Raw genomic sequence first — 54812 nt, 5'->3', positions numbered from 1 at the left:
GAAATCGGCACTCAATCAGTTTACGATCATCTTCGGCGACAGGATGCCGACTTATTAACCGACAAACCCATTTACACAAAATCCTTTACAGGCCCGGAATAATTAGGGACACCCCCCGTATTTCAACCCAAAGGCGGCCACATGGCCGCCTTTGCTGTTTCTGCTTAAACTCGGGATGCTGAGGGGACGTTGGTAATTTATGTTAGTTATTGATGAAAACCCGATGGAAGCGGGCTTTCATCACTCCGGAAGAGACCCTCAAAACCGGAATCAGTCGTGGTTGACTTGCACGTCGTCGGGTGCCGGCTGCCCTTTCCCCTTTTCGAGCAGATCCTTGAGACTCAACAGGAAGACCGCCCATTTGGTCGAAGTGTGCGGCAGCCAGCCATCCTCCCGGCGCCACCCCGAATGGCTGAAGTCGACCCGGCACTGTTGATCGTCTGCCCTTAAGACAAAGGTGATCTCGGTGCCGTCCCATTCATGGTCTCCATCCCGGGCCTGCCACCGCACGAGCCTCTCTCTTTGCAGCTCAATGACTGCAAACTTCTTGCAATACTCTCCGAACCAGAACTCCAGAACGTCCCCGACCGCCGTCCCCCGGCCACGGGTATCGGCCGTCCACCACCCTGCGAGTTTCTCTCTCTCCGTCAACGCCTGGTATACGGCTGACGGAGCAGCCTTGATCCCAACTTCATGGCGAATCGTGTAGCGCTTCATCGCTTCCCTCCTTCTGTGGTCTCCTCTGCAGAGAGTGTATCACGGGGCGCAAAATCAGGGACGGCGCGCTGGGTCTGCGCAATGCGCAGACGGTCTTCTCCCTCCCCGGAAATGATGCCTCTCTAGCCGCGAAGAGCGGAATGGCGTACAATGATTCTGTAGTCATGACTCTACTATAGGAGGTGTCACCATGACAAATTCACAGGGTATGGAACTGGCGGCGATGATCCGCCAAAGGGCAGCATCGCTGCTGGAAGCCTTTCGGACGGTGGACGAGGAGCTGGCCGCGCGAGCCCCGGGCGACCGTTGGTCACCACGGATGATCGTTTCCCATCTGAGCGGTCCCGAGGGGAAAGGGCATACGGCGTTCCTCAGGCTCTTTATCGCTAAAGAGACCCCGCTGCTCGAACTGAATGCCGGCAACCCGTTCTATAGCGAAAAGCGGGCGGCCATGGATTACAGCGAACTGCTGGCAGCGTGTGAGGCGAACTATGAAGAGATGGCCGGCTTAGTCGCCGGGTTGACCGATACAGAGCTGGCGCGCACCGCTCATATCCCGGAACTGAAAGAGACCCCATTCGGCGAATACCCCTCCCTGACCGATATGATCAGGATTTTTGGGGAGTTCCACATCCAGTCCCACATCGATCATCTGCATGAGATTCTGGGGGAACTTGCCGCCAGCGGCTAGGAGCCCTGAGGGGTCATGCTTGACATTTGGGCATTTGAAACAAACTTGATACAAAAACGAAGAAGGCGGTCAATCGGCCGTCTTTTGTTTTTTGTCACATCTAAAAAACTTCTTGACCCGTCTACCACTTCACACTTTAGCGTTGTCCTCGCCATGGCCATGATATACAAAACTCATACATGCAAAGGAGAAGAAACGATGAAACCAACGGTAACTGTGGGGGAGTGGGTGGCCCGCTTCAAGGCGATCGGGAGGGAATTAGGGACACTGCCCATATTTCGTACGTTAAGGTAGCCAATCGGCCGCCTTTCTTCTTTCCGGGTTTGCTATTCCCCACTGCGATGACTCACCCCCCCTTACTCCCGCACCCAGTGACAGGTATACCCGCCTGGATTCTTGACCAGGTAATCCTGATGATCCTCCTCGGCCCGCCACCAGGGGCCGGCCGGCACGATTTCGGTCACAATCGGCCGCTGCCACTGGCCGCTGGCGTTGACCTCGGCCTTGATCTGCTCGGCAATCCGCTGCTGCTCGGCGTCGTGATAGAAGATGGCGCTGCGGTAGCTGGAGCCGATATCGTTCCCCTGGCGATTGCGGGTCGTCGGGTCGTGGATGCGGAAGAAGAAGCGCAGCAGCGTCGCGAAGCTGGTCTGGCTCGGATCGAATTCGATCCGCACCGCCTCGGCATGCCCCTCATGGTTACGGTAGGTGGCGTTCGCCACGCTGCCGCCGGTGTAGCCGACTTCGGTGGCGATCACCCCCGGCTGCTGGCGCAGCAGATCCTCCATCCCCCAGAAGCAGCCGCCCGCCAGGGTGGCAACCTGCGTCGCCGCAATCGTGTTGGCCTTCGTCGTCATGATGGTCTCTCCTTTCCCTGTCTATCCTGAAATTTATTATAACGTAAACCACGCCGGGGGCACATACCGGGAGCATTCATTCGTCGATTAGTCATCTAGAAAAATCTATGTCAGCGGCAAAAAGCGGGATCGGGTCTTCCTCTATGAAGCTTACCTGGCCATCAGGGAGGGGACGGAATTGTACTGATAAGAGCAAAAAAAGGCGGCCAATCGGTCGCCTTTTCTGAGGTGCGACAAAGAAGGAAAATTGAGGTAGAAAGAATCTTTAAAGCTGTTAGTATCGAAGAACGCTGATGACAGCGCCCTTTGTTAGCACGAAAGGAGAAAGAAGATGATGGGGACAATCTGGCGTCTTTTACTACTGGCGTTGTTGTTGAATGCGACTCTGGCGACAGGGGCATTGGCGCGGTCGGTCTATCTGGCGGATGGCGGGAAGATCGAAGCACAAAAGGTCTGGCAGGAAGAGGGGAGGATTTATCTCCTCCTCAATCGCGATAGCCTGATCTATTTCTCTCCTGAAGAGGTCAACATGCAGAAGACCTTTGCTAAAAAGAAGCAGAAGAAGGCACCCCATGCGTCCGCCAGGAAGAAGTGACGGTGAAGGTACCCGTTAGCTTCCGATTAAAAAGAGGCCCGTGAATCTGCATTCACGGGCCTCTTTACTTTAGAATTTGGCACTCCCCGGCGTGCGTGGAAAGGGGATGACGTCACGGATATTCTCCATCCCTGACAAGTACATGATCAGCCGCTCGAAGCCGAGGCCGAAGCCGGCGTGCGGACAGCTCCCCCAGCGACGGGTGTCGAGATACCACCACAGCGCTTCCGGTGATATCCCCTTTTTCGTCATCTGCGCCCGCAGTACCTCCTCCCGCTCTTCCCGTTGACTGCCGCCGATAATCTCTCCGACGCGCGGTACCAAGAGATCCATCGCCGCGACGGTGCGCTGATCGTCACTCAGACGCATGTAGAAAGCTTTGAGTTCGGCCGGATAATCGGTGACAAAGAGCGGTCCGCCGATGATCTCTTCAGTGAGGAAGCGTTCGTGCTCGCTCTGCAGATCACAGCCCCAGGCGACCGGGTATTCGAAGGATTTGCCGCTCCGCTGGAGTCTCGCCACCGCCTCAGTGTAGGTCATGGTCGCAAAGGAAGCGGTGGACAACGCTTCGAGGCGGACGATGAGCCCCGGTTCGATGCGGTCATTGAAGAAGCTCAGATCTTCGCCGCATTCGTTGAGGGCAAAGGTGACGAGGTAACGGAGGAAGTCTTCGGCGAGGGCGCAATCATCCATCAGGTCGGCAAAGGCAATCTCCGGTTCGATCATCCAGAACTCGGCGGCATGGCGACTGGTGTGGGAATCCTCGGCGCGGAAGGTCGGCCCGAAGGTGTAGATGTCGCCGAGAGCGAGGGCGCAGAGCTCCCCTTCGAGCTGGCCGGAGACGGTGAGGCCGGTCTTTTCGGCAAAGAAGTCGGCTTTCCAGTCGACCTGCCCGTCGCGCAGCGGCGGCGCTTGCGGGTCGAGGGTGGTGACGCGAAAGAGCTCCCCTGCTCCTTCACAGTCGCTGGCAGTGATGATCGGCGTATGGACATAGGTGAAGCCCCGCTCGCGGAAGAAGCGGTGGATCGCAAAGGAGAGGGCGCTGCGCAGGCGGAAGACGGCACTGAAAGTGTTGGCGCGGGGGCGGAGATGGGCGATGGAGCGGAGATATTCGAGGGAGTGCCGCTTCTTCTGCAACGGGAAGGACTCGTCAGCCGGACCGAGGAGGGTGATAACCGTGGCGCGCAGTTCCCACGCCTGGCCGCTGGCCGGGGAGGGGAGGAGTTCCCCCTGCACCGACAGACAGGCGCCGGTGCCGAGGCCGGCCGCATTGAGGCCGGCCAGATCAGGAGCGGCGACGATCTGTAACGAGGTCAGACACGAGCCGTCGTTGAGCTCGATAAAGGCGACCTCTTTGCCGCGACGAATGGTCCGTACCCAGCCGCAGACAGTAACGGCGGGTTGACTCGACGTCCCGGCCAGGAGTTCTTTGATACGGATTCGGTTCATTCTTGTCATAATAATCTCCCGGCAATTCAGCTCCATCAACTGGTAAGAAAACGGGGCGGCTCAATACTGAGTCGCCCCGTTTATGAGTCGTTACGCAGACCATAAATCAGAAGATCTCGTTCCAGCCGTGCTGATCCGCCACCTTGCCATTCTGGATGCCGGTGAGGGTTTGATAAAGTTTCATGGTCAAAGCGCCGATGCTCTTGCCGTCGCCGAAGGTGACGGTGCGATCGCGGTAGGTGAACTGGCCGACCGGGGAGACGACGGCGGCGGTGCCGGTTCCGAAGGCTTCGGTGAGGCGGCCGCTGCTGACGCCGTCGAGAATCTCGTCGATGGAGAGGGCGCGCTCTTCGACAGTCAGTCCGAAATCCTTGACCAGGGCAAGGACCGAACGGCGGGTGATGCCGTCGAGGATCGTCCCTTTTAACGGGGAGGTGACGACCTTGCCGTCATAAAGGAAGCAGATATTGGAGCTGCCGACCTCTTCGACATATTTGCGCTCAACGCCGTCGAGCCAGAGGACCTGATCGAAACCCTTCAGGGCGGCTTCCTGCGACGCCTTGAGACTGCTGGCGTAGTTGCCGCCGGTCTTGGCTTCGCCGGTCCCGCCCGGCGCGACGCGGACGTATTCGTCGGAGATCCAGATCTTGACCGGGGCGAGGCCGCCGGAATAGTAGGCGCCGACCGGGGAGAGGATGACGTAACAGAGATAGGTCTCGGAAGGGCGGACGCCGAGGTAGGGATCGGTGGCAATCATCGTCGGACGGATGTAGAGACTCGTCCCTTCACTTTGTGGAATCCAGCCTTCTTCAAGTTTGACCAGCTCCTTGATCGCACGAAGAAAGAAGACTTCATCGACGGCCGGCATGCTCATCCGCTCGGCGCTGCGATTGAAGCGTCGGACATTATCCCGGGGACGAAAGAGGGAGATCTGACCATCCGGGCGGCGAAAGGCTTTCAACCCTTCGAAGATCTCCTGGGCATAATGCAGGACGGCGCAAGCGGGATCGAGGGCAAAGGGGCCGTAGGGCTGGATGCGGGCCGAGTGCCAGCCCTGTCCGGCGCTGTACTCCATGACGAACATCCGGTCGGTAAAGAGCTTGCCAAAACCGAGCTTTGTTTCGTCGCTGTATTTGGTTTTTGGCGAGGACAGGGGGACAATATGGATATTCATGAACGCCTCCATGCAATGGATTAGACTTGAGTTTTTTATGTAGCACAGGCGCTGGCCACTGGCAAGGAGGAAAGAAGAGCCCTACAGCCGCCAGCGGTCATGGACCCAGAACCACTGCTCCGGACTCCTTCGTACCGCCGCCTCGATCTGATCGGTGAGGAGCTGCGTCGCGGCAATCACCGTCTCCGGCGCCGGATTCTCTTCCTGTGGGAAGGTGATCATCGGTGTAAAAGTGATCTCGTATCGGTGGTCCGGGAGGCGGCGACTGAAGGCCGGAACAATCGGCGTCCCCTGCTTGATCGCCATCAAGGCGATGATCGGGGTTGCATTGACCGGTCGATTAAAGAAATTGACAACCACTCCTTCGTGGCGCGAGACCCGCTGGTCAATGAGGACGGCAACGGCGCGGTTGTCGCCCAGGGAGCGGAGGATTTTGCGGGCCGCGCGTTTCTTTTCGATGGCGCGGGTGCCAGTGGCCCCGCGCAGCGCCAGAATGCGCTTCTCGACATAGGGATTCTTCATCTGCTTGTAGATTAAATCGGTGGGGATCCCATGCAGCGGCATCAAAATGCAACCCGCTTCCCAGAAACCGATATGGCCGGTGAGGAGAAAGCAGCCTTTCCCCTCTGCAAGCGCTCGCTGCACTTCTTCGATACCGTTGACCACAAAGGATTCCTTGACCGTTTGCGGATGGCGGTAAAGGTCGAGGCGCAGCATCTCGATCCCGGTGAGACCCAACTGACGAAAATTTTCCCGCAACAGCTTCCGGCACTCTTCCGCACTCTTCTCCGGAAAGGCGAGGCGCAGATTGAGCCGTGCCTTGCGGCGGCGGCGCGGCTGGGCAAAATAGATCAAGGTGCCGAGGGATCTCCCGAGCAACAACGCCAGCGGCAGCGGCAGAACACGAATGAAGGCGGAGAGGAGGAGAAAGAAAAGATATTCGCTTTGGTATCGAAGAGCGTTAAGCATCCTGCCTCTCAAGATTTCTTTTTAGCGGCGGTCGTTTCGTTCCTCGTGCCGTAGTCGTTGAGGAGGGTGGCAATCTCGTTCTGATCGCGGCGGCGGAAGGGGCCGACGACGGCCAGCTTCAAGCACTTCGGAGTGAGTAGTTCCCGTGCCGTCCTTTGCAAAGAGTCGGCAGTGATGGCGATGACCGCTTGACGATCGTCCTCTGTCGTCCGCAGGGTGCCGCATAACTCCCCCCAACCATAGCGGGTCGCCATTTCGTCGGTATGATCCTGCGAGAAGTCAAGATCGTAAAGATAGGTGGCTTTGAGGCGCTCCAGTTCTTCCGCACTGACGGGGATGGCGCGAATTTCGGTCAGAACATTGAGGACTTCCCGGATCGCTGCCACCAGATTTTCCGCCGCGACGGCGAGGTCGATAGAGAGACAGCCGCTCTCGGCAAAGAGGGAGAGAGCGGCATCAACACTGTAGGTCAGGCCCAGCTCTTCGCGCAGGCGCAGCAGGAGACGCGAGGTGCCGCCGCAGGTGAGAAGGCGGCGCAGAACGCGCAGCTCCATCTGTCGTGCATCGCTGCGTCCCGGCAAACGAAAGGCGAGCTGGACGCCGACCTGTGAATCGGAATCGTGCACCCAGACACTTTCCGGTCCGGCTTTCTCTTCCGCCGCTTCCGACCAGGGGAGGGGGAGCGGCGCCGGCTTGCCTTCCCAGTTTGCAAAGGCGGCGCTGATTGCTTGCTGTGCGTTCGTGTGGGTAATAGCTCCGGCCACGGCAATCACCGTGTTGTGCGGCGTGTAGAAGGTCTGGTGATGACGCTGCAGAGCGGCAATGCCCATCGCTGCCAGCGAGTCGCGGGTGCCGATCGTCGGCTGGCTCAGTGGATGTTCGGGCCACAGGAGGCGGGAGGTGAGGTTGTCGGCATTGATCTCGACCCCCTGTTCGTTATAGTCCTCCAGAGCTTCTTCCATGATAATGCGCCGCTCCACTTCGATCCCCTGCAACAGTGGCCGGCGCAGCAAGGAAGCGAAGAGTTGTGCGCAGAGGTCAAGGCGATCCGGATGAAAACGGGTGTGATAGCAAGTGGCTTCGGCATCGGTACTGGCATTGACTGCGCCGCCGATCGATTCGAAGGCAGCTTCGAGGCAGAAGCTTTTCGGATAATCTTCGGTGCCGCGAAAGAGCATATGTTCGAGAAAATGCGAGATTCCCCCTTCGTCTTCGCTTTCGTAACGACTGCCGACGCCGACATAACAGAGCATCTCGGCGCTGTGCAGGTGCGGCATTTCGATCGTTAACAGTCGTAAACCATTGGGGAAACGTTCAAGATGAAATTCAGTCATTGAATAAGGACCAGGATCCAGGCCGGGGCCGGATAAAAAAGGAGATGAGGGGTTTTTCCCGTCATCTCCGTAGCTATTGGTTGCAGCGTGGTGACCAAGGCACAGCAAGAACGCCAGGACTTTCTATTTTGACATTCTAGCGATTTTGACTAAAATGTCAAAATCTTCGCGCCGCCTGCTTCTCCTGCGCGGCCTCTTTGATTGTGAGGTTCCATGCCCCGACTTTGTGTTGAACTCGTCCCCCGCGATTCCCTTGCGCTGGAGCGGGAGCTTGAAATTATTCACGAGCTCTGCCCGGCCGTGCAGACCATCAACATCCCTGATCTCCTGCAATTTCCGTTGCGCAGCTGGGAAGGCTGTGCTCTGGCGCAACGCTGGTTTCCGGCGACGATCCCGCATCTGCGCGCCATCGATTTTGATCTTGAAAAGCCGCTGGCAATTGCCGAAACCCTCCGCCAACACAAGATCAGCGAGGTCCTAGTCATCAGCGGTGATAAGCCCCTCGATATGTCGCGGCGCTCCTACCGTACCACGTCTTGCGAACTGATTCGGGCTTTAAAGAAAGCCCTTCCCGCCCTTAAGGTCTATGCCGGCATTGATCCCTATCGTTCGGCCATCCGCGAGGAGCTCGATTATGTCCGCTTAAAGTGTGAGGCCGGCGCCGACGGCTTCTTTACCCAGCCTTTTTTCGATCTGCGTTATATGGAGATCTACTACGACCTCCTCGCCGGTCTTGACCTTTACTGGGGGGTCTGCCCGGTCCTGAGTGAGAAGAGTCGTGACTACTGGGAGAACCGTAATCAGGCCTTCTTTCCCCCTGATTTTCGTCACGAGCTGACCTGGAATCGCGATTTTGCCCGAAAATCCCTGGATTTCTCCGCCCGCACCGGCGCCAATCTCTATTTTATGCCGATCCGCGCCAATCTGCAGGCCTATCTCGGCGATCTTCTGCGCTGATCGGCAATGAGCGCCGTTTACTCGTCCTTCTCTGCCTTGAGGCCAAACTTTTCGATCCGGTAAAGGAAGGTTTTGTAGCTCATCTTCAAGAGCTTGGCCGCTTTACTGGCGACGCCGCCCGTCCGCTGCAGCGCCTTTTGCAATAAATCTTTTTCCAATGCTTCAAAATCAAGACCCTCTTCCGGGAGATCGACGCCGAGGGGGTTGATGGTCTTGCGGCCGACCAGCAGACCGCCGATGTCATCGAGAGTCAAGGTGCCGCCGTCACTGAGGAGGACGGAGCGTTCAATGACCGCTTCGAGTTGCCGGACATTCCCCGGCCAGCGATATTCGACCAGGGCCTTGAGCGCTTCGCGGCTGACATCGTTGACCCGACGTCCAAATTCCTGGTTGTATTTGCGCACAAAGGTGGCGACGAGATCAGGGATGTCTTCGCAGCGTTCGCGCAAGGGCGGCATTTCAATGAAGACGACATTGAGGCGGTAGTATAGGTCTTCGCGAAAAGTCCCCTTCTCCACCTCTTCTTCGAGATTCTTGTTGGTCGCCGACAAAATGCGCAGATCAACGTGGATCGTCTCCTTGCCGCCGATGCGGCGAATCTCACGATCCTGCAGGACGCGCAGCAGTTTTGACTGCATGGTCAGCGGCATGTCGCCGACTTCATCAAGAAAGAGCGTCCCCCCTTGTGTGGCTTCGATCAAACCCTCGCGACGGCCGGTGGCGCCGGTAAAGGCGCCGGCTTCATAGCCAAAGAGTTCGCTTTCAAAGAGATTTTCCGGGATCGCCGCACAATTTAGCGCCGTAAAGGGGCGGGCGCAGCGGGGGCTGTTGTAATGGACGGCGCGGGCGATCAACTCTTTGCCGGTGCCGCTTTCACCACGGATCATGATCGTCGAGGAGGAGTCGGCAACGCGACGCAGAACATCGACGATTTGCCGGATGCGGGGTGAGACGCCGACGATGCCGTCAATCTTGAAACGACTGAAGAGTTCAGTCCGCAAGCGCAGATTTTCTTTGAGGATTCTGCTCCGTTCCGAGGCCTTCTGCACCGCAAAGAGGATTTTTTCCTTGTCGACCGGTTTGGTCAGATAATCAGCGGCGCCGAGGCGGACCGCTTCCACCGCCGAAGAGATGGTGCCGTGAGCGGTAATGACGATGACCGCCGGCGGCACCGATTTTTCCGGCAGAGATTGAAGGAATTCGAGACCGCCCATCCCTGTCATCTGCAGATCGGTGAGGATGACCTCCGGATCGAGTTTTTTCAGCATCGCCAAAGCGACTTCCGCCGATTCCGCCGTCTCGGTTTCATATCCTTCGCCGCTAAGGATGGTTTTTAAGATCTCCCGCTGCAACGGTTCATCATCCACAACCAATATCTTGATACTCATACGTTCTTCTCAGGGGTGGAGAGGGGAAGGGTAACGATAAAGCGGCAGCCGACTTCCGCCCGGGTTTCGCAGCGGATTCTGCCGCCATGCTCTTCGATGATCTTGCGAGTCAGGGCGAGGCCGAGGCCGACCCCTTTGGGTTTGGTCGTAAAGTACGGCTCAAAGATCTTTTCCAGCTGCAGAGGGTCGATGCCGCTGCCGGTATCCGAGACGGTGAGGGCGATTTCTCCTTGTTGCAGCGCCCCGTGTATCCGCAGTTCACCGCCATGCGGCATGGCGTCAAAGGCATTCAGGACCAGATTGAAAAAACAGGTACGCAGCAGTTCGGGGTCGACTGCAAGCTCGGGGAGGCCTGCATATTCGCGAATAATGATAATCTCTTCCTGTACCGCCCGCGGCTGCACCAGTTCGAGAATGCTGTCGAGCATCGCCACGAGGTCGGTGCGGCTTAATCGTAGTTCAATGGGGCGGCCATATTCGAGGAAAGATTCGGCAAAGCGGCTGATTCGCTGGATCTCTCCCTTCATATTGCGCACCAGATATTCAAAACGCTCCCCCTTCGCGCTGTCGGCCGGGCGATAGGTGTCAAGCATGTGATCGATGGAGAGACTGATGAAGTTCAGGGGATTCTTGATTTCGTGGGCGACACTCCGCGCCACCTGGCCAATGCCGGCCAAATGCTCGGCGCGCCGCAACCGATCGCTCAGGTCCCGGTCTTCACGCAACTTTTCAATCATGTCGCTGAAGCTGCGCGCCAGTTTGCCGATTTCGTCCTGACGCCCGACCGGGAGCTTTTCGCCATGGTCGAGATCCCCTTCAGCGACCTTCTCCGCTGCGCGTACCACCTGTTCGAGGGGCCGCGTGTAGTGTCCGGCCAGGACCAGAGCCATTAAGGTCCCCAGCGAGAGGATGACGACGGCGGAGATGATGCGGCGAAAGAGACTGAGGCGGATAAACCCGGAAAAGTCTTCGGCATTGAGGGTGAGATGGATGTAGCCGACCGGACCTTCTTTCGAGCTGACGGGAATGACGACATTATAGTCAGGCCCGTCGTCGGTCACCGGTTGCCCGAGCTCCGCCTTGAAGATTAATTCTTTGCGTTGTTGCGAGATCCATTTTCCGACATTGTCGCTACTCGTCGAGGCGACAATGCGATCAGCGACACTGATAACGGAAATCTCCTTGACCCCTTTGTTGTTAAGGGTCCCGAGGTAGCGCTCAAGGCTCTTGGTATCATTGAGCCGGGCCGCGGTCGCGCCAGCCAGCCCGACTTGCACGGCGCGCGTCAGTTCCGAAGTCTTGCGCTGGAATTCATTAAAGAGGACCTTCTCAGTCTGGTAATAGAAAAAGACCAGAATCATTACCAGGCTCATACTCATCAAGAGCATGAGCCAGACAAGTCTGGTCCTTAACGACGGTTGTAAGAAGGGGAAGCGGAAACGCATAGTGGCCCTGCCTGAAAAGAGAGGCCATGCAGAGCAATCAGGGTTGCGCTGCCGGAATCAAGAGCGCTGACCCGACCGGTAGCGCCCAATAGAGACGCTGGGCGTCTTCGGGGCTCAGAATCAGCAGGAGTTCGGTGAAAGGTTCTTGCTTATAATGCTGCAAAACAGAATGGAGGGCACGGGAAGCTTTCCACAAAGGCTTTTCGAAGCGTTGTGCCATCGTCCTCTTGCCGTCGTCTCCTGCCGGAAGGGATTTGATCACCAGAACGCCGCCCCCTTCCAGTATCAGGGAGTAGTTGGTCGGCATGTCTGTGACTTCTGTTGCTTGTATGTCAAACTTTTTAACGACCGGAGGCGCGTTCGGATCGGCAGGAGGCGCCGGCTTGACTGCCGCCTCTTCCCCTTCCGGTGGGGGAATCTGGATCTTTTCTCGTTCCGGGACTCGATCTTTATCAACGATCAAATGCAGGCCGGGTTCTGGAAGGGGTCCCCAGGGCCGGATTTCTTTAATGGCAATGGTCGAGACGGTCATGCCGCTGGCCCGGACATCAAATTGACTCTTCTCCAGATTAAGAAAAAGATAAACCTGCTTTTTGCGGGCCAGATCATATTCCGCCTGCAGCAGGGTGTTTTTAATGGTTAAGCTGTCTGCAAGGGCATACGCCGGAAAAGTACCGCCAAGGCTGTTGCCAACCAGCAAGAGTAACAGTAATAAATGTCGCATCAGAAAAGTATAACCCGCGTCCCGATTTTTGCTGTTTTGTAAATAAATTCTATATCGTCGTCACCAAGGCGAACACAGCCGTGTGAGACGTTGCGGCCGAGCAAGCGTTTGTAAAGGGTGCCATGCAGATAGTAGCCATCACCGATGGCAACGGCATAATCACCCATGACGCCGGGCTCAGCTCGTCCTGAACCGTCTTTAGGGATCTCCTCCCCTTCTTCGATAAAGGCCCAGTCAGGCTTCATCCAAACCGGCGCGGCCTTTTTCATCCAGACTTTACGTTCGTCGCGAGGAGTTTCAAAGACCCATTTACGCCCCGACGCCGGATCTTCCAGGATATTGCCGGTGCCGCAGGAGGCGATCATTTCCCGTAAAACCACCCCGTTTTGCCACCAGTAAACCCGGTTGAGGGCGGAATCGACAACAATATACGGTTCATCCGGTTTGGCCGCAAGGGCCGCCAGCCTTTTCGTCAAAGTTGCGTTGGCTTTTTGGAGTTTGTCAGGATCGGTCGGCGCCGGCTTTCCAGCCAGGGCCGAGGCTTTTGCCGCCGGCTGCTGTTCTGCCAGGTGACTGCCATAAAGGACCAAGCCGAAAAAGAGGAGTGCGGCGAAAAGAACCAGGAGGAGGCCCACCAGTAAAAGGAGCTTGCGGGGGCGCCGGGGCGGTTTTGTCCCGCTCGCTTCGCGGCGGAAGCGGTTTGGGCCTTTAGTTGAGGCCGCGGAGTGCTGATGCAATGATATTGTCATAATCGATTGTTCCGACAATCACCACCGGGGTACCGACTTCGACCTGATCAAAGAGGTCGCGGATGTGAGGGTCTTGAAGTGAAATGCAGCCGTTGGTCATGGAGTCGTCACCACCACCATGGATTTCGATCAAATTGCCGATTCCGACATTCGCAGGAATCAACTTCTTCTTCTTGGCCAGAGCAAAGCGCTTTTGATCTTCCTGGTTGGGATAGTCGATGAGCAGGGCCTTGTAATAGCGGCTGTAGGGAAGTTTTTTTACAATTTTGTACTCCCCTTCCGGTGTTGCTTTATCTCCTGAATAGAGTTTATCCGCAAGGAAATTAAAACCGAAGCCGGCATTGAAATCCCGAACCCGGCCCCCTTTGCGATAGAGAGTCAACTGGCGATCGACTTTGCGGACAATGATGACGTCTTTGCCTTCGCGGCGCGATGCAGCCAGAGCTTCATCGACCTGTGTTTTCCAGCGGGCGATTTGCTGCCGGTCAGCGTAGCGCGCCAGCAGGGGGCGAAGCGTCTTGATCACGGCATCGATATCGATGCGGGCCGCTTCAAGTTTTTCGTTGGCTTCTTTGCTGCGGCGTTCCTTTGCCAGTCGTTTGGCGTCCTCAATCCGGATATCGGCCTGTGTCAGCTTGCGCATCGCCAGGCGGCGATCCTTCAATTCTGCCGCGAGCTCTTTTAAAAGAGTAATCCGTTTTTCCAAAGCTTCAGCGGTCTTGGAAATCTCTGCCGACTGTTGCAGTGCGACGGTCTGCACTTCCCCCTGCATCTTCTCTCCCATGGCGTGGACCTGGGCAAAGGATCGGGCAATCGGCTGATAGTCGCGAAACCAGACCATGCGCGAGCGCTCACGCGTATAGAGATCACGGGCGGAGTTCAGAGCCGACAGATATTGCTGATAACTCTCCGGGGTGTAAATAGAAGCACCGGCCCGCCAGAGTTCCGTTTCTTGCGTTAACGCAAGCTGGATCTCCGTGGGGGCCGGCGGTTCACTACATCCCGTCATCACCATCAATACTATCAGCAGAAGCCCTGTTTTAAGACGACTGCATTTCAAGGATGACGTCCTTCTTTAAGGTTTACTTGCCAGCTTTTTTTGCAGCAGCTTCGTCGATCTGGGTCGAGATAGCGTTGGCACGATCGCGGATCGAAGCAGCTTTTTCAGAAGCAGCAACGAACTCGCCCTGCTCGATCAGGGGCTCGATCGTGACAAGTTCAGCTTCCATGCCGGCCGCGTCAGCTTTCATCGCTTCGATGTCAGCAGCGGAACCTTTGCCTTTAGGGGCGGTTTCGAGTTTGGCTTTAGCGTCGGTGACGGCGGTGGTCGCTTCGGCAAGGGAGGCAACAGCCTGCTGCTTCAACTCTTCCTTGACTGTAGCGGTCTTGGCGGTGAGGGCATCGGCATCAGCTTTAGCCTGAGCAAGAAGCTGCTTGGCTTTGTCGTAGTTTTTGAACCATTTGGCTTCCTGGACTTTGATCTCTTCCATGGCGGCAGCGTACTCGTCGTTCACCTTTTTGTTGTCTTCGGCAACATACTTGGCAGAACCTTCAGCAGCAGCAGCTTCGATGGCGGCTTTAGTGCTGTTCATTTCTTCCTGGGGCGGCTTGGCGCAACCGGCGAGGGAGCTAACGAGGGCGAGACCAGCGATAAGAACGAGAAGATTTTTCATGTTGTGTTTCCTCCTGAAACGTTTGAGTTTTTCCCTTATGGGATTCATTCAGGGGATGTAGCAGTATCTGTGCCAAGACTGAAGCCGCATTATTCGGCGCTTTATTTATTTTGCTTCTCCCGATATCAGGAAACTTTCTCCTTATATGGGGATATTTCTTTGTCGGGCTGCCCTTAAATAAGAATACGCCGCTTCGTACAAAAAGCACGTATGACCATCTCGGCCTGGTTCAGGCGGGAGAGCTTCATATTGCGGAATTTCAGCGCTAAAATATCGTCGAGAGGAATCGCTTCCTGTCGCAACTCGCGGGCAACGATCGCCGTATTGCTGAGGATGAGCTTGAAATCAGCGGCGCTGTACTGTTTGAGCAGGGGCGGACTGATGAGAAAGTAGCCCTCGGCGAGGTCCTGCGCCATTTTTTTCGGGTTGCCACTGATCGCCATCGAAAGATCCGTTCAATAAGTTAAGCCGGCTTTTTTACGCACTTTGAACATGGTCTTGCGGGCGACGGAGCGGGCCTTGTCGGCGCCGGCGGCGAGGATGCGCCGCACCCCTTCCGGGTCGGCGAGGAGCTCGGCACGGCGAGCCGCGTAGGGAGCAAAGTAGTCACGGATGGTGACGAAGAGCTCTTCTTTGACGGTCCCGTAACCGAGTCCGCCGGCAAGGTAGCGACGGCGCAATGCGTCGTTCTCTGCTTTGGTCAGAAAGAGACGATAGATTTTGTAAACATTGCATTGATCCGGATCTTTTTCCGCTTCGACCGGGGTCGGGTCGGTGACGATCCGCATCACCTGTTTGCGCAGAGCTTTCTCTTCGGTAAAGAGATCGATGGCATTGCCGTAACTCTTACTCATCTTCTGGCCGTCGGTGCCGGGGACGGTCGCTACATCTTCGTCGATCTCAGGTTCCGGCAGGGTGAAGATGTCGCCATAGGCATTGTTGATCTTGATGGCGATATCACGGGTGACTTCGACGTGCTGTTTCTGATCCTTGCCGACCGGCACCTTTTCGCTCTGAAAGAGGAGGATGTCGGCAGCCATTAGGACCGGATAAGCAAAGAGGCCGTGATTGGCGGCAATACCGCGCGTTGTTTTGTCTTTAAAGCTATGGCAGCGCTCGAGAAGTCCCATCGGTGTGAAGTTGGAGAGGATCCAGGTCAACTCCTGCACCTCGGGGAGGTCGGACTGCACCCAGAAGGTACTCTTCTCCGGATCCATTCCCAGCGCGAGAAAGTTGACCGCCGCTTCCATCGTCCCTTTCGCTAAAGCCTTACCGTCGCTCACTGAAGTCATGGCGTGATAGTTGGCGATGAAACAGAAGAGGTCTTCATTCTCCTGATGATCGATCATCTTCTTCATCATCCCGAAGTAGTTGCCGAGATGAAGGGAGCCGGACGGTTGGATGCCGGAAAGGACGCGCATATTTATTAAGTACCTCACAAAAAACGGATAATGGAACCTTTGGTCGGGGCGTGTAGGCTGCAGGAACGGCCGTTACTGGGCTTACCCTAGCAGATTCATGCAAATGGCGTCAATATGCAGCCGTGCTAGTTGTCCCCCTGTGTGAATAGTCCCCCGCATATTTCCCTGCCCACCCGCATCAAACCGTCCATGTAGTTTTTCCGCACACGACTTTCTGGTTTTTTCACAGTAAGGCAGACACTTTATTGCAATCTGCTGTTGTCGGTACTTGTGTGCCATCCGGATCCTGGTGGCGGCAGCTGGTCGCTGGACGACGAGTTGGCGAAGAAGGGTCAGGATGCCAGAGGAACAGTCTCCGGATCCCACGCTATCTGGTCACGGCCGCCTGCCTTGGCCCGGTAAAGGGCGTCGTCGGTCCGTTTGATCAGGTCGGTCAGACTTGTGTCGGCATCGTGGATCCGCGCCAAGCCGAGGCTCACAGTGATTATCACCGATTCACCATTCACCGAGAAGGCCTGGCTGCGCATCCGGTCCTGAATCCGCTGGGCAATGGTCATGCTCTGCTCAATGGTGGTATTGGGCATGAACGCGGCAAACTCCTCGCCGCCGTACCTTCCGGAAAGGTCATAGGGGCGAAAGCTGGAGTGGAAACGCTCTGCGACCTCTTTGAGAATCAGGTCTCCAGCCAGATGGCCTTTGGTGTCATTGATCTCCTTGAAGTGGTCGATGTCGATCATGATACAGCTGAGGGATGCACCGCAGAGCTTCGGAGAACTCCTTTCACGGACAACCCTGGTGAACTCCTCTTCCGCCCGTTGCAGCAGGTATCCCCGGTTGGCGATACCGGTGAGGGGATCGGTTCTGGCAATCGTTTCAAGCTGTGACTGGGCTTCCTTGAGCTGGGAGGTGCCACCCCGGATCAGCCGATAGGAAAAACCGAATACCCCGGCCATGACCAAAGCCATGAGCAGAGTTGTGATTGTGGCCCCCTGGCGAATCTGGTCGCGATAGGGGGTCACGTCCATGTAGATTTCGAAACTGCCGAGCACGCGATGATCAAGACTGGCGATGGGGACATAGGTCTCTACGACGTCAACGTCCAGCAAGGCTTCGCCTTTCAGGTCCGAGGCCTTTTCCTTGGTGACTATCTTGGCATCGACCTCCCCCGACAGGGCTCTGGCAAGTCTCTTGTTGGTGTCGTCCACCTTGCCGATTAGGGATGGCTCGGTGCAATAAACAATGCGTTTTTCAACATCGTAGATCTTCACCTTGAGGATGTTGAAGTGGGCAACAGTCCGGCGGAGATTGCGGTCGAACTCTGCCAGGTCCTGATCCGCGAGCCCCAGTTGTATGCTGTCATCCCCGGATGGAGTAAAGATGAACTCCTTCTGCAGGTCGATGATCATCTCACACAGGTGAATGGAGTTCTGTTCGGCGCTTTTTATGACGAAACCGGAAAAGACGCGATAAAAGCCGGAACCGCTTATGACGATAATAACGGCTAGCGATATGATTGCAGTCGTTACCAGAAGGCGCAGCAGGCTGTCGTGATTGTGGCGGGTCTTGGTCTTGAGCTTTTCATTGAACGGCATGACGGGATTCATTTTTCTGGCGGGCAATAAAGACCTTCATGGGGGCCGGTCTGCTCCTGGTGGGAGAGAGGGACAAAGGGGTAGCTACATGGATAAAATACACACGGCACAGTGCAGTGTCAACGCAATTTCGGATGATATGGCGGGGAATTAGGGGCAGTTTAAAGTTGCGGAGCCTCAATCTTCCGTAGAAGAGGGGAGGGTTGGGGAGCGTTGCTTGCCTCCAAAGGGGAGCACAGGGTAAGATGGCCTGCAATACCCCCTTAAAGGAGTTGACATGGCGCAACATGAACGGGAGGCGATCCTCCGCTTGTTTGACACCCTTGATCGCGAGCATCTCTCCGGCAAGCATGAAGCTTTACAGTTAGCAATCATCACCCTCCTTTGCGGCGGCCACCTCCTTCTGGAAGATCGTCCCGGCCTCGGCAAGACCACTCTGGCCCTGGCACTGGCCCGCGCTACCGGCCTCCTCTTCGGACGGGTGCAGTGTACCAGTGATCTCCTCCCCTCCGATATTACCGGTCTGTCGATCCTCGATCGTGCTGCCAATGATTTCCGCTTCATTCCCGGTCCGATCTTTTGCAATATCCTTCTGGTCGACGAACTCAATCGTGCCATGCCCCGCACCCAGAGCGCTCTTCTTGAAGCGATGGAGGAGCGCTGTGTCACCGTTGAAGGGGTGACGCACCGGCTCCCCGAACCCTTTATGGTCATTGCTACCCAGAATCCCGGCGAGCAGGTCGGCACCTTCCCTCTTCCCGAGTCACAGCTCGACCGCTTCCTCATCACCACCGGCATCGGCTATCCCTCCGCCGAGATCGAGCGCCAGATCATCGCAGGCGGCAGTATCCGCGATGATCTGAAACAGATCGAGCCTCTGATTACGCATGAGGAGCTCCTGTCCAGTCGCAAGGCGGCACAGAAGGAGGTGCATCTGGCGCCGGAGATCATCGATTACATTCACCGTATTGCTGTTGCCACCCGCAGTGGGGCTATGGTCAGCGCCGGGATCTCGCCGCGTGGCGCCATTGCTCTTGCCCAGAGTGCCCGCGCCTGCGCCTGGCTGCAGGGGCGCGATCATGTTATCCCCGAAGATATTCAGGCGATGCTGCTGCCGGTCGGCGCCCATCGTCTTATCCTGCGCCCCGAACATGAGGGGATCAACAAACGCGAGGTGCTGTCATCGCTCGTCCGCACTCTTCCGGTTCCCCGCTAAAACTCACCCGCACCGGCGGGATTTATATCGGCATGACGCTGATCCTCGGCTTTGCCGCGGTCAATACCGGCAACAATCTTCTTTATCTGATCGTTGCCGCGCTGCTGGCCTTTATGGCGAGTACCGGTTTTGCCGGCAAGCGCAACATCGAAGGGTATCAGCTCGACCTGAGTGCACCGGATGAAATCTATGCCGGCAGTGAAACGTTATTGACCCTGCGGATCCACAACCCGCGACGTTTCCTCCCCGCTTTCCTGCTGCGCGTTGAACTTGATGACACAAGTCTTCTCCTCCCCTATCTTCCGGCACAAAGCAGCGGCAGTGTGACCCTCCCTTACTGCCCTGGGCGGCGCGGCCATAACCGGATCAAGGAGATGCGTATCAGCAGCCCCTTTCCCGTGGCTTTCTTTGTGCGCCGCCACTCCTTTGCTCTCGACGGCGACATCCTCGCCTTTCCGGCGCCGCGCCCCCTGCCTTATCTCCTTAGCGCCAGCGGCAAAGAAGCCCATCGTCCCGGACAAAGCAGCGTCCGGCGCGGCAATCAGGGGGTCGTGGCCGGGATTTTCGACTACACCGGCAGTGAACCGCTCAAGCGCATTCACTGGCGCCTCTCCGCCCGCCACGATTCCCTCAAGGTCAAGGAGCTGGAGAGTGACGCCAGCGAGCCGGTCATCATCGTCCCGGCCGAGCTCCCCGGCGTCACCCGGGAAGAACGCTTGGGCGGGGCCGCCTGGCTGATCGACCGCACCCTGCGCAGCGGCCGGCCCGTCGGTTTGCGGCTGGGGTCGGGACTGCTGGCGCCGGGGAGCGGTCGCAATCATAAACTCAAACTGCTGCGCGCTCTGGCCCTTGCCGATGCCGATTAGACGCCTCCTCCTTATGATCGCCGCCCTGGCTGCTCTGGTCGGCGCCGCGCCCCTCTGGCCCTGGCTCGATCTGCCGCTGCGCCTCCTCCTGCCGGTTGCCTTCCTCCTCGGCCTCTGGGCCGATCAGCGCGGCACGGTTCTCCTGTCGGCACGGCCGGCAACGCTCCTGATGGTTGTCGCTTTTGTCTGGTACGGAGCGCACGCCAGTCGCGGCGATATTGTTGGGCCCGCGACCAATCTTTTGGCTCTGCTCCTCGCCCTGCGTTTGCTCACCGAAAAGAGCAGCCGCCATCTGCTGCAGATCTTCATCCTCGCGCTCCTTGCCCTGGCCGCTTCCTCCCTTTATTCCCTGAGCAGCGCCTTCTTGCTCTTTTTGATCCTGGAAGTTTTGGCGATTGCTTTTGGCCTCTTCCTCCTTTGCTATGCTGACGCCGATCCGCAGGCGCAGCTCGACCGTCGTCCCTTGCGGGCAATCTTTGCCATCGGTCTGGGATTGCCGCTCCTCTCCCTCCTCTTTGTCCCCCCTCTCTTTTTTATCCTGCCGCGCACCCAGGTCCCCCTCTGGAACTTTCTCAACCAGCCACAGAGTGCGATCAGCGGCATCAGCGATCACGTTGAGCCGGGGACGGTTTCGACCCTGGCGCAAAGCAAGCGGATTGTGCTGCGCGTCGAAACGTTGCCGCAACCCCGCAATGAACTTTATTGGCGGGTCATCGTCCTTAATACCCCGGAAGGAAAGGCCTGGGTGCGCCGTCCTCCCCCTGCCGCCGAGATGAATCTCCCTGAGAGCAAAAACGGTATTGAGCAGCGCCTTTACATCGAGCCGACCGGCGACTCTTTTCTCCCCGGCCTCGATCCGGTGGTGCAGTGGCGCGGCCTGCGTGCCGAACGCACTCCCGACAGTCTCCTCCGTGCGCACCGTCCCTTGAATCAGCGCAGCATGGTGCAGGCGACGTCCGGCCAAGGGGGACGCATTCGCAGTGGCAAGCCTTTTTCCCTCGACCTGTATCTGGCTTTACCGGCCGAGGTGACGCCGCGTCTGCGGGGTGCCGTGGATGCTTTAATCGAGGAGGGGGATGACGCGCGCCAGCGAATTGCGGCGATCGAAGGTTTCTTTCTGCAGCAGGGGTTGAACTACAGCCTCACCGTTCTTCCGGGCGGCGAGGCTCCGCTCGACGACTTCCTCTTTGCAAAGAAGTCCGGTTACTGCGAGCACTTTGCTGTCGCTTTCACAACGATGCTGCGTATGGCGAAGGTGCCATCGCGTTTGGTCGGGGGATATTATGGCGGGGAGTACAGTGAGCTTGGCGGTTACTATCTGGTGAGTGAAGATCGCGCCCACCTCTGGGTCGAGGCCCTGGTTGACGGCTATTGGGAGCGACTCGATCCGACCCGTTTCGCCCGGAATGCCGAGAGTGTCGGCAATGTCCAGCAGCAACGCATGCGAGGCCTTTCCCAATGGGTTGACGCTTTCAATTACTACTGGAATCGCACGGTTATCAGCTACGATCTCAGCCAGCAGATAGATTGGCTGCGCCGTACCGGCAAAGCCACTCGACGTTGGGATTTCGCAACCATCTTCAAGGAGAGTAGTTCCTTTATCCTCATTCCGGCGACAATCATGGGTCTGGTCTGGCTGATAATTCCGAGGTTGCGCCGCTCACCTGAGGAGCGCTTGTTACAACGTTTCTTGCGGCGATTACGTCAAGAAAAGATCGCCACGGACGATTTGAGTCTGGGACTGCACACCCTCGCCGCGCGCTCCCGTTATCCCGCCGCCCGCACCTTTGTCGCCCGCTACAATGCCATCGTCTTTTCCGGGCGGCAGGCGAGTGCTGCGGAGATTCGGGAGTTGAGAGAGTTGCTGCGACAGTTGCGTTTTTGAAGGCTGAAATAAAAAAAGACGGGATGTCCGCCTGGGCGCATCCCGTCTTTTCTATTCTGTCGCCGGTGCTGCAAGGCGTTTCTTGCCGCCCCGCCGGCGCTTTCTTTTGCGTGGGCCTTTGGGCGGTTCTGCGCCGTCGGCCAGTTTCGCGTCCGGTTGTCGGTGCCGTTCCAGGTGCTGCTGCCAGCGGTTGAGCAGTTCGTCCCCTTCGCCGCTGGCGGTGAGATAAAGGCGGAAGAGCTCAAAACCGGGCTGCGCCGCGGCATGGACGAGAAAACGCTTTTCGCCACGTTGTCCCGGTCCGCGCAGATAACGGAAGAGGGCCAAAAGGAGTTCGCGTGCTTGATGGCGAATGCCGCTGGCGATATGGAAATGTTCGCAGTGGCCGGCGAGGAGGGTCGAAGAGAGGGGGAGGGCTTCGCTGAGAGTTTGGTATTTGCTGCTCTTTTGCACAAAGGCCGAGGCAAAGAGGAGGGCGAGGGCAAAGCCTTCGCTGGCAGCCGGCTCCCCCTGCGCGGTGCGCTGATCGCTGGCGTCGAGCAGGCGCAGAGTCGTTTCATCCGCTTGATAGCCGCCCAAAAGCGGTGCCAGAAGTTGTGTCTCGCTGGCACTGCGCAGCACCGCTCCGGCGATGCCGTAGCGAAAGAGATTCTGCAATTCTTCCCGCACCCGGGCTGGCGCCGCCGTCGCGACCAGTGGTGCGCACTGTAGAATACCGTCATAAGTGGCGGAATCGAGGGTGAAGTCGAGGCGGGCGGCAAATTCGAGGGCGCGCAGCATCCGCACCGGATCTTCCTGGTAGCGGATCAGGGGATCGCCGATCATCCGGATGCGGCGTTCGGCAAGATCGCGCAGACCACCGACATAATCGATGATGGCAAAGGAATCGATATCGTAAAAGAGGGCGTTGATGGTGAAGTCGCGGCGGGAAGCGTCTTCCTCCGGGGTGCCGAAAACATTCTCGCGAAAATGATGGTGGTCAGCAGGATCTTCGGGGAGATCATCGGCGTGAGCATGGCGGCGAAAGGTGGCGACCTCGACGACTTCGCTGCCAAAACGGATATGAGCCAGACGAAAGCGGCGGCCAACCAGGAAGCAGTTGCGGAAGAGTTTCTTGACCTGGCTCGGGGTGGCATCAGTCGCCACATCGAAATCTTTGGGGATGCGGTTGAGGAGGAGATCGCGTACACAGCCGCCGACAAGATAAGCTTTAAAATTCTGACCGCGCAGACGGTACAGGACTTTCAGGGTCATTTCGTCGAACTGTTTACGGGAAATGTGGTGCTCGGCGCGGGGGAGGATAATGGGCAGGTTGGTCATAATCGGCGTGGCTCCGTAAGGTTGGCGCAGACTAGCAGAGAACGCTGCGGTATTAAAGAAAAAAGTAGCAGGAGTCGAGCAGCACATAAAAAAAGCGGACCATTAAGGTCCGCCAAAAAAAGAGAAAATATTTAAACAATCCCGGAGTCTGTTCGATGCAACGCTGTTGCCGCCTGCTTGGCAAATCGTCATCCCCCCAAGCTCACCACTTCAATAGAATTAAAGTAGATCACACCCTCCGTAGTACTCCTCCGGACATCGGGTAAAGCTCATTAGCGAGGCTGAAGATAGCGGGCGGCTCTTACAATTATCTGACAAAATAAGCTGTTTGAAGAGAAAATTGGCGGGGGAGGAATTTATTTGCAGGAGTCTGGCGCTTTTCTGGTTGTGATTTGCTGTCTCAGACACCACCCCCCAGCCCCCTCCTTGATCAAGGAGGGGGAGGAGGAATTGGCTGCTCAGCGGGTTAGCTGCCGATATTTGATGCGATGCGGGCGGTCGGCTTCGGCGCCGAGGCGTTTCTTCTTGTCCTCTTCGTACTCCGAAAAGTTCCCTTCAAACCAGGTGACGACACTATTCCCTTCAAAGGCGAGGATGTGGGTGGCGATGCGGTCGAGGAACCAGCGGTCATGGCTGATGACGACCGCGCAGCCGCCGAAGTTCTCCAGCGCTTCTTCCAGCGCCCGCATGGTGTTGACGTCGAGATCGTTGGTCGGTTCGTCGAGGAGGATGACATTCGCCCCTTCTTTGAGCATCTTGGCAAGATGGACACGGTTGCGCATGCCGCCGGAGAGGAGGCCGACCTTCTTCTGCTGGTCGGAGCCGGAGAAGTTAAAGCGCGAGACGTAGGCACGGGAGTTGACCAGCTGTTTGCCGAGTTCGATCTGCTCCTGACCGCCGGTGATCTCTTCCCAGATCGATTTGTGAGGGTCGAGATTGCGACTCTGGTCGAGATAAGCGAGCTTGACGGTCTCGCCGATGCGGATGGTGCCGGAATCGGGCTGCTCCTGGCCGGCGATCATGCGAAAGAGGGTCGATTTGCCGGCGCCGTTCGGGCCGATGACGCCGACGATGCCGCCGGGGGGGAGACGGAAGGTCATGTTCTCGACGAGGAGTTTGTCGCCATACGCTTTGCTCACCCCCTCGGCTTCGATAACGATGTTGCCGAGACGGGGGCCGGGGGGGATAAAGAGCTCGAGCTCCTTCTCCTGCTTCTCACTCTCCTGCCCCAGGAGTTTTTCATAGGAGGAGATACGCGCCTGACTCTTGGCGTGGCGGCCCTTCGGACTCATGCGGATCCATTCGAGTTCCCGCTCCAGGGTCTTTTGGCGCTGCCCTTCGGATTTGTCTTCCAGGCGCAGGCGATCCTGTTTCTGTTCCAGCCATGACGAATAGTTCCCTTTCCAGGGGATACCGGCGCCACGGTCGAGTTCGAGGATCCAGCCGGCAACATTGTCAAGGAAGTAGCGGTCATGGGTGACGGCGATGACCGTGCCGGCATACTGCTGCAGGTGGAGTTCAAGCCAGGCGACTGACTCAGCATCGAGATGATTGGTCGGCTCGTCTAAAAGGAGGATATCAGGCTTCTGCAGTAGCAGGCGGCAAAGGGCGACGCGACGTTTTTCCCCGCCGGAAAGGACCCCGACCTGCGCATCTCCCGGCGGGCAGCGCAGGGCATCCATCGCCAGTTCAAGACGGGAATCGAGGTCCCAGGCATCGAGATGATCGAGTTTCTCCTGCACCACGGCCTGGCGATCGCAGAGCTTCTCCATGTCGGCATCAGGGTCGGCAAAGGCAGCGTTGATCTCTTCGAACTCCTTGAGGAGATCGACCGTTTCCTGCACCCCTTCTTCCACGACTTCGCGCACGGTCTTGGAGCAATCGACGAGGGGCTCCTGTTCGAGGTAGCCGATGGTGTAGCCGGGAGAAAGGATGGTCTGGCCGGTGAAATCCTTATCGACGCCGGCGAGGATGCGCAGTAGTGAGCTCTTGCCCGAGCCGTTGAGGCCGAGGACGCCGATCTTGGCGCCGTAATAGTAGGAGAGGTAGATATCCTTGAAGACCGGCTTTTTGTCGTAAAATTTGTTGACCCCGACCATCGTGTAAATAATCTTGGTATCGATACTCATCGTTTTATTTTGCCTCCGGCAAAGAAATTAGGTTGCGTCAAGAGCCGTATTTTTTAACACAGCCTCCTTGGATACGTCAAAGAAAATCACGGTCTTTTCACGGGTTGAAGGAGGAGCCTGACCTGTTGATCAGCAACTCCGGAGTGCCAGCGATCGATGCTGCGGCCGTAGAGATCGACGCCGATAAAGAGGGTCAAAAGGAGGACGGCAAAGAGGAAAGGGGGGATGACCCAGCGCCGCGCCCAGGTGAAGCTCAGGGCTCCCGGTGCCGGACAGCCGGCGACACAGCGATAACAGGCAAAACATTCCGCCGAACGGATTGTCGTCTTGAGCATCACCGGCAGGGAAGCGGGGCAGCGATGCGAGCAGGCATTGCAGCGCACGCACTTTTCCGGAGAGCGGCGGATCTTGCCGATCGAGGCCAGAGAGACGAGGCCGAGGAGGGCGCCATAAGGGCAAAGGTAGCGGCACCAGGGGAGCTTGACGAAAATCGAGAGGACGATCGTGATCGCGACAAAGATCAGGACGATGGCCGAAGGGTCGGTAAAGAAGTGCAGCATGCGCACATCGACAATCTGATGGTACGGCGCGGCAAGAAAGGCTTGCAGCGCCGGCAATGGCATGGCAAAGAGAGCGGCAAAGAGGAAGAAGGCGAGGAGGAGATATTTGAGGCTGCGCAGGGGCAGATCGATCCAGAAAGGAGGGATGAAGTTGCGGCCGAAGAGTTTATGGCCGAGGCGCCACAGCGCTTCGCCGAGGGAAAAGACCGGGCAGATCCACGCACAGAAGCCGCGTTTGAGGAGGAGTCCGGTCAAAAGGGCGGCGAGGAGGATCAGGGCGGCGGCGGGATGGACCGGGAAGAGCTCGCCGCTTTGCAGCCAGTAGCGTAAATTCATCAAGCCGCTGATCGGCAGAAAGCCGTCGACGGCATCCGGGCGGGGAAAGGGGGCCATTCCGGTTGTGGCGATTGCACTCTTCCACAGGTAAAAGCGGATGCCGATCCAGAGGAAGAAGAGGATAAATCCGCCTTGCACGAGGTGGCGGGGGAGTTGCGGGGGGAGGCGGCGCAGCATGGGAACTTCCTTTCAACCCTGAGAGTGTCGCCAGCCTAGCTGAGCCGTCTGGTTGCTGTCAATGGCGGCATTGACAGCAACCAGACGGGGTAGTAATTTCCTTGCGCAATTCTATCCCGATGAGGTGCATCATGACGACGACCCCTTCCTCCGAAAACTGCTGGGACTTGACTCCTCTTTACCTTGCGCCGGACGATCCTGCCTGGGAAAGGGATCTGCAAGCAGCGCTAAGCGCCGCTCAAACCTTTGCCGCCGATTTGCGTGGCACTCTCGACGAAACAACGATTAGTGCACCGGCTTTGGCTCTGGCGCTGCATCGTTATGCAGAACTGCAAAAGCAAGGGCTGCAGCCATACTTTTATGCACAGCTCCTTTTCAGCGCCAAGAGTGACGACGATTGCCACAAGGCCCTGTTTGCCCGGGCCCGCGAAGCGTGGCATGCCGTCATGGAGACGACTCTCTTCTTCGAACTCGATCTGCTGCGCCTCAGTAACGAGGTCTTTGCTCCTCTCCTGACCGCGCCGGAACTTCAGGAGTATAAGCACTATCTGCAACAGTTGCGCGCCCATGCCCCCTACACCCTGAGCGAAGCGGTCGAACAGGCGCTCAAACGCAAGGATCTCTCGGGGAAGGAGGCCTTTGCGCAGCTCTTCGAGGAGATCACCGGCGAGATGCGCTTTACCTTCACCTTCCCCGGCGAAGAAACTCCCCGCGGAACGAGCGGCGAAGAGCTTCTCGCCCTCCTTTACCATCCTGACGGCAACGTGCGCGAAGGAGCTTTCAGCACTTTTCTCCATGGGCATGCCGCCGCCGGGACGGTGCTGGTCGCCTGCTTCAATAACATCCTCCTTGACCACGGCAAGGAAGCGGAGCTGCGCGGTTACCCACAGCTGATGACCCCGACCCACCTTGAAAGCGAGACCGCGCCGGCCATGGTCGAGCAGATGATGGCGGTCAGCGAAGCGAATTATGGCCTCGGCCAGGAGTATTTTGTCCTCAAGCGTCAGCTCCTCGGCCTGGAGAGGATGAAGAATACCGACCTTTACGCCCCCTTGAGCACGACGGTGCGCACCATAGATTTTGCCGAAGCGCGCGCCACGGTCCTCGCTTCCTTCTCGGCCTTTTCACCGCAGCTGGCGGAACTCGCACAAAGTTTCTTTGCCGAGCAGCGGATCGATATCTTTCCGGCGGCGGGGAAGAGCGGCGGCGCCTTCTGTCACGGTATGGCGCCGGGGATCTCTGCTTATATCCTCACCAACTACACCGGCACCCTGCGCGACCTTTCGACCCTGGCGCACGAACTCGGGCATGGCGTCCACTTTGCCCTTGCCGGCCGGCAGAATCTTTACAACTACAATGCCCCCCTCCCGCTCGCCGAGACCGCCAGCGTCTTTGCCGAAATTCTCCTCACCCGTCATCTCCTTGCCGTCGAGAGCGATCCGCAACTCAAGATCGCCCTCCTTTGCAGCAAGATCGAGGAGATCATCGCCACCACTCTGCGGCAGAACGTCCTCACCCGCTTCGAGCTCGCCGCCCACCAGAAGCGGGGGGAGGGACTCCTTTCCGCCGACGATCTCTGTGCCCTGTGGCTCACCGAGAATGGCAAACTCTTCGGCGACAGCGTGGAGATGATCGAGCCTTATCGCTGGGGCTGGAGCTACATCGGACACTTCATTCAATCGCGCTTTTACTGTTATTCCTATATCTTCGGCGAACTCGTCACCCTTGCCCTTTACCGCCGTTATCAGCAGGAGGGGGAGAGTTTCGTCCCGAAATATTTTGCGCTCCTCGCTGCCGGCGGCAGTCAATCGCCGGTGGAGGCCTTGCGCCCTTTCGGCATTGACCTGGGCGATCCCGGCTTCTGGCAGGAAGGGTATAATCTGGTCCGCGAACTCTTGTCGGAGCTACGGACGCTGATCGCCGCAAAGGAGGGGAGTCGCCTTTAGCTGCTGGAGATAAGCGCCGTACAGAGTATCGAATGTTTAATCCTTTTCTTGACTGGGTAAGTGGTTTTATGTAAAAATTTATTGTTTATTTTGATAGTTATCCTGATGACAAGCTGGAAGATCTGCAGGAAAAGATTTCAATAACCTGTTTCGCAACCGATCAAGGCCAGGAAGGAACAACCATGAGCAGTGAAGAGTTTATTCCCAAGTGGATCGCCTGGGAGACTACCCAGCGTTGCAACCTCAGCTGTGTGCACTGCCGCTGTTCGTCAGACATGTCGGCGGCGACCGGCGACTTCAATACCGAAGAAGCCTACAAGCTGATCGACGATATCTGTGAAGTCAGCAAGCCGGTCATGGTCCTTTCCGGCGGCGAACCGCTGATGCGCGCCGACATCTTCGACATCGCCAGGTACGGCACCAGCAAGGGGCTGCGGATGTGCATGGCGACCAACGGTACTCTGGTCACCGACGAGGTCTGCCTGAAGATGAAGGAAGCCGATATCAAGATGGTCTCCCTCTCCCTCGACGGCTCGACCGCGGCGATCCATGACGATTTCCGTTCCTGCCCCGGCGCCTTCGACGGCGTCGTCCGTGCCAGCGAGCTCTTCAAAAAACATGGTATCAAATTCCTCGTCAACTCTTCCTTTACCAAGCGTAATCAGCACGATATCGCCGCCACCTTCAAGGTCGCCAAGGGGCTCGGCGCCACCGCCTGGTACATGTTCATGATCGTCCCCACCGGTCGCGGCGAAGAGATCATGAATGAGCTGATCTCGGCGGAGGATTACGAAGAGATCCTGGCCTGGCATTATCAACAAGAGAAGGGGGAGGACGATATCCTCATGCGTCCGACCTGCGCCCCTCACTATTACCGCATCGTTCCGCAGATGGCCAAGGCCGAAGGGGTCGATTTCCAGCGCCGCTCCCTGACCTTCTCCACCGGCGGCGGCAAAGGCTGCATCGCTGCCCAGACCATCTGTCTCATCGACTGTTTCGGCAATCTCAAGCCCTGCTCCTACTTCCATTCCTCGGTCGGCAATGTCAAGCAGGTCCCCTTCCGCGAGTTGTGGTTCAATAGCAAGGTCTTCAACGACCTGCGCAACTTCAAGGCGTATAAAGGCAAATGCGGCGAGTGCGAATTCATCAACGTTTGCGGCGGTTGCCGGGCCCGCGCCGACGCTGTTTACGGCGACTACATGGCCGAAGAGCCGTTCTGCAACTACACGCCGCTGCGCACCCGCAAGCGCCTGGAGAAGGAAGCCGCCGAACTGGCACCGAAAGCGTAGAGGCGTGATTCATCACGCCCTGGGCGCAATAAATTGCGCCCTTACATAATTCATATCAAATCCACAGGAGGATTTATCCCATGTCCAAAGAATACACCTTCATCAAGGCCTGCTGGGGCCAGCCGACCGACTACGTCCCTGTCTGGCTGATGCGCCAGGCCGGCCGTTATCTACAGTGCTACAAAGATGTGCGCGCCAAAGGCGGAGGCACCTTTCTCGATCTCTGCAAAGATCCCGAGCGCGCCGCTGAGGTGACGATTCAGCCGATCGATATTCTCAATGTCGACGCAGCGATCCTTTTCTCCGACATCCTCACACCAATCGAGCCGATGGGGATGGCCCTCGACTTTACCCCCGGGCCGATCTTCGAGAAACCGATCCGCACCGCCGCCGACGTCGAGGCCCTGATCGTCCCGGCCGACATGTCCCAGGCAGTCCCTTATGTGCCGGCGATCATTAAGCGGTTGCGTACTGCCTTTGAAGGGCGCGTCCCCCTCATCGGCTTTGGCGGCGCCCCCTTTACCCTCGCCTGCTACATGGTCGAAGGGCACGGCAGCAAGGATTTTGCCGCCCTCAAGCAGATGATGTACGCCGATTTCCCCCTCTATGACGCCCTGATGCAGAAGATCACCGAGATGGATCGGCGCTATCTCAACATGCAGATCGAGGCCGGCGCCCAGACGATCCAGATCTTCGACACCTGGGGCGGCTTGCTGGCGCCGCACGACTTCGAGCGCTACATCCTCCCCTACGTCAAGCAGTTGATTAATGGCCTTAAGCGCGACGGCATTCCGGTGATCTACTTCGTCAAGAACGGCGGCACCATGCTCGAACTCGTCAAGGAAGCTGGCGCCGATGTCGTCGGTCTCGACTGGCACGTCAATCTTGGCAAAGCCCGCGACATCCTCGGCCCCGAGGTGGCGGTGCAGGGGAATCTCGATCCGACCGTCCTCTACGCGCCGAAGCCGTATATCGAGAAAGAGGTGCAGCGCATTCTCGACGAAAATGCCGGCCGCCCCGGCTTCATCTTCAATCTTGGCCACGGTATCCTGCCGACAGTGCCGCCTGAGAACGCCATTCATATGGTCGAATGCGTCCACCGTCTGAGTGGCAAGAAATAAGCGTCTTTCCGCAGGGGCGAATCATTATTCGCCCCTGCAGACCCTATCCCCATGAAAACAGAAACTCCCTCCCTCGGCCTCGTCGTCCTCAACATGGGAGGCCCTGACTCCCTCGCTGCTATCCAGCCCTTCCTTTACAACCTCTTCTCCGACCGGGAACTGATCCAGCTGCCGGCCGGGGCGCTGCTGCAAAAGCCCTTTGCCTGGCTGATCTCACGGTTGCGTACCCCGAAGGTGCGCGAGAACTACCGGATGATCGGCGGCAAGACGCCGCAGTTGCGCTGGACGACCTTGCAGGCCGCCGGGATTGCCACGGCCCTTGGGCCGCAGGTGCGCCCTTATGTGGCGATGCGTTACTGGCACCCCCGCGCTGACGCCACTGTGCAGCAGATGGCCCAGGACGGCATCACCGAAGCGGTTGTCCTCTCCCTTTATCCCCACTACACCGGCGCCACCAGCGGCAGCAGCATTGCCGACTTCGAGCGCGCCGTCGCCAAATACCATCCGACTTTGAAGTTGACGATCATCAGCCAGTGGTACGACTGGCCCGGCTATCTCGACGCCCTCGCTCATCGGGTGAAGGAGAGCCTGGAGACCTATCACGAGCTGATGCGCGACGAAGTACAGATCCTCTTCTCCGCCCATGCCCTGCCGCAGAAGTTCATCGACCGCGGTGACCCCTACCTTGACCATGTCCTTGCCACGGTGCGCGGGGTTATGAAACGGGTCGGCGAACGCCCCTGGCATCTCGCCTTCCAGAGCCGCAGCGGCCCGGTGCAGTGGATGGAACCGGGGACGTTAGAAACTCTCGACAAACTCGCCGCCGAAGGGCACCGCGCCGTCCTTCTTGTTCCGGTCTCCTTTGTCTCTGACCACATCGAAACCCTGGTTGAGATCGATGACGAGTTTGCCCGCCACGCCCACAGTCACGGCATCACCGAGTTCGGGCGCACCGCCTCCCTCAATGACCATCCGGACTTTATCGCGGCCATGGCGGCGCTGGTGCGGTACGAACTGGAGAAAAAGTCATGAACTGCCGGATCTGCGCCAGCGAGTTCGATCCGACCGCCCCCCTCAACGATCCGGCGGCCGAGATGGGGGATTTTATGGCCGGCGAGATCTATCACGATCGAGGCGAACTCTGCCCGCAGTGCCTCGGTAACCGCGGCCGTTTGACGATGATGTACTGCCGCGAGTACGATTGAACTCGCTTGCCCACGTCTCTGACCTTCTCCCGACAGGAACCCCATGCCCGCGGAAATCTTTCTGCACGCTCTCACCTCCTACTTTGTCATCATTGATCCCATCGGCTCGGCGCTGATCTTTCACAGCCTCACCATTGGCGGCAGCCGCAGCTATGCCCGGCGCATGGCGCTGCGCGCCGTCGGCATCTCAACGCTCATCATCTTGCTTTTTGGCTTCTTCGGTGAAGCGCTGCTCGCCAAGCTCGGCATCAGCATCGCCGCCCTGCGCGTCTCCGGCGGCCTCCTCCTCTTCTTTACCGCCTTTCAGATGATTACCCGCGCCAAGAGTGATGAACGCAACTTTAACAGCGATGAAATCGACATCTCCGTCTTTCCGATGTCGATTCCCTTGATCTCCGGCCCCGGCTGCCTGACGCTGACAATTCTCCTCTTCTCCCGGCCGGCGGCACAGCATGAGACGCTGGCTCTCCTCGCCGCTGTTTTGACGATCAGCGTGATTACTCTCCTTGCCCTCCTCCTCGCCCCGCGCGTGACCCGGATCATCGGCCGGACCGGCGACGATATTCTTCGCCGTCTCCTCGGCGTCATCCTCGCTGCGTTGTCGATTCAGTTTGTGGCGGACGGGATCCGGCAGATAGTGACCAACTGAGTGGTGAGAAAATTTTCAATCGATTCAAAAAGAGCGCTTTGCCAACCGGCAGGGCGCTCTTTTCTGAATTGGGGAGTGACTTTGAAAAAAGGCGGGTCCCAGCCGGTTGTCACGTGGAGAAGAGCTGGTCGTTGAGCTGACTGGCGCCAGGGATGACACGGAGGATCACAACGGTCTGGCCGCTGCTGCGGCAGATGGTGCGGTAATGTGGGCCCCCTATTTCTTCAGCAACTTCTCCACATCTTCCGCCACCTCAGTCGTCAGCCGTCGACAATTCGCCAGATGTTCCTTGCTATCCCATACATACGGCGCCGAGAGAGCCTTGCAACAGGTCACCTTATTGCGGGACTTGAAGAGGTCGACCAGCTTGGCTGCATCTCTGCGCTGTCCTTTGAGGCTCAGGGTCATGACCCCGCCGGTGATGGCGCCGCAGAGACACTTACTGCCGCCGATGCCGCCGCCAAAGGCTTTGGCCATCTCTATGATCGTGGGATCGACCTCCTCATTATGGGCGAGAAGGACCGATTCGCAGCAGTTGCGGCCAAGGGTGAAGTGATGACCGGCGAGTTCGCCGGCCGGAACTCCTTCGCGTTGCTTTTTTTTCTGAAAGAGGCGGCGCAGGTAAAGGTGCATGAATTTAATTAATCCTTTATTCCGAATTTTCGCAGAATTGTCATCATCGGACACCAGTCAGTGAAGGCGCTCTGGAGCAGGTTGAGGCCGATAAAGCCGGTAAAGAAGTACCAGTAGGGTGAAACAAAATGGCCGAGGGTCACACTCAACAGGATAAAGAATCCGGCGATCAGGCGCAAGTAGCGGTTGATGGTCATGGTTTGAAGCTCCTTTCATGGGCCGCGGCGCGTTTACCGCCGTAGACCAGCCAGTAAACGACGGGGATGACGATGAGGGTAAAGGCGGTGGAGGCAAAGACGCCGAAGATGATCGACCAGGCGAGGCCGGAGAAGATCGGGTCGAGGGTGATGATCCAGTTACCGAGGAGGGCGGCGCCGGCGGTGAGGAGGATCGGCCGGAGACGGACGGCGCCGCTCTCGATGATCGCTTCTTTCAGTGCCGCGCCGCGGCGCAGGGCGTGGTGGATGAAGTCGATAAGGATGATCGAGTTGCGGACGACGATGCCGGCGAGGGCGATCATACCGATCATCGCCGTGGCGGTGAAGAAGACCGGAGTCGGGTAGCCGCCGACGAGTGTATCCTGCACGAGGTTGAGGGCCCAAAAGCCGGGCATGATGCCGATCATCGTCAGGGGGATGGCGGCCATGATGATCAACGGCATGACCACCGAACCGGTCTCGATGAGGAGGAGGATAAAGATGAGGACCAGGGCGGCGCCGAAGGCGATACCGAGATCGCGGAAGACATCGAGGGTGATGTTCCACTCCCCTTCGCCACTCCAGACGACATGCGTCCCGGCCGGCAACGGCATCTCCTTGATCCCCTTCGAGAGGTTAAGGACGGCGTTGACCGGGCTCTTGCCGGCCATCTCGCCAAAGACGTAGACGACCGGTTGCAGATCTTTGTGGTAGATGGTCGGCTCCAGGGTTTCCTCTGTAAAGTGGCCGAGTTCACTGAGGCGCAGCAACTGTCCCTGACTCCCCTTGACCGTGAGGGCGGCGAGATCGGTACTCGAAGAGCGGCTTTCTATCGGTAGGCGGACGACAATCGCGAGGGGATTACGGTCACTGCCAACATGGAGGGTGCCGACCTGTTCGCCGGCGAGAGCCGTGCTGAGAGTGGCAGCGATGGCGGCGTTACTGATCCCGCTGAGGGCAGCCTTCTCCTTATCCGGAGTAAAGTGCAGGCGGCGCTGCGGCGCTTCGACGGTATCATCGACATCGACGACCTTGTCCTCGATCGCCATCCGCGCCTTGACCTCCTGCGCAGCAACGATCTGCTGCTGGTAGCTGATCCCCGGCTGCGCATAGACTTCGGCGGTGACAGTCGCGATAACCGGCGGCCCCGGCGGCACTTCAACAATTTTGAGCAGCGCCCCATGTTGCGTGGCGATGGCGGTGAGGTCATTGCGCAGGCGCAGAGTGATGGCATGGCTCTGCATGCTGCGGCCGCTCTTGTCCACCAGATTGACGCGGATGTCGGCGAGATGCGGCCCCTGCCGCAGATAGTAGTGGCGGACCATGCCGTTAAAGTCCATGGCGCTGGCGGTGCCGACATATGCTTCGAAATCGGTGACTTCGTTGATCGTGGCGAGGTAATCCTCCAGTGCCCGCACCGCCTTGTCAGTCGTCTCCAGGGTGGAGCCTTCGGGGAGATCGATCACCAGCTGGAATTCGTTCTTGTTGTCGAAGGGGAGCATCTTCATCGGCACGAGATTAAACAGCGGCATCGCCAGGGAGCCGAGGAAGAGGAGGACGACGAGGCCGACAAGGAGCCAAGCCTTGCGCCGTGAATCGAGGAAGGGTTCGACGATGCGGCGGTAGATGCGGTAGACGCGGCTCTCTTCGAGGACAAAGTCGTGACTCCCCTTGCCGTACTGCCCCTTGAGGACGTGATAGGTCATCCACGGGGTAATGGTGAAGGCGACGAGGAGCGACATGATCATCGTCAGCGGCAGATTGATCGCCATCGGCCGCATGTACGGCCCCATCATCCCGGTGATAAAGAGCATCGGCAAAAAGGAGAGGATGACGGCGAAGGTGGCGAGGATCATCGGTGGTCGCACTTCGTCGATGGCGGTGAGGACCGCCTCCTTCGGCGGCTCCTTCTTCATCTGGAAGTGGCGGAAGATATTCTCGACATCGACGATCGGATCGTCGACCAAGAGGCCGAGGGAGAGGACAAGGGCAAAGAGGGTGACGCGGTTGATGGTGTAGCCGAACCAGTAATTAACCAGTAGGGTCAGCGAATAGATGATCGGGATGGAGACGGCGACGATCAACGCTTCGCGCCAGCCGAGGGCGAAGAAGATCAGGGCGAGGACGGTGACGATGGCGATGAGGAGGTGAGTCGTCAGTTCGTTGACTTTGTGGTCGGCGGTGGCTCCGTAGTTGCGGGTGACCTGTACCTGCACATTGTCGGGGATGATGGTGCCGCGCATCTCCTGCACCATGGCGATGGTCTGATCGGCGACCTTGACCGCATTCGTCCCCTTCTTCTTGGCGACGGCGATATGGACCGCCTGATACTCCTCCCCCTGCCCTTCCTTCGCCCCGGCGGGTCCGAAGCGCAGGCGGGTGTAGGTTTCGGCTTCGGCCATGCTGTCGCTGACCCTGGCAACGTCGCGTAGATAGATCGGTCGCCCCTGCCTGACGCCGACGACCAGAGAACTGACGTCGCGGACATCGCTCAGGAAGGTGCCGCCACGGACAAGGATTTCCCGGTTGTCGCGCTGGAAAGAGCCGGCGGGGAGGTCGAGATTGGCGCCGGCGAGGGCGCTCTTGAGTTCGAGGAGGGAGATCCCCCGGCCGCTCAAGGCCTGCGGATCGACTTCGACCCGCACTTGGCGCGGTCGGCCGCCGATGACCGTGGTCAGAGAGGTGTTCTGCACTGACTGGAGGCGGTCAACGGTCTCTTCAGCGATGCGGCGCAGATCGTGATCAGAGAGCTGAGCGGAGTAGAGGCTGAGGTTGACGATCGGCACGTCATCGACTTCCACCGGCTTGACTACCCAGCCACTGACGCCAGTGGGGATAAGATCGAGATTCGATTTTAGCTTGTTGTGGAGTTTAACCAGCGATTCAATCCGGTCCTCGCCGACATAGTAGCGGACAGTGATGACCGCCTGTCCCGCCCTGGACATGGAGTAGACATGCTCGACGCCATCGATCTGCCACAGGAGTTTTTCGAGGCGTGTCGAGATCAGCCGTTCGACCTCGGTAGCACTGGCGCCGGGCATCTGCACGTAGACATCAGCAATCGGTACGACGATCTGCGGCTCTTCCTCTCGCGGGGTGAGGACAAAGGCCGCCAACCCGCCGAGCATCGCCAACAGGAGGAGGATAATCGAAAGATTGCCGCTGAGGAACTTCTCGACAACGCGGGTCGGGAAAGAGTGTTTGGTCGCCATCTCTATTCCTCAACCCGAGCGCCGCTGCGGGCTTTCTCAGTTGCAGCGGTGACGATCGTCTCGCCGGCGCTGAGGCCGGAAAGGATCTCGACCTTGTCGCCGAGTTGCTGACCGATCTTAACCAGCCGGAAGTGGAGGATCTTTGCGTCAACGACATAAATCCCGATTAATTGTCCGCGTTGCACCAGGGCGCTGCGAGGGATGAGGAGAGCCGAGCCGGTAGTGGCCTGCCGTCTGGCGCGGAGGAAGAGGCCGGGAGTCAAGCCGGCATCGGTCGGTAGCGACAATTTTACTGTAAAGGTACGGGTGGCCGGATCACTGGTCGGTTGTATCTCCGTCACAACGCCGCTGACCGTCCGCAGCAGTGCAGGGACCTCCAGCTGCAAGGTTTCGCCGAGGGAGATCTGTCCCACCAGTGATTCGGGAAGAGCGATGCGCGCCTGGGGGGTGCCGCTGCGTTCGATGACCAACAGAGGCGTTCCCGGCATGACCGTCGAGCCGCTTTCGACCAGCTGTTCAGAGATTATTCCCGCATAGGGAGCAATGACGTGATTATAAGCGACACCGGTACGGGCCTGGGCAACGCCGGCACTGGCGGCTTGCAAATTCTGCCGCGCTTGTTCCCGCTCTGCTGAAACGCGATCCATTTCCTGTGGGGTGACGGCTTCAGCCCGGGCCAACTGGGCGTAGCGCTGGTAGGTCTTTTCCGCCAGATCGAGGCGAGCGGCGGCTGCTTCTTTACCCCCCTGTGCTTCGACGAGACGGTCATTGACGGTGTTCTGATCGATGATGAGGAGGAGTTGTCCGGCTTTGACCGGATTGCCGACCTGCACCGTCAGTCGACCGACACGGCCATCGATGCGCGCCGCCAAAACGCCGCGATCGGCACTTTCGATGCTGCCGATGAAGAGATCCTGCCCCGGTACCTCCTGCGCCTCGACCACTGCGAACGGCAGGCCTCCGACACTCTCCCGCGTCACTTCTGTCTGTCCCGGCTCTATCTTGTTGCCGCAGGCCGCCAGCAGAAAGGTCATCACTACAGGGAGGAGCTTGATCGTCTTTTTCACGGAGAAACCTCATCTTTCGTTAAAATAGTGGAGACAAAACGGCCGTCTTCAAGGAGTGCCTGCCCCAATGAGAAGAGGAGCTGGATGTCGGCGGCCACCACAAAAGAACGGGCTTGATCAAGGGCACTCTGCGTTGCAAGGAGATCGACCAAATCCGTCAGGCCGCTTTCGTAGCGTTGCTGAAGGAGCCGCTGACCTTCCTTCGCCGCCACTAATCCCTGTTCAGCCGATTCTTTCCGGGCGCGAGCTTCGGCAATCCGTAATTCGACTTCAGCGCGGCGGAAGTTCTGCTCGCGACGGGCATCGCTGAGGTTGGCAACAGCGGCTGCCTTTTCGGCACTGACGCGAGCACTACTGGCGTCACGTCGAAAACCGTCGAAGAGTTCCCATTTAAGTGCCGCCCCCAGATGCCAGGCCTGAGCATCCGCGCCAAAGGGGCTGGATTCATTATGAAGAGCATAGCTGCCAGAAAAATCAATGCGGGGGAGATAGGCGGCCTGACTGCGTTTGGTCGCGATGGCGAGGGACTCCACCTCCAGAGCAACGGCTTGGAGATCAGCACGATCTGCGACGGCTGCTGTTGGGGACGAGTCGAAGAATGAGCTGTCGAGGGGCGCACTGATCGTGATCTCGCCTTCTGTCTGGCCGATGGCGAGAGCAAGGCGGCGTTGGGCGATAATGACATTATTGCGGGCGGTGAGGGCACGACGGCTCGCTTCCGAGTGAAAGACCATGGCGCGTAATTGATCAGCTTTCAAGCCGATACCGGCGGCATAACGTTCATCGGCGATGCGCAAGACTTCATTGGCTTCGACTGCACCGGTCTGCGTGGCCTGTCGTTCTGCCAGAGCATTCTGGACACCGAGATAGGCCTGAAAAGCGGCAAAGCCAGCGCTTTCTCGACTCCAGTCGCTGCGTGCCTGAGCCGATTCCAGGCGTTTTTTGGCCTCCTTGATCCGATATCCGGCATCGGCATCGAAAAGAGCTTGCTCAAGGGTCAAGCGGGTATCGAAATCCTGCTGGGTGTCGGGATTGACGAGATTGTAGCTGCTGTCCGGGCTCATGACATTGCGTTCCTGATTCAGGGCAATAAAGAGACTCCCTGCCGGTTCATTGCTCATGCTGAAGGTTTCGCTGAAGACTATTTTCGGCAGATAGAGACTGCGGGCTTCCCGCACCGCACTGGCAGCGGACTGACCCTGGGCCTGACTGGCCAGAATCGTCGGGCGATCCGTTACGGCCCGCTGCACCGCACTAACAACATCCAGCGATTGCGCCTGAGCCGTAGCGGGAGAAAGGAGGAGAAGCAGGACAAGAAAGGGGGGGCGCATGCGCATGGAGGCTCCTTTACTATTCAAGAAACTATATATATAAAAAATTTACAGGTCAAGAGCTACGCGGGAAACAGATTTTTCCTCTGCGAACATTCATCAAACTATTTTCTTGATCACCATGCAAATATCGTCTATTTATAACATCATTATCAATTTTCGCTATTTATCGACCGTTCTGTGAAGATTTTTTCTGAAGTGTGTTTAAAGGCGAGCGCCCCATGTCAAAAGACCAAACCATTCATGATCTAAGCTCTTCTTCGGTCGCAAGGTATTATGCCGCACAACAACGCAAACCGCGACAAAGACATCTTGTCACCTTTGCTGCGGGTTTTACTATGATAGAGTTGCTCGTGGTCGTTGCGATTCTCGGTACTTTGGCAATATTGTCAATCCCGACCTACAATGAATTCGTTTCTCGTGCAAAAAATGGCCGGGCTAAGCAAGATGTTCGAGTACTGGAGCGTGAGATTATCGGTTATTTTCTGGAAACAGAATCCCTTCCTATTACATTGGGAGACATAAATCGTGGGGATTTAAAGGATCCGTGGGGTAATCCCTATGTCTACTCCAATACCCCGACAAGAAACAGATTTGATATTAATCTGAATACTGATTTCGACATCTTTAGTATGGGGGCGGATGGGGTTACTGACCCTGTGGTTTCTAGCGCAGCAGGCAAAGATGATTTGGTGCGCGGTGCGGATGGCGCTTTTCTCGGTTTTGGCGAGGACTGGTAGTCGATACGCTCTTTGCCTCCTTTGAACTGACGGGTGAAGACCACTTTTGAACAGATTGAGAAGCGGTGAGTTATGAAATGTTCTTGCCCAAAATGTACGGCGCCCTTGAACGAGAATCTTTCCGCTATCCCTGAAAAAGGGAGAAGCGGAAAGTGTCCCGAATGCGGCGGTTCCTATTGGATTCACCGGGAATCGTTCATGCTGCGCTGTTATGCCGTTGCCGGAGAGCGTTACTGCAGTCATTGCGGGGAAAGCTTGGGACAATCGACCTATTGTCCCGGTTGTGGGGCCCTTTATCCGGACTACTGCGTCGTTCACAGTAAAAAACCGCCACAACGCCCCTTTGAAAAGAAAGAGTTTTCATCAGGTTTTTCATTGCCGACCTTTACCGGTAAATCAGCTGCCCCGGTATCTGTACAAGGAAAGAAGTTCGTCAGCCGAGGCGGAGGGTCAAGCGATCTGCGCCGTCAAATCTTGATAGTCGGTGCCGGTATCGCATTCCTTGCCATTGTTGCTGCCGTTGTTTTCCTTTACATACAGAATCGGGCTGAAGAGAAATTTATCAAAGAATATGTCGTTGCCCTGTACGGTCTCAAGTCCGGCACCGATCAATGCATGAAAAAGGTTGAAACCTTGGCTGGCGGCAGTCGTTTTGTCGACAAAGATCTTGCGCAGTTAAGATCGGTGAAGGCTGAAATCGCGACAGCACTGGGAGTTCTTTCTTCCCCGCCGAAAAAGTTTAACGATGCGCACGCGCGTTTGGAAAAACTTTCCGGCACCTATGAAAAACTCTACAACCTGTGCCTCACCTCCGTGCCGTCAGCGGAAATTGCCAACTCTGCCGGAGCCCTGGAGGCTCAGTTTGACACGCAGGCAAAAGCGTTGAAGTCATCGCTCCCTCCGACATTGCTGGCAGAGTTAACCGCCAAGACATCAAGGTATCGTAACCTGCAATTTATGTTAGAATAAAAATAGTTTGACGCGTTGGCATGATAAAGAGCAAAGAGCACGGAGCCCCCGCTAAGGGAGACTTCGTGCTCTTTTTTAATCAGCAAAACTCTGAGGTAAGATATGAGTAAAAGAACGAAAGTTGTGATGGTCCTGATCCTTCTTCTTCTGATTGGCGGTGGATTGTGGTGGAAAAAATCACAAAAGTCACCGGAAGTGAAGATTCTCGCCAGCGTTGAGGTCAAGCGCGGGCCGATCCGCAAGGTGCTGGAAGAGACCGGCATCGTCAAGGCCCAAGTCGGCGCGATCGTCAAGATCGGCGCCCGCAGCACCGGCAGCGTCGAACGGATGCTGGTGCGTGTTGGTGATCCGGTCAAAAAAGGGCAGGTAGTGGCGACCATCGACAGTCGCGAACTGCGAGCCCAACTGGCCGAGACCGAAGCCCAGATCGCAGAAGCCGAGGCCCGGGCAGCCTACACCCGGAGCAATGTTGAGCGCCTGGCGGCCCTGTATGATGGAAAATTCATCTCTAAAGACGAAATGGAGGGGGCGCGCCAGAATGCCGAGGTTGCCGCCAGGCAAGTGGCGGCGCGCCTTGCCGCCCGTGATTCTCTGCGCGTCCGACTGTCCTACACCGAAGTCAAAAGTCCGATTAACGGTGTGGTCAGTCAGATCGCCGCACAGGAAGGGGAGATGATCGTTGCCGGATTGCAGGTGGCGAATCTCGTCACCGTCATCGATCCGACGCGACTGGAGATGTGGACTTATGTCGATGAAACCGATATCGGTCAGGTGGCTCCGGGGATGACGGTCGAATTCCGCGTCGATTCCTGGCCGGGGCGCATCTTCAACGGCAAAATTCGCACGATACAACCGCAACCGGAAGTGCGCGACAACATCGTTTATTATCAGGCGATTGTCGATGTCGCGGCAAAGGATGCCCTGGAGCTGCGTCCGGAGATGACGACGCAGGCGCAGGTAGTGGTCCAGACCAAGGACGATGTTTTGCTCATCCCCAACAATGCGTTGAAATGGGTGGAAGATCAGCAGGTGGTCTTTGTCCAGGGGGCCGATGGTGCGATCCGCCGTGTCAGCGCCGAACTGGGATTGGCCGGGGTCAAGGAGAGTGAAGTCTTGGCCGGTCTGCAGGTTGGCGACAAGGTCGCCACCCAGGTGGAACTCAGCGGTGAAAAAATCAAGAATCCAGAAAAGAAGAAGGGGTCGAAGTGAGCAGCGCCTTGATCGATCTGCATCGCATCACCAAGAGTTACCGTCAGGGTGACCTGCCGATCGATGTCCTCAAAGGGATCGACCTGCAGATTGCGGCCGGTGAATTTGTCGCCCTTCTTGGTCCCTCGGGCTCAGGGAAATCGACGCTGATGCATATCCTCGGGCTCCTTGACCGGCCGACATCCGGGGCCTATTTCCTTGACGGCGCCGATGTAGCCGGGCTCGATGACGACCAACTGAGTGCCTTGCGCAATCGCAAGATCGGTTTTGTGTTTCAGACCTTTTATCTCATCCCTTATCTCACCGCTCTGGAGAATGTCGTTTTGCCCGGCCTCTACGGTCAGGAGGGCGGTGCAACAATTCGCCGCCGCGCCAAGGAGATTTTGCAGCAGGTCGGCCTCGCAGATCGTATGGACTTCCGGCCGAGTCAACTCTCCGGTGGCCAGCAGCAGCGGGTCGCCATCGCCCGCGCCCTCCTCAACGATCCGGCGGTCCTCCTCGCCGATGAACCGACCGGTCAGCTCGACTCCACTACCAGTCAGGAGATTATGGAGCTGATAACTCAAATCAATCGCCAGGGGCGAACGGTCATTCTAGTGACCCATGATATCGCCACCGCGGCTTGTGCGCAGAGACGGATTGAACTCAATGACGGCCTGGTCTGTCGTGATTAAACAGCTGCGACTTACCCTCCGGGTGACTTTGATGGCCTTCTTTGCTCTGCGGGCCTACCGTTTGCGCAGCGCCTTCGTCATTGCCGCGATTGCCCTGGGTATTGCCTCGTTGACGATTATTGTCGCCTCCATCGACGGCGCCGAGCGCAAAGCCGATGAGATTATGGATATGTTCGGGCCTGACGCCGCCTTTGTCATCGGCGGTGATCCCGGCAGTCGCGCCGTCGGCTGGCGCGGCTTGACCCTCACCTACAATGACGTGCAACGGATTCGCGCTGAACTCCCCGGCGCGTATCTCTCGGTGCCGATGCGTGCCAAGTCGAATATTACCCTGCGCTACGGCGATCAAAGTGTCGAAGTGCCGACGCTGGTCGGTTCGACGGAAGGGTATGCTGATGTCTGGAACTGGCCGTTGGCGGAAGGCCGCGACTTCAGCGCCGAGGATGTCGATAGCGGTGCCAAAGTGGTCCTTCTCGCCAATGGTCCGAAAGAGGCGCTCTTTGGCCAGCGGTCCGCTTTGGGGGCCACGGTATACGTCAATGATCTGCCGGCCCGGGTGATTGGCGAACTCCGTTATCGGGGGATGGCAAGCATGGGGGGCTCGATCGATGACCGGCTGATTATCCCGATTACGACTCTGACGCAACGCTTCAACATGGACCGCAAGTATGTCCGGGCGCTGCGGGTCAAGTTCAGTGACCCGGAGAATATGGCCTTTCACCGGGAAAACCTGCGTTCTTTGTTGCGCCATCTGCACAACCTGCAAGAGGGGGAGAACGACGATTTCAGCGTCCTCACCGCTGACGAAATTCTCAAATTTATCAGTATGTTCAAAGGCGGACTAGTCGCTTTTCTTGGCGTCACTGCCGCCGTTGCTATCCTCGTCGGCGGCTTTGTCCTTGCCAACCTCTTTTATCTCTCGGTGACTGAGCGCCGCGTCGAAATCGGCCTCAAGAAAGCCATCGGCGCCAAAAATCAAGCGATCCTGTTGCAATTTCTTGTTGAAGCGGTGGTCTTGACCATGATCGGCGCGCTCTTCGGCATGCTCCTCGGCATGGGGATGGGGCAGCTCCTCGCCCGCCTCGGCATTCTCGAAATCCTCTTTTCCTGGAAGATTTTCTTCATCTCTCTGACCGCTTCCGGCGCCATCGGCATCATCTTTGGGCTGAAACCGGCGAGGGAAGCGGCCGGCTTGGCGCCGGTCGAAGCCTTGAAGGGGGTCTAAGGGATGCTCTTCGTCCTCAAAATCGCCATTGCCTCGCTGCGCATCCACCGCTTGCGTACCATCCTCGCCATCGTCGGCGTTCTCCTCGGTGCCCTTTGTTTAACTGCAGTGCAGCATATCGGTCAGGCGATGTATGACAAGGCCGAAGCGGAGACGGCCAAGCTCGGGACCAATCTCTTTATGGCGCGCTCCGGGCAGCTGCGCTTCACGCCGGTCGGTACCTCCCGGGCGCGGCGCGAAGCAACGACCTTCACCATCGCCGATGCCGAGACCTTGATTCAGCAGTTGCCGATGGCGAAGCAGGGCTCGCCTTTTGCCACCCGGTCGATGCCGGTCCGTTCCGGCGGCACCAAGGTGCAAAGTTCGATTATCGGCGTCTGGCCAATTTATGCACAGGTGCGGGATCTGCAGCTGGCAAACGGGCGCTTTTTCACTGTTCAGGAGGAAGAGGGTAGCGCTAAAGTCTGCGTTCTCGGCTCCAAAGTGGCGGAGCGCCTCTTCGGTTCCAGCGCTGCGGCTCTTGGCGAGCAGGTCTTCTTCTTCCGCGCCACCGCCCGGATCATCGGCATCCTTGCCCCGAAGGGTGCGGACATTGTCGGCACCGATCAGGATGATCAGGTTCTTGTCCCCCTTTCCACTTATCTGCGACGTTTTGCCAATCAGCACTGGATCAGCGGGGTTTATATCACCCTGAATCATTCGGAGGATGAAGCGGCGGCCAAGACAGCGGCTGAAGCGATTCTTCGGCAACGCCACCATCTTGGGGAAGGGGAGCGCGACGATTTTTTTGTGATGACGGCGCGTGACACCATGAAGGTGCAGCAGCAGGCCCTTGATCTGGTCCGTACCCTCGGCTGGATCAGTTCTGGAGTTTCGTTTGCCGTCGGTGGTCTCGGTATCCTCTCGATTATGGTCCTGCTGGCGCGAACTCGTCGTCTCGAAATCGGTGTGCGGCGTGCGGTCGGCGCCCGCCGGCGCGACATTATTCGCCAGTTTGTCTTTGAATCCGGCCTCATGGCTGTCACCGGCGGTCTTCTCGGCGTCCTTGGCGGCCTCGGTCTAGCCGCGCTTGTCGCCTTTTTCGGCAAGATGCCTTTCCATCTCGATCTCGCTTTGGTGACCGCTGTTTTAGGCGGCTCTCTCAGTCTCGGTTTGTTGGCCGGAGCGTATCCGGCCTGGGAGGCGGCGCAGGTAGAAGTCCTGGAGGTTCTACGCGGCGAGTAAGAATGGGGAGTAAGGACGGTGGGTGTAAAAAAGTAGGGCCCACCATTGTTGGTGGGCCCGCGTATTTAGCAAAGCTTTTCACCCGATGCTCGGGTCAGACCAGCACTGTTGTCAGCGCCGGGAGGGTACTGCCGCAAATTGTGGGTGGTATCACAACCTTGATCGCTACGACCTCCTTGTCTTTGTTTGCGGTTAGTTCAGTTACAAGTAGTACTACTTGACTAAACTATACTTGACTTTTTTCAAAAAAACAGGCTGTTTTTTAATTTTTTTCGAGAGTAGGATAAAAAGATTGGAATTCTGCTGGAAAGGAGTCTCTGCCCATGAGTGATAAAGAAAAATCATCGAAGCACGAGGAACGCTTGCCGCATCTCTGCAAGTTACGCAAAGAGGGGTTGATGCAGGAGATTGACCTCTGTTCGGCCCATCCGCTCTTCATTTGCTGTAAATGCGGCGCCAAGGCGGATCGTGCCGAATTTCTTTGCCAGCCTCGCCCCCTTTAGTGACCCTTCCCACAGTGCCCTTTGCTGCCGCAACAATTTGCCGCGGCGGGTATCTCACCATGAATCAGCTCGGCATGATACGCGTCCATTTCCTCTTCTAGGGCGGCGATGATCGTGGCGAAATCTTCCGCTTTGAGCACTCTCTCGCAGGTAGGACAGAGGAAGCTTGCTTCCTTGAACCAGGGTAACGGCTGATAAAGTTCGCTCTGACAGTGGGGACATTCCAGCGAAATCATTTCCTGCTCAGGCATAGATTTTCTCCTTGTGGTTTACGGTTGTGGCAGTCCTGCGCGAATGGTCGCCAGGTCAATGTCGAGCGGCTGCCAATCCTTCGGCAGCAGGGCGATTTCGCGTTTCAACGCGGCAATGCGCTCGGCATTGGAAGGATGCGTCGAAAGAAATTCCGGCGGAGCCAGTTGCTGCTCTTTTACGAGAAGTTCTAAGAAGCGTACCATCCCCTGCGGATCAATCCCCGCTGCGACCAAACGCCGCAACCCTTCCTGATCCGCTTCCAGTTCTGCCTCCCTTGAAAACCCAAGTTCAGTCAGTTTTTTTAACCCCTCCGCCAGCGCCGTCCCTCCGTAATCACCAAGAGCCAGTGAAGCAAGGGCACGCAGCCCTAAACTCTTGGTAATCCCTTTGAGACTATGGCGGAGCTCGGCATGGGCAATTTCATGGGCGAGAACTCCGGCCAACTCCTCCACGCTGGAAATGGCGCGCAGCAGTCCGGCATTGACAACGACGACGCCTCCGGGGGCGGCAAAGGCATTGATGTCATTTTGATTCGCCACGAACCAGCGATAGTGATGCGGGGAGTTTGTCGTTAACTTTGCGCCGATCCGGGCCAGTGCCTCAACACTCGGGCCGCTCTCGATCAGCTGCATGGAGAGGCGACTCTGAGAAAGGACCATATCACCAATCCAGGCTTCCTGATGCACCGGAATTTGTTGAATGAGCCAGTCGGCGGCAACATCCTGCTTGAGAAGAAGGAGTCCGAGGAGGAGGACGGGGATCAGAAATAGTCCGCCCAGCAGTGCCCAGCCGCAACGGAAGCGGCGCTCGACGCCGCTTTTCGCCCGACCCGCGCGCTGCAGATGCGGGACGTAAAGCTCCGGCGCCCCGGCCAGACAAAGGTCGCGCGCGGTGGCATCGTCGATATAGAGGGCAAATTCACCACGGTCGTCCTGCCAGGAAATTTTTATTCCCCGAGCATTAAAGCCGCTCGCGGTTATGGACAGGTTCGTAGAGCTCCACTCCTGCTCCGGACTGGCAATCTGCAGCTTGTCATCTTCTTGCCATACTCCGGTCACTGCAACCCCACTGCCGGAGAGTTGCGGGCCAAAGAGGCGTGCAGAAAAAGGTATCATCAATCGTCGCTGCCGCCGAGGATGCCGCCGAGGATGCCGGCCCCGAGGACGGAGCCCTGGCCGACTGAACGACCGCCGGCTGCCGGGGCCGAGAGGATGATCCGGTTGGCGAGACGGGAAAGGGGGAGGGATTGCAGCCAGATCTTTCCGGGGCCGGTGAGGGTGGCAAAGAAGAGGCCCTCGCCACCGAAGATGGCCGACTTCACTTTTCCGACATACTTGATATCGAAATCGATTGTCGGTTGAAAGGCGACGACACAACCGGTATCGACGCGCAGCGATTCGCCGGGGGCGAGGACCAACTCTTTCAGGGTGCCGCCGGCGTGAACAAAGGCGAGGCCGTCCCCTTCGAGCTTCTGCATGATAAACCCTTCGCCGCCGAAGAGGCCGACGCCGAGCTTTTTCTGGAAAGCGATCCCCAAGGCAACGCCTTTAGCGGCGCACAGGAAGGAATCTTTTTGGCAGATGAGCGTGCCACCGATGGCGGAGAGCTGCACCGGGATGATTTTGCCCGGGTAGGGGGAGGCGAAAGCGACGCGACGCTTGCCGCGCCCTTCATTGTGGAAGATGGTGGTGAAGAGCCCCTCACCGGTGAGGAGGCGCTTGCCGGCGCCGAGGACTTTACCGAAGAAGCCCCCCTGCTGCGAGCCGTCACCGAAGACGGTATCCATCTCGATACCATCCTGCATATACATCATCGCCCCGGCTTCGCCGATGGCCGCCTCGCCCGGATCGAGCTCGACTTCGACGTACTGCATCTCATTACCGAAAATTTCGTAGTCCACAACATCCATCGCCATGACATTTCTCCGTTCGTATTTAACTGCGGGTCAATTTAAGTGAAGAGAATACAACAAAAGCCCCGTGCAGAGGCACGGGGCTTTTATTGATCACTGCGTCAGCAAACAAGAATTAAATCTTGTTGACTTTCGAGGCCTGGGGGCCTTTCTGGCCCTGACCGACTTCGAACGTTACACGATCGCCCTCGGCAAGGGATTTGAAACCGTTACCCTGAATCTCAGAGAAGTGAACAAAGACGTCCGGACCATTGTCCTGCTGAATGAATCCGAACCCTTTGGCGTCGTTAAACCATTTGACTGTACCTTCTGCCATTGTCTTGCTCCTTTTCGTCCCCCTTGGGGCCGGTTGAAATTGTTGTGCAAACTCTACTTCTTGTAACAACAAACAAAAACACACACAAACTGGATGTCTGTGTGTTCTGTTCCTTACTGACACGCTGTCAATTGTTGAACAAAAAAGGTTACACAAACTTACTGACGAACTTTACACGCTCTCCTCCGCCAATGCAACTATTTTTTCAATTTTTTTTCAAAGCAGGGATTTCTCGCCCGGGTGCGGCAGCGACGATCCCTTCTTGCAGGGCAATCTTTAAAAATTTCCGGGCCTCGTTGCTGCTGATTCCCAGCGTGGCGGCCAGCTTTTCTGCCGGCCGATTTCCATTCAGCTCCATCAGTAACTGGAAATACATTTGCGGGAGAACTTCCGTGCAGACTGCACCGTCTCCGGAATACAGGACGGCAAAAGAACCCACCGCTTTGAGCATGGGGACGGCCGCGGTGAGCTGTGGCGCACCGAGCTGCAAAAGTTCCTCGATGTCATAGTGAAAGGTCGCGAAGCGGGCGGAGTCACTCCGCCGCAAAGGGGTGCGCAACGCGTCGATCTTCGCCAGTTCCCTGGCTTTAGGGCTCCGGGGAGGCGGAGACTGGACAATTGCTGCATGATAATAGTTGTAATCGACGAGGTCGAGGGCCATCGGCAGTAATTTTGCGACGTTCTGACGCGGAAAGATCTCACTGAGAAAGCGCCGCTGCCATGACCAGATCGTTTCATCGGCCTGCTCCTCAGGTTTAGGGTCATGGCCAATCTCCGCCAGAACCCAGTCGGCAAAGGCGAGGAGGAGGACGGAAGGGGAGAGCTTTAGTCCGGCAGCGATGGAGTTAAACCATGCCACTGCCTTGCCCCGACTGTAGAAGATGTCGCAGGCCTGGGCGAGGCGGCGGGCGCCGCCCAGATCCCGGGCGGAAAAGGTCGGCGTAGCCAGGATGGTGTAGGGGGGATGTGGCAGGTACTGCAGCTGCAACTCTCCGCTTTTGCCCGCCAGGGGGGTACCGGGGAGGATCGCTAATGGAAAGATGTCGAGCTGATTGGGATATTGTCCGAGAGCAAAGTCGAGACTCTTGCAGAACTCCGGCAGCGAGTCGCCGGGGAGTCCATAAATTAAATCGAAACCGAAAGTGACGCCGGCGTGGTTCAGCAGTGCGATTTTGCGGCTGAATTCTTTGGGGTCGAAGCTGCGGCCGACCATGCCGAGAATCTGCGGCGATGCTGACTGCAGACCGATCTGCAAAGAGCACGAAATCGACGCAAAGAGTTGGGCCAGTTCGGGATCAAGAAATTCATAACGGATCTCAAAGTGAAAGTGTACGCCAAGCGCTTGCTTCCGGATCATTTGCAGGATGAGCTTTGCCCGCTTGAGATCCTGATTAAAGGTGGAGTCGAGGACGAAAACCTGACGGACGCCATGGCGCACGAGATAATCGAGTTCCGCTGCAACCTGCTCCAGGGGGAAGCGCCGCACTGTCCGCGTTCCCATGCCATCGAAGCAGAATTCACAAGCAAAAGAGCAACCGCGCGCTAACTGCCAAAGAACCCCGTCGGGGATATAAGCATCAAGCTGTCCGGCAAGCCAGGGGGAGGGGAGATGGTCGAGGGAGAGGGGTGGAGGAGGGGGTGTATGCACAACTCTCCCGTCCTGACGGCGAAAAAGCCCGGGCAGATCGTCCAGCGCCAAGCCGTGTTGGAGTCGGTGCAAAAGTTCCGGCAGCGTCCCTTCCCCTTCGCCGGCAATCAGGAAGTCAAAGGGCGCCTCCGCCATGATCCCTGCGGGATCGGCGGTCGCCTCTGCCCCACCGCCAAGGAGGATCATCCTCGGGAAAAGCACCCGCAGTTGCTGCGTGTAAAGGGAGACCTCGGCACGGTTCCAGACGTAAAGACTAAAGCCAACGATATCGGCCTTTGCTTCGACAATCCTTTCCAATACCGTCTCGACAGCAGTGCCACAGATGCAATCCGCAGTGCTGACTCTGATCGGGGATGAAGGCTGAAAATGGGCGGCAATGCTGGCTTGAAGAAAGGCGGCAGCGAGAGGGACGGACTGCGGAGAACGCTTGACATGAAGAGTGACAAGATGAAGATGCATGGCTCCTGCGGGTTCTCTGGAAAAGGTCGAAAGCAAGGATCGCGCCGCACAAAAAAAGGGAGGCGACCATAACAGTCGCCTCGCAGGGACGCGCCCTCTTGAGAGATTCTTACTGGCTTTTCAACATTTTCTTTCCGTCGGCAAAGAGCATCTCCACTTTGCCCGGGCTTTGGCGTTTAACGATACCGAGTCCGAAGGTCGTATGTTTTACCAGACTGTTGACCTTGTACTTGCCTTCCATGCTGTAGGCAATCGCCAGTTCCGGCTGCATCTTAACAATCTGTTCGGCCCACTCCTGCTTTTCGCCTGCGGCCGGATCCTTGCGACTCACTCGTGGTGTGGTTGTCTTTGCCGTTATGGGTTTCTTCGCGGCAGCCTTTTTGGCTGGGAGTGGACTGCGGTAATTATGTACACCGTTACAGGTATTGCACTGAACACGGACAATCTTTTCTTCAACCATGGCGACGATCGTGTGGTTCATGATCTCTTGACAACGGGTACAGCGCGCCTCGGTGATATCACCGGTAGACAATTTTTTTACCATCAGATGTTGCTCCCAGAATTTGTTCGTAAAAACGAAAGGGCGGCAAAATTGCCGCCCCCTTCAGCTCGACTATGTGCGCACGGGGCCTAGCGAATAAATTGTCTTATCGTAAGACACGCAACAAAGCGTTTGAGTTTTAAGGATAATGCAAGTGAGAAGGGCAAGTCAATCACAGAAAACAGAGACTCGCTGCGCTTTGCGTGTTTTTATAGATAGTGTCCTTTCGGAAGCGCAACGAATTTAATTTTCTTATCCTGTTTTTTCTGGAAGGAAGACCACAAACTGTCAAGACACTTGATGTCATGGGATAAAATCTTCTTATGACCCTATCAGAAAGATTCACTTGCATTTCTTTTTCCCTGAGATACTATCAACACGATAAGTTATGAATATCGTCTAATGATGCACCTGCATATTGGTGCAATCCCACGCACAGAAAGGAGTTTGACTGCCAAGCGTCGCTTAAGTCCGATCATTATGAGGTGAAACCTGATGAATGTGCATTACAAGGAGTCAACATGAAAGCGTCTGTTTTGCTAAAAATCCTGAGACCGGCACGTTTTCTGCTGCTGATCGCCGTCCTGGCCGCTTGTGCCACCGGTGCGATCCGCCAGCGGGTTCTGACCCTGCCGACGATCGAGGGAGCCACCTATGTCGAGCAGCAGAGCTGTCTCGACTGTCACGAGGACGTCTCGGTAGCCATGACCGGCAACGTCCATCTCCGTCTGGCAAACTCGGATCTGCTCGGTGCGCAGTCAGGCTGCCAGGCTTGTCACGGCCCGGCCAGTCTGCATGTCGACGATGGCGACACAGCAAAGATCATCAACCCCGCAAAGCTTCACAGCGACCAGTCCGCAGCTATCTGTGCCACCTGCCACAGCAGCGGCAAGCTGATCGACTGGAGTCACAGCAGCCATGCTCTGGCTGAAGTCGGCTGCGATGACTGCCACGTCTTTCACGCCACAGGGAAACCAGCCAAGGCCAACCTGAAAAAATCCGAGCCCGAACTCTGTTACAGCTGCCATCAGGAAGAGATGGCCAAGGCCAACTTTCCGTCCCATCATCCGGTCAAGGAAGGGAAGATGACCTGCACCAGCTGCCATAACCCGCACGGCGCCGAACTGACCGAGGAGCGGGCCACGGCCCTCTGCTTCGAGTGCCATGCCCGTTACCAGGGTCCCTTTGTCTTTGAGCACTCGCCGGTTCAGGAAGATTGCGGCATCTGTCACGATCCGCACGGTACTGTAGCCGACAATCTGCTCAAGCAGAATGAGCCTTTCCTTTGTCTGCAATGCCATGAAAGTCATTTTCACGCCATGCGGATTGGAGCGACGGTGCCGGCTACCAATGTGGCCTTCAGCGCTTACAACCCAGACGGCACACCGGTGACGACCATTACCGGCACGCCGAACACCACTGGCGCAGTGACCGTGCCAATGACTAACACCCTCGGCGAGCACAGCTGGCAGCAGGCATTCGGCACCAAATGCACGGTTTGTCACAGTCAGGTCCATGGCAGCGATCTGCCGTCGCAGACCTCGCCGACCATCGGTGTTGATGCAGATGGGAATCCCGTTGGTTTCCCGGATGGCGGTAAAGGCCTAACCCGCTAAGCGGACGATTGAATCAGGAGGAAAAAATGCGAACACGAAACAAATGGCTGCTCGCCCTCGTGCTGGTCGGCCTGCTCTCACCCCAGACATCTCGAGCCGAAGAAACCGTCGGCGGGCAGATCGAGGCCGGGGTCTACGGGCAGGATATCGGCAAGGACAGTGCGCGGGTCAATGAATATTCACGCCGCGACAACGACGGCGTTACCGGTTACGGCATCTTCGATTTTCACGGAGTTTCACCGACCACTGCAGTCGATCTGTCGATCGATGTACTCGGCAACGACGATCCGAATGTCGAGATGAAGTTCGACTTTGAGCGCATCCTGCGGGTCAAAGGCGACTACAGCGCCTTCAAGCACCAGCTCGGCCATGACCGCATCGATTATCTGAATGCGGCGGTGCCGGGGGCGAACCTCTTTGCCAGCAACAACCCCGGTAACCCGGTAAGCATTGATGCAGCTGGACTTCCTGCCGCAGGCACCAGTATCTGGAGCCTTGGACCTAGTCCGAATGAAGCATTGAACCCAAACAACATCCCTGCCTATATTGGCAAAGATGCTTTTGGAAACTGGTATGCAACCAACCTGGCAGCGCTTCCCCCTACTATTGCAGGACAAGCGGTCACCTGGCAGCAGATCGGCCGGGCCAGCGTCTACGGCGAGGATTTCGCTAAAGATCAGGTTTTCGAGATTACCCGCAAGGAAGCCAAGGCTAACGCCGACCTGACCCTGCCGTTTCTGCCCAATGTCACCTTTCATGCCGGTCTGCGCAACGAGAAGCGTGAAGGGACCGAGCAGTCGATCGGCATGAGCAAGTGTACTTCCTGTCACGTTACCGGCGGCAGCCGCGAGGTCGACGAGAACACCTCCGAGTTCTCCGCTGGCGCCACCGGACGCTTCGGGCTGCTCACTGTCGATTATAACTATAAGAATAGTGAGTTCCGCGAAAATGCCGCGGCTCCGACCCGGGTCTACGACCCGGCCCTTTCACCCTCTCCGTCGACCAACTATACAGCAGACTTTGGCACATTCGACAATCGCCTACTTTACGACTATGACGTGTATAACAATGAAATATCGTCATTGCCTTACGACCAGACGCCGGATTCAAAGAAGCAGAGCCATGTCCTCAAGGCGCGGATGGATGTTACCAATGACACCTCGCTGATCGGCAGCTTGGTCAACAGTGCCACCAAAAGCCGCAAGCAGGGCGAGGTTGGAATCTGGGACATCTCCGATCAGGAGCTCAAGTCGACCTATGACGGCTACGGCTTCCGCGTAACCTCCAAGCTCACCGATTCGCTCAAGGTGCTGCTGCACGGCAAACTCGAGCAGGTGGAGACGGACGATTCCGTCATCACCTTCTATCCGATGGGAGCAGCTTCTCAGCCGAACTTCCCCGTCCCGCCAACTGTCCTGTTGGCAGGGATAACCAAAACCTATGAATCAGTCGAAAGCCGCGACGTTGTCACCCTTGGCGCTGATGCCGTCTGGCGCTTAGCGCGCAAGTCGACCCTGCACCTCGGCTACGAGTTCAAGGCTGACGATCGTGACAGTGATCACTACGGTAAGACTACTAAGCAGACCGCCAAAGCGACGCTGAAAACGGTTCTTGCCAAGGGGGTGACTTTCCGCGCCGGCTACACCTACCAGAACATTGATGACCCGTTCATGCATGAGAATGCTGCCGGTTTCATCGATCCGGCCACAGGGTATCCTTATACAATCACGGATCCTGCGGGGACGACTTCCAATATCCTGATCGGCACCGGTCCGCTCTATGGCACTGCGTTCTACGACCTGCGCCAGACCGATCTGAGCAATCAGCCCGAAAACGTGCATGAAGGGAAGCTCTCGTCCACCTGGTCGCCGGCTTCCAACTTCTCGACGACGGCAGCGATCCGCTATCGCAACGAATGGAACGAACTCGACCGTTCTGAGTGGAAACAGGAAACCCTCAGTCCGACCCTCTCCTTCTGGTACGCCCCGGCCCAAAAGCTGAACCTCACCTTTGCCTACAACTATCTCGGGCAGAGAGCTGAATCGACGTTCTGTCAGGGCTGGTACGATGGCTGAGCAGGCGTAATCGTATCGTCCCAGTTTGGGGCGACCTGTAATCAGACCGACTACAACACCGATGTCCACAACCTTTCTCTTAATGCCGATTTTGCGGCCACGGAAAAACTCAAGCTCACTGCTGGCGCCAGTTACAGTGACGCCCGCGCCGACTGGAAAGACCTCTCGGTCAGCTACAATGCCTTGATTGACGATCCGGTTCTGGACAATCTTTACGATCCAACACTGATGTCGGAAATGAGCAGCTATTCCGATCTACATTACACTCAGACCGACCTGTCTCTCGGGGGCATCTATAGTTTCACCCCGGCCCTCTATACGACTGTCCAGGTGGCATGGCAGCAGATCGAGGACAAGGACCCTTACGTTTATGGCGATCTGGACGGCACCGCCTGGCGCGGCAATGTCGGTCTCGGCTACAAGTTCTAATTGCCACATAGTGGGGATCATCAACCCGGCCGCATAGCGGCCGGGTTTTTTTCTTGGTGCGCCCGGCAGGGCGCGTGGCGTGTAAGCGCCATCGATTCAGCTATGGTGGCTGAATCGCGACTTGGTGGTGAAAGTCCTCTATCGGC

The 54812-nt window shown here is 57.4% G+C and carries 52 protein-coding genes; 23 read left to right on the top strand and 29 right to left on the bottom strand.

Going from position 1 to position 54812, the window contains the following annotated elements; genetic code table 11:
• Positions 1–270: 270 nt before the first annotated feature.
• Positions 271–717, bottom strand: a complete 447-nt coding sequence (locus tag CVU69_11965; GenBank protein ID PKN11589.1) for an SRPBCC domain-containing protein — start codon at positions 715–717, stop codon at positions 271–273.
• 190 nt (positions 718–907) lie between these two features.
• Between CVU69_11965 and CVU69_11960 the strand changes: the two genes are divergently transcribed.
• Complete coding sequence (locus tag CVU69_11960; GenBank protein ID PKN11588.1) at positions 908–1408, top strand: maleylpyruvate isomerase; 501 nt, start codon at positions 908–910, stop codon at positions 1406–1408.
• 15 nt (positions 1409–1423) lie between these two features.
• Complete coding sequence (locus tag CVU69_11955) at positions 1424–1702, top strand: hypothetical protein (GenBank protein PKN11587.1); 279 nt, start codon at positions 1424–1426, stop codon at positions 1700–1702.
• Positions 1703–1764: 62 nt separating this feature from the next.
• Here CVU69_11955 and msrA read toward each other — a convergent pair whose 3' ends face one another.
• A complete protein-coding gene (msrA, locus tag CVU69_11950) occupies positions 1765–2265 on the bottom strand; it encodes a peptide-methionine (S)-S-oxide reductase (protein PKN11586.1) in 501 nt (166 codons plus the stop codon).
• Positions 2266–2596: 331 nt separating this feature from the next.
• Between msrA and CVU69_11945 the strand changes: the two genes are divergently transcribed.
• Positions 2597–2860, top strand: coding sequence for a hypothetical protein (locus tag CVU69_11945; GenBank protein PKN11585.1), 264 nt, complete (start codon positions 2597–2599; stop codon positions 2858–2860).
• A 69-nt stretch (positions 2861–2929) separates the two neighbouring features.
• Here the strand turns inward: CVU69_11945 and CVU69_11940 are convergent, their stop codons facing one another.
• The 4 genes from CVU69_11940 to CVU69_11925 form a co-directional block, all read right to left on the bottom strand.
• Complete coding sequence (locus CVU69_11940) at positions 2930–4309, bottom strand: asparagine--tRNA ligase (GenBank protein PKN11584.1); 1380 nt, start codon at positions 4307–4309, stop codon at positions 2930–2932.
• 106 nt (positions 4310–4415) lie between these two features.
• The gene (locus tag CVU69_11935; GenBank protein ID PKN11583.1) at positions 4416–5483 is read right to left on the bottom strand and encodes a branched chain amino acid aminotransferase; all 1068 of its coding nucleotides are present in this window, start codon (positions 5481–5483) and stop codon (positions 4416–4418) included.
• A gap of 81 nt (positions 5484–5564) precedes the next feature.
• Positions 5565–6452, bottom strand: a complete 888-nt coding sequence (locus CVU69_11930) for a hypothetical protein (protein PKN11582.1) — start codon at positions 6450–6452, stop codon at positions 5565–5567.
• A gap of 8 nt (positions 6453–6460) precedes the next feature.
• Complete coding sequence (locus tag CVU69_11925) at positions 6461–7786, bottom strand: insulinase family protein (protein ID PKN11581.1); 1326 nt, start codon at positions 7784–7786, stop codon at positions 6461–6463.
• Between the two features lie 213 nt (positions 7787–7999).
• On the opposite strand from CVU69_11925, the gene CVU69_11920 reads away from it, so the two are divergent.
• Positions 8000–8743: a 5,10-methylenetetrahydrofolate reductase gene (locus CVU69_11920; GenBank protein PKN11580.1), complete on the top strand. Its 744-nt coding sequence runs from the start codon at positions 8000–8002 to the stop codon at positions 8741–8743.
• A 17-nt stretch (positions 8744–8760) separates the two neighbouring features.
• Here the strand turns inward: CVU69_11920 and CVU69_11915 are convergent, their stop codons facing one another.
• The 9 genes from CVU69_11915 to CVU69_11875 form a co-directional block, all read right to left on the bottom strand.
• Positions 8761–10131: a DNA-binding response regulator gene (locus CVU69_11915; GenBank protein PKN11579.1), complete on the bottom strand. Its 1371-nt coding sequence runs from the start codon at positions 10129–10131 to the stop codon at positions 8761–8763.
• A complete protein-coding gene (locus CVU69_11910; protein ID PKN11578.1) occupies positions 10128–11576 on the bottom strand; it encodes a hypothetical protein in 1449 nt (482 codons plus the stop codon). Before CVU69_11910 ends, CVU69_11915 begins: the two co-directional genes overlap by 4 nt.
• Positions 11577–11613: 37 nt before the next feature.
• On the bottom strand, positions 11614–12300 hold the full coding sequence (locus CVU69_11905; protein PKN11577.1) for a hypothetical protein: 687 nt from the start codon (positions 12298–12300) through the stop codon (positions 11614–11616).
• Positions 12300–13049, bottom strand: coding sequence for a L,D-transpeptidase (locus CVU69_11900; protein PKN11576.1), 750 nt, complete (start codon positions 13047–13049; stop codon positions 12300–12302). Before CVU69_11900 ends, CVU69_11905 begins: the two co-directional genes overlap by 1 nt.
• Entirely contained in the window at positions 13009–14064 is a 1056-nt protein-coding gene (locus tag CVU69_11895; protein PKN11575.1) for a hypothetical protein, read from the bottom strand. The genes CVU69_11900 and CVU69_11895 overlap by 41 nt, the downstream gene beginning before the upstream one ends.
• A 67-nt stretch (positions 14065–14131) precedes the next feature.
• Entirely contained in the window at positions 14132–14722 is a 591-nt protein-coding gene (locus CVU69_11890) for a hypothetical protein (protein ID PKN11574.1), read from the bottom strand.
• Between the two features lie 173 nt (positions 14723–14895).
• Complete coding sequence (locus CVU69_11885) at positions 14896–15165, bottom strand: hypothetical protein (protein PKN11573.1); 270 nt, start codon at positions 15163–15165, stop codon at positions 14896–14898.
• Positions 15166–15177: 12 nt separating this feature from the next.
• Entirely contained in the window at positions 15178–16143 is a 966-nt protein-coding gene (gene trpS / locus CVU69_11880) for a tryptophan--tRNA ligase (protein ID PKN11572.1), read from the bottom strand.
• Between the two features lie 332 nt (positions 16144–16475).
• The gene (locus CVU69_11875; GenBank protein PKN11571.1) at positions 16476–17762 is read right to left on the bottom strand and encodes a GGDEF domain-containing protein; all 1287 of its coding nucleotides are present in this window, start codon (positions 17760–17762) and stop codon (positions 16476–16478) included.
• 250 nt (positions 17763–18012) lie between these two features.
• Between CVU69_11875 and CVU69_11870 the strand changes: the two genes are divergently transcribed.
• From CVU69_11870 to CVU69_11860, 3 genes are read left to right on the top strand one after another with little or no spacing between them, the layout of a single operon-like run.
• Positions 18013–18951 carry an AAA family ATPase gene (locus tag CVU69_11870; GenBank protein PKN11570.1) on the top strand — a complete coding sequence of 313 codons (939 nt, stop codon included), beginning with the start codon at positions 18013–18015 and terminating at the stop codon, positions 18949–18951.
• A 32-nt stretch (positions 18952–18983) separates the two neighbouring features.
• Positions 18984–19817 (top strand): hypothetical protein, encoded by an 834-nt coding sequence (locus tag CVU69_11865; GenBank protein ID PKN11569.1) that lies wholly within the window; start codon positions 18984–18986, stop codon positions 19815–19817.
• Positions 19807–21702 (top strand): hypothetical protein, encoded by a 1896-nt coding sequence (locus tag CVU69_11860; GenBank protein PKN11568.1) that lies wholly within the window; start codon positions 19807–19809, stop codon positions 21700–21702. The genes CVU69_11865 and CVU69_11860 overlap by 11 nt, the downstream gene beginning before the upstream one ends.
• Positions 21703–21753: 51 nt before the next feature.
• On the opposite strand, the gene CVU69_11855 is transcribed toward CVU69_11860, so the two are convergent.
• The 3 genes from CVU69_11855 to CVU69_11845 all read right to left on the bottom strand — a co-directional run bounded on the left by CVU69_11855 (position 21754) and on the right by CVU69_11845 (position 26224).
• On the bottom strand, positions 21754–23022 hold the full coding sequence (locus tag CVU69_11855; protein ID PKN11567.1) for a CCA tRNA nucleotidyltransferase: 1269 nt from the start codon (positions 23020–23022) through the stop codon (positions 21754–21756).
• A gap of 458 nt (positions 23023–23480) precedes the next feature.
• Positions 23481–25151, bottom strand: a complete 1671-nt coding sequence (locus tag CVU69_11850; GenBank protein ID PKN11566.1) for an energy-dependent translational throttle protein EttA — start codon at positions 25149–25151, stop codon at positions 23481–23483.
• An 86-nt stretch (positions 25152–25237) separates the two neighbouring features.
• Positions 25238–26224 (bottom strand): 4Fe-4S binding protein, encoded by a 987-nt coding sequence (locus CVU69_11845; GenBank protein PKN11565.1) that lies wholly within the window; start codon positions 26222–26224, stop codon positions 25238–25240.
• Between the two features lie 131 nt (positions 26225–26355).
• On the opposite strand from CVU69_11845, the gene CVU69_11840 reads away from it, so the two are divergent.
• The 6 genes from CVU69_11840 to CVU69_11815 all read left to right on the top strand — a co-directional run bounded on the left by CVU69_11840 (position 26356) and on the right by CVU69_11815 (position 32434).
• Entirely contained in the window at positions 26356–28170 is a 1815-nt protein-coding gene (locus CVU69_11840; protein ID PKN11564.1) for an oligoendopeptidase F, read from the top strand.
• 182 nt (positions 28171–28352) lie between these two features.
• Complete coding sequence (locus tag CVU69_11835) at positions 28353–29459, top strand: radical SAM/SPASM domain-containing protein (protein ID PKN11563.1); 1107 nt, start codon at positions 28353–28355, stop codon at positions 29457–29459.
• Positions 29460–29539: 80 nt separating this feature from the next.
• Complete coding sequence (locus tag CVU69_11830; protein PKN11562.1) at positions 29540–30580, top strand: uroporphyrinogen decarboxylase; 1041 nt, start codon at positions 29540–29542, stop codon at positions 30578–30580.
• Positions 30581–30631: 51 nt separating this feature from the next.
• On the top strand, positions 30632–31612 hold the full coding sequence (gene hemH, locus CVU69_11825) for a ferrochelatase (GenBank protein ID PKN11561.1): 981 nt from the start codon (positions 30632–30634) through the stop codon (positions 31610–31612).
• Positions 31609–31785 (top strand): hypothetical protein, encoded by a 177-nt coding sequence (locus CVU69_11820; GenBank protein PKN11560.1) that lies wholly within the window; start codon positions 31609–31611, stop codon positions 31783–31785. The genes hemH and CVU69_11820 overlap by 4 nt, the downstream gene beginning before the upstream one ends.
• Positions 31786–31828: 43 nt before the next feature.
• Positions 31829–32434, top strand: coding sequence for a MarC family protein (locus tag CVU69_11815; protein PKN11559.1), 606 nt, complete (start codon positions 31829–31831; stop codon positions 32432–32434).
• A gap of 216 nt (positions 32435–32650) precedes the next feature.
• Here CVU69_11815 and CVU69_11810 read toward each other — a convergent pair whose 3' ends face one another.
• From CVU69_11810 to CVU69_11790, 5 genes are read right to left on the bottom strand one after another with little or no spacing between them, the layout of a single operon-like run.
• Positions 32651–33067 (bottom strand): hypothetical protein, encoded by a 417-nt coding sequence (locus CVU69_11810; GenBank protein ID PKN11558.1) that lies wholly within the window; start codon positions 33065–33067, stop codon positions 32651–32653.
• 8 nt (positions 33068–33075) lie between these two features.
• Positions 33076–33264, bottom strand: a complete 189-nt coding sequence (locus CVU69_11805) for a DUF2892 domain-containing protein (GenBank protein PKN11557.1) — start codon at positions 33262–33264, stop codon at positions 33076–33078.
• On the bottom strand, positions 33261–36476 hold the full coding sequence (locus CVU69_11800; protein ID PKN11556.1) for an AcrB/AcrD/AcrF family protein: 3216 nt from the start codon (positions 36474–36476) through the stop codon (positions 33261–33263). The genes CVU69_11805 and CVU69_11800 overlap by 4 nt, the downstream gene beginning before the upstream one ends.
• 2 nt (positions 36477–36478) lie before the next feature.
• A complete protein-coding gene (locus tag CVU69_11795; protein ID PKN11555.1) occupies positions 36479–37543 on the bottom strand; it encodes a hypothetical protein in 1065 nt (354 codons plus the stop codon).
• A complete protein-coding gene (locus CVU69_11790; GenBank protein PKN11554.1) occupies positions 37540–38880 on the bottom strand; it encodes a hypothetical protein in 1341 nt (446 codons plus the stop codon). The genes CVU69_11795 and CVU69_11790 overlap by 4 nt, the downstream gene beginning before the upstream one ends.
• Positions 38881–39095: 215 nt before the next feature.
• Between CVU69_11790 and CVU69_11785 the strand changes: the two genes are divergently transcribed.
• The 7 genes from CVU69_11785 to CVU69_11755 all read left to right on the top strand — a co-directional run bounded on the left by CVU69_11785 (position 39096) and on the right by CVU69_11755 (position 45418).
• Positions 39096–39614 carry a hypothetical protein gene (locus tag CVU69_11785; GenBank protein PKN11553.1) on the top strand — a complete coding sequence of 173 codons (519 nt, stop codon included), beginning with the start codon at positions 39096–39098 and terminating at the stop codon, positions 39612–39614.
• A 198-nt stretch (positions 39615–39812) separates the two neighbouring features.
• A complete protein-coding gene (locus CVU69_11780; protein ID PKN11552.1) occupies positions 39813–40583 on the top strand; it encodes a hypothetical protein in 771 nt (256 codons plus the stop codon).
• Positions 40584–40685: 102 nt separating this feature from the next.
• Positions 40686–41792 carry an efflux transporter periplasmic adaptor subunit gene (locus CVU69_11775; protein ID PKN11551.1) on the top strand — a complete coding sequence of 369 codons (1107 nt, stop codon included), beginning with the start codon at positions 40686–40688 and terminating at the stop codon, positions 41790–41792.
• Positions 41789–42466 (top strand): macrolide ABC transporter ATP-binding protein, encoded by a 678-nt coding sequence (locus CVU69_11770; protein PKN11550.1) that lies wholly within the window; start codon positions 41789–41791, stop codon positions 42464–42466. The genes CVU69_11775 and CVU69_11770 overlap by 4 nt, the downstream gene beginning before the upstream one ends.
• Positions 42441–43691: a multidrug ABC transporter substrate-binding protein gene (locus CVU69_11765; protein PKN11549.1), complete on the top strand. Its 1251-nt coding sequence runs from the start codon at positions 42441–42443 to the stop codon at positions 43689–43691. The genes CVU69_11770 and CVU69_11765 overlap by 26 nt, the downstream gene beginning before the upstream one ends.
• A gap of 3 nt (positions 43692–43694) precedes the next feature.
• The gene (locus CVU69_11760; GenBank protein PKN11548.1) at positions 43695–44915 is read left to right on the top strand and encodes an ABC transporter permease; all 1221 of its coding nucleotides are present in this window, start codon (positions 43695–43697) and stop codon (positions 44913–44915) included.
• 323 nt (positions 44916–45238) lie between these two features.
• Positions 45239–45418 (top strand): hypothetical protein, encoded by a 180-nt coding sequence (locus CVU69_11755; protein PKN11547.1) that lies wholly within the window; start codon positions 45239–45241, stop codon positions 45416–45418.
• Here CVU69_11755 and CVU69_11750 read toward each other — a convergent pair.
• From CVU69_11750 to CVU69_11725, 6 genes are all read right to left on the bottom strand, one after another.
• Positions 45415–45669 (bottom strand): hypothetical protein, encoded by a 255-nt coding sequence (locus tag CVU69_11750; GenBank protein ID PKN11546.1) that lies wholly within the window; start codon positions 45667–45669, stop codon positions 45415–45417. The two genes, CVU69_11755 and CVU69_11750, sit on opposite strands and share 4 nt — an antisense overlap.
• 18 nt (positions 45670–45687) lie before the next feature.
• Positions 45688–46785, bottom strand: a complete 1098-nt coding sequence (locus tag CVU69_11745) for a hypothetical protein (GenBank protein PKN11545.1) — start codon at positions 46783–46785, stop codon at positions 45688–45690.
• Complete coding sequence (locus CVU69_11740) at positions 46785–47585, bottom strand: TIGR00266 family protein (protein ID PKN11544.1); 801 nt, start codon at positions 47583–47585, stop codon at positions 46785–46787. The genes CVU69_11745 and CVU69_11740 overlap by 1 nt, the downstream gene beginning before the upstream one ends.
• A 112-nt stretch (positions 47586–47697) precedes the next feature.
• Positions 47698–47898 carry a cold-shock protein gene (locus CVU69_11735; GenBank protein ID PKN11543.1) on the bottom strand — a complete coding sequence of 67 codons (201 nt, stop codon included), beginning with the start codon at positions 47896–47898 and terminating at the stop codon, positions 47698–47700.
• Positions 47899–48103: 205 nt separating this feature from the next.
• On the bottom strand, positions 48104–50005 hold the full coding sequence (locus tag CVU69_11730) for a B12-binding domain-containing radical SAM protein (protein PKN11542.1): 1902 nt from the start codon (positions 50003–50005) through the stop codon (positions 48104–48106).
• A 109-nt stretch (positions 50006–50114) separates the two neighbouring features.
• Positions 50115–50552, bottom strand: a complete 438-nt coding sequence (locus tag CVU69_11725) for a hypothetical protein (GenBank protein ID PKN11541.1) — start codon at positions 50550–50552, stop codon at positions 50115–50117.
• A gap of 515 nt (positions 50553–51067) precedes the next feature.
• Here CVU69_11725 and CVU69_11720 point away from each other — a divergent pair.
• The 3 genes from CVU69_11720 (at position 51068) to CVU69_11710 (ending at position 54666) form a co-directional block, all read left to right on the top strand.
• Entirely contained in the window at positions 51068–52162 is a 1095-nt protein-coding gene (locus CVU69_11720; protein ID PKN11540.1) for a cytochrome C, read from the top strand.
• A gap of 26 nt (positions 52163–52188) precedes the next feature.
• Positions 52189–54237, top strand: a complete 2049-nt coding sequence (locus CVU69_11715) for a cytochrome C (protein PKN11539.1) — start codon at positions 52189–52191, stop codon at positions 54235–54237.
• A 183-nt stretch (positions 54238–54420) separates the two neighbouring features.
• Positions 54421–54666: a hypothetical protein gene (locus CVU69_11710; protein PKN11538.1), complete on the top strand. Its 246-nt coding sequence runs from the start codon at positions 54421–54423 to the stop codon at positions 54664–54666.
• Positions 54667–54812 lie beyond the last annotated feature (146 nt).

The sequence above is a fragment of the Deltaproteobacteria bacterium HGW-Deltaproteobacteria-4 genome, assembly GCA_002841765.1.
GTDB lineage: Bacteria > Desulfobacterota > Desulfuromonadia > Desulfuromonadales > UBA2197 > UBA2197.
Note: the sequence above shows the minus strand (reverse complement) of the source record. Positions and strands in the feature narration are given on the sequence as shown.

Excerpts from the sequence above, each read along its gene's own strand:
- CVU69_11820 (PKN11560.1), top strand. The coding sequence starts at position 31,609 with ATGAACTGCCGGATCTGCGCCAGCGAGTTCGATCCGACCGCCCCCCTC.
- CVU69_11925 (PKN11581.1), bottom strand. The coding sequence starts at position 7,786 with ATGACTGAATTTCATCTTGAACGTTTCCCCAATGGTTTACGACTGTTA.
- CVU69_11940 (PKN11584.1), bottom strand. The coding sequence starts at position 4,309 with ATGAACCGAATCCGTATCAAAGAACTCCTGGCCGGGACGTCGAGTCAA.
- CVU69_11910 (PKN11578.1), bottom strand. The coding sequence starts at position 11,576 with ATGCGTTTCCGCTTCCCCTTCTTACAACCGTCGTTAAGGACCAGACTT.
- CVU69_11850 (PKN11566.1), bottom strand. The coding sequence starts at position 25,151 with ATGAGTATCGATACCAAGATTATTTACACGATGGTCGGGGTCAACAAA.
- CVU69_11805 (PKN11557.1), bottom strand. The coding sequence starts at position 33,264 with ATGACCATCAACCGCTACTTGCGCCTGATCGCCGGATTCTTTATCCTG.
- CVU69_11745 (PKN11545.1), bottom strand. The coding sequence starts at position 46,785 with ATGATACCTTTTTCTGCACGCCTCTTTGGCCCGCAACTCTCCGGCAGT.
- CVU69_11765 (PKN11549.1), top strand. The coding sequence starts at position 42,441 with ATGACGGCCTGGTCTGTCGTGATTAAACAGCTGCGACTTACCCTCCGG.
- CVU69_11785 (PKN11553.1), top strand. The coding sequence starts at position 39,096 with ATGTCAAAAGACCAAACCATTCATGATCTAAGCTCTTCTTCGGTCGCA.
- CVU69_11735 (PKN11543.1), bottom strand. The coding sequence starts at position 47,898 with ATGGCAGAAGGTACAGTCAAATGGTTTAACGACGCCAAAGGGTTCGGA.
- CVU69_11760 (PKN11548.1), top strand. The coding sequence starts at position 43,695 with ATGCTCTTCGTCCTCAAAATCGCCATTGCCTCGCTGCGCATCCACCGC.
- CVU69_11905 (PKN11577.1), bottom strand. The coding sequence starts at position 12,300 with ATGCGACATTTATTACTGTTACTCTTGCTGGTTGGCAACAGCCTTGGC.
- hemH (PKN11561.1), top strand. The coding sequence starts at position 30,632 with ATGAAAACAGAAACTCCCTCCCTCGGCCTCGTCGTCCTCAACATGGGA.
- CVU69_11830 (PKN11562.1), top strand. The coding sequence starts at position 29,540 with ATGTCCAAAGAATACACCTTCATCAAGGCCTGCTGGGGCCAGCCGACC.
- CVU69_11855 (PKN11567.1), bottom strand. The coding sequence starts at position 23,022 with ATGACCAACCTGCCCATTATCCTCCCCCGCGCCGAGCACCACATTTCC.
- CVU69_11955 (PKN11587.1), top strand. The coding sequence starts at position 1,424 with ATGCTTGACATTTGGGCATTTGAAACAAACTTGATACAAAAACGAAGA.
- trpS (PKN11572.1), bottom strand. The coding sequence starts at position 16,143 with ATGCGCGTCCTTTCCGGCATCCAACCGTCCGGCTCCCTTCATCTCGGC.
- CVU69_11790 (PKN11554.1), bottom strand. The coding sequence starts at position 38,880 with ATGCGCATGCGCCCCCCCTTTCTTGTCCTGCTTCTCCTCCTTTCTCCC.
- CVU69_11865 (PKN11569.1), top strand. The coding sequence starts at position 18,984 with ATGACGCTGATCCTCGGCTTTGCCGCGGTCAATACCGGCAACAATCTT.
- CVU69_11815 (PKN11559.1), top strand. The coding sequence starts at position 31,829 with ATGCCCGCGGAAATCTTTCTGCACGCTCTCACCTCCTACTTTGTCATC.
- CVU69_11920 (PKN11580.1), top strand. The coding sequence starts at position 8,000 with ATGCCCCGACTTTGTGTTGAACTCGTCCCCCGCGATTCCCTTGCGCTG.
- msrA (PKN11586.1), bottom strand. The coding sequence starts at position 2,265 with ATGACGACGAAGGCCAACACGATTGCGGCGACGCAGGTTGCCACCCTG.
- CVU69_11780 (PKN11552.1), top strand. The coding sequence starts at position 39,813 with ATGCTGCGCTGTTATGCCGTTGCCGGAGAGCGTTACTGCAGTCATTGC.
- CVU69_11810 (PKN11558.1), bottom strand. The coding sequence starts at position 33,067 with ATGCACCTTTACCTGCGCCGCCTCTTTCAGAAAAAAAAGCAACGCGAA.
- CVU69_11720 (PKN11540.1), top strand. The coding sequence starts at position 51,068 with ATGAAAGCGTCTGTTTTGCTAAAAATCCTGAGACCGGCACGTTTTCTG.
- CVU69_11715 (PKN11539.1), top strand. The coding sequence starts at position 52,189 with ATGCGAACACGAAACAAATGGCTGCTCGCCCTCGTGCTGGTCGGCCTG.
- CVU69_11930 (PKN11582.1), bottom strand. The coding sequence starts at position 6,452 with ATGCTTAACGCTCTTCGATACCAAAGCGAATATCTTTTCTTTCTCCTC.
- CVU69_11840 (PKN11564.1), top strand. The coding sequence starts at position 26,356 with ATGACGACGACCCCTTCCTCCGAAAACTGCTGGGACTTGACTCCTCTT.
- CVU69_11945 (PKN11585.1), top strand. The coding sequence starts at position 2,597 with ATGATGGGGACAATCTGGCGTCTTTTACTACTGGCGTTGTTGTTGAAT.
- CVU69_11965 (PKN11589.1), bottom strand. The coding sequence starts at position 717 with ATGAAGCGCTACACGATTCGCCATGAAGTTGGGATCAAGGCTGCTCCG.
- CVU69_11730 (PKN11542.1), bottom strand. The coding sequence starts at position 50,005 with ATGCATCTTCATCTTGTCACTCTTCATGTCAAGCGTTCTCCGCAGTCC.
- CVU69_11800 (PKN11556.1), bottom strand. The coding sequence starts at position 36,476 with ATGGCGACCAAACACTCTTTCCCGACCCGCGTTGTCGAGAAGTTCCTC.
- CVU69_11885 (PKN11573.1), bottom strand. The coding sequence starts at position 15,165 with ATGGCGATCAGTGGCAACCCGAAAAAAATGGCGCAGGACCTCGCCGAG.
- CVU69_11835 (PKN11563.1), top strand. The coding sequence starts at position 28,353 with ATGAGCAGTGAAGAGTTTATTCCCAAGTGGATCGCCTGGGAGACTACC.
- CVU69_11960 (PKN11588.1), top strand. The coding sequence starts at position 908 with ATGACAAATTCACAGGGTATGGAACTGGCGGCGATGATCCGCCAAAGG.
- CVU69_11775 (PKN11551.1), top strand. The coding sequence starts at position 40,686 with ATGAGTAAAAGAACGAAAGTTGTGATGGTCCTGATCCTTCTTCTTCTG.
- CVU69_11935 (PKN11583.1), bottom strand. The coding sequence starts at position 5,483 with ATGAATATCCATATTGTCCCCCTGTCCTCGCCAAAAACCAAATACAGC.
- CVU69_11750 (PKN11546.1), bottom strand. The coding sequence starts at position 45,669 with ATGCCTGAGCAGGAAATGATTTCGCTGGAATGTCCCCACTGTCAGAGC.
- CVU69_11755 (PKN11547.1), top strand. The coding sequence starts at position 45,239 with ATGAGTGATAAAGAAAAATCATCGAAGCACGAGGAACGCTTGCCGCAT.
- CVU69_11740 (PKN11544.1), bottom strand. The coding sequence starts at position 47,585 with ATGGCGATGGATGTTGTGGACTACGAAATTTTCGGTAATGAGATGCAG.
- CVU69_11900 (PKN11576.1), bottom strand. The coding sequence starts at position 13,049 with ATGACAATATCATTGCATCAGCACTCCGCGGCCTCAACTAAAGGCCCA.
- CVU69_11890 (PKN11574.1), bottom strand. The coding sequence starts at position 14,722 with ATGAAAAATCTTCTCGTTCTTATCGCTGGTCTCGCCCTCGTTAGCTCC.
- CVU69_11915 (PKN11579.1), bottom strand. The coding sequence starts at position 10,131 with ATGAGTATCAAGATATTGGTTGTGGATGATGAACCGTTGCAGCGGGAG.
- CVU69_11895 (PKN11575.1), bottom strand. The coding sequence starts at position 14,064 with ATGGTGATGACGGGATGTAGTGAACCGCCGGCCCCCACGGAGATCCAG.
- CVU69_11845 (PKN11565.1), bottom strand. The coding sequence starts at position 26,224 with ATGCTGCGCCGCCTCCCCCCGCAACTCCCCCGCCACCTCGTGCAAGGC.
- CVU69_11870 (PKN11570.1), top strand. The coding sequence starts at position 18,013 with ATGGCGCAACATGAACGGGAGGCGATCCTCCGCTTGTTTGACACCCTT.
- CVU69_11860 (PKN11568.1), top strand. The coding sequence starts at position 19,807 with ATGCCGATTAGACGCCTCCTCCTTATGATCGCCGCCCTGGCTGCTCTG.